This window comes from Palleronia pontilimi (genome assembly GCF_016412875.1).
In the GTDB taxonomy this organism is placed as follows: Bacteria; Pseudomonadota; Alphaproteobacteria; order Rhodobacterales; family Rhodobacteraceae; genus Palleronia; species Palleronia pontilimi.
Map to the genome: position 1 here is coordinate 115,344 of NZ_JAEKPD010000006.1, position 55,116 is coordinate 170,459.

51 protein-coding genes, 2 tRNA genes, 1 pseudogene and 1 riboswitch (2 of these 55 running past the window's edge) are annotated in these 55,116 nt (G+C 67.2%); of the genes and pseudogenes, 29 read left to right on the top strand and 25 right to left on the bottom strand.

Going from position 1 to position 55,116, the window contains the following annotated elements:
- Positions 1-451, bottom strand: partial view of a S8/S53 family peptidase gene (locus ILP92_RS06740; protein ID WP_198915613.1) — the beginning only. The gene continues 620 nt to the left of window position 1, outside the view; the window shows 451 of its 1,071 coding nt (coding positions 1-451); the start codon lies at positions 449-451; its stop codon lies beyond the left edge, outside the window.
- Positions 452-650: 199 nt separating this feature from the next.
- The gene (locus ILP92_RS06745) at positions 651-1,274 is read right to left on the bottom strand and encodes a tail fiber domain-containing protein (RefSeq protein ID WP_198915614.1); all 624 of its coding nucleotides are present in this window, start codon (positions 1,272-1,274) and stop codon (positions 651-653) included.
- A gap of 1,325 nt (positions 1,275-2,599) precedes the next feature.
- Between ILP92_RS06745 and ILP92_RS06750 the strand changes: the two genes are divergently transcribed.
- Positions 2,600-2,857 (top strand): hypothetical protein, encoded by a 258-nt coding sequence (locus ILP92_RS06750; RefSeq protein WP_198915615.1) that lies wholly within the window; start codon positions 2,600-2,602, stop codon positions 2,855-2,857.
- Positions 2,858-2,876: 19 nt separating this feature from the next.
- Here ILP92_RS06750 and ILP92_RS06755 read toward each other — a convergent pair whose 3' ends face one another.
- Positions 2,877-4,247 carry an aspartate aminotransferase family protein gene (locus ILP92_RS06755; protein WP_198915681.1) on the bottom strand — a complete coding sequence of 457 codons (1,371 nt, stop codon included), beginning with the start codon at positions 4,245-4,247 and terminating at the stop codon, positions 2,877-2,879.
- Between the two features lie 137 nt (positions 4,248-4,384).
- Here ILP92_RS06755 and ILP92_RS06760 point away from each other — a divergent pair, with 137 nt between their 5' ends.
- Entirely contained in the window at positions 4,385-5,566 is a 1,182-nt protein-coding gene (locus tag ILP92_RS06760; RefSeq protein WP_198915616.1) for a M24 family metallopeptidase, read from the top strand.
- Positions 5,563-6,723, top strand: a complete 1,161-nt coding sequence (argE, locus tag ILP92_RS06765; protein WP_198915617.1) for an acetylornithine deacetylase — start codon at positions 5,563-5,565, stop codon at positions 6,721-6,723. The genes ILP92_RS06760 and argE overlap by 4 nt, the downstream gene beginning before the upstream one ends.
- 51 nt (positions 6,724-6,774) lie before the next feature.
- On the opposite strand, the gene ILP92_RS06770 is transcribed toward argE, so the two are convergent.
- Together ILP92_RS06770 and ILP92_RS06775 are read right to left on the bottom strand one after the other, a co-directional pair.
- A complete protein-coding gene (locus tag ILP92_RS06770; protein WP_198915618.1) occupies positions 6,775-7,818 on the bottom strand; it encodes a dipeptidase in 1,044 nt (347 codons plus the stop codon).
- 61 nt (positions 7,819-7,879) lie between these two features.
- Positions 7,880-7,955, bottom strand: a tRNA-Ala gene (locus tag ILP92_RS06775).
- Positions 7,956-8,086: 131 nt separating this feature from the next.
- On the opposite strand from ILP92_RS06775, the gene ILP92_RS06780 reads away from it, so the two are divergent.
- Positions 8,087-9,388, top strand: coding sequence for a DUF2254 domain-containing protein (locus ILP92_RS06780; RefSeq protein ID WP_198915619.1), 1,302 nt, complete (start codon positions 8,087-8,089; stop codon positions 9,386-9,388).
- An 85-nt stretch (positions 9,389-9,473) separates the two neighbouring features.
- Here the strand turns inward: ILP92_RS06780 and gcvP are convergent, their stop codons facing one another.
- The 3 genes from gcvP to gcvT form a co-directional block, all read right to left on the bottom strand.
- Positions 9,474-12,344: an aminomethyl-transferring glycine dehydrogenase gene (gene gcvP / locus ILP92_RS06785; RefSeq protein ID WP_198915620.1), complete on the bottom strand. Its 2,871-nt coding sequence runs from the start codon at positions 12,342-12,344 to the stop codon at positions 9,474-9,476.
- Between the two features lie 81 nt (positions 12,345-12,425).
- Entirely contained in the window at positions 12,426-12,791 is a 366-nt protein-coding gene (gene gcvH / locus ILP92_RS06790) for a glycine cleavage system protein GcvH (RefSeq protein WP_198915621.1), read from the bottom strand.
- A 20-nt stretch (positions 12,792-12,811) separates the two neighbouring features.
- Positions 12,812-13,945 (bottom strand): glycine cleavage system aminomethyltransferase GcvT, encoded by a 1,134-nt coding sequence (gene gcvT / locus ILP92_RS06795; RefSeq protein ID WP_198915622.1) that lies wholly within the window; start codon positions 13,943-13,945, stop codon positions 12,812-12,814.
- Between the two features lie 120 nt (positions 13,946-14,065).
- Positions 14,066-14,155: riboswitch (glycine riboswitch) on the bottom strand.
- Between the two features lie 60 nt (positions 14,156-14,215).
- Here gcvT and ILP92_RS06800 point away from each other — a divergent pair.
- The gene (locus ILP92_RS06800) at positions 14,216-14,806 is read left to right on the top strand and encodes a gamma-glutamylcyclotransferase family protein (RefSeq protein ID WP_198915623.1); all 591 of its coding nucleotides are present in this window, start codon (positions 14,216-14,218) and stop codon (positions 14,804-14,806) included.
- On the opposite strand, the gene ILP92_RS06805 is transcribed toward ILP92_RS06800, so the two are convergent.
- Together ILP92_RS06805 and ILP92_RS06810 are read right to left on the bottom strand one after the other, a co-directional pair.
- Positions 14,803-15,690, bottom strand: a complete 888-nt coding sequence (locus ILP92_RS06805; protein WP_438361548.1) for a DMT family transporter — start codon at positions 15,688-15,690, stop codon at positions 14,803-14,805. The genes ILP92_RS06800 and ILP92_RS06805 overlap by 4 nt on opposite strands.
- Positions 15,687-16,283, bottom strand: a complete 597-nt coding sequence (locus ILP92_RS06810; protein ID WP_198915624.1) for a LysE/ArgO family amino acid transporter — start codon at positions 16,281-16,283, stop codon at positions 15,687-15,689. Before ILP92_RS06810 ends, ILP92_RS06805 begins: the two co-directional genes overlap by 4 nt.
- A 98-nt stretch (positions 16,284-16,381) precedes the next feature.
- Here ILP92_RS06810 and ILP92_RS06815 point away from each other — a divergent pair, with 98 nt between their 5' ends.
- The 4 genes from ILP92_RS06815 (at position 16,382) to ILP92_RS06830 (ending at position 19,658) form a co-directional block, all read left to right on the top strand.
- On the top strand, positions 16,382-16,654 hold the full coding sequence (locus ILP92_RS06815) for a DksA/TraR family C4-type zinc finger protein (protein WP_198915625.1): 273 nt from the start codon (positions 16,382-16,384) through the stop codon (positions 16,652-16,654).
- Between the two features lie 74 nt (positions 16,655-16,728).
- Positions 16,729-18,507 carry an SLC13 family permease gene (locus ILP92_RS06820; RefSeq protein WP_198915626.1) on the top strand — a complete coding sequence of 593 codons (1,779 nt, stop codon included), beginning with the start codon at positions 16,729-16,731 and terminating at the stop codon, positions 18,505-18,507.
- Positions 18,508-18,852 carry a hypothetical protein gene (locus ILP92_RS06825; RefSeq protein ID WP_198915627.1) on the top strand — a complete coding sequence of 115 codons (345 nt, stop codon included), beginning with the start codon at positions 18,508-18,510 and terminating at the stop codon, positions 18,850-18,852.
- 59 nt (positions 18,853-18,911) lie between these two features.
- Positions 18,912-19,658, top strand: coding sequence for a YebC/PmpR family DNA-binding transcriptional regulator (locus tag ILP92_RS06830; RefSeq protein WP_198915628.1), 747 nt, complete (start codon positions 18,912-18,914; stop codon positions 19,656-19,658).
- A gap of 132 nt (positions 19,659-19,790) precedes the next feature.
- Here the strand turns inward: ILP92_RS06830 and ILP92_RS06835 are convergent, their stop codons facing one another.
- The 3 genes from ILP92_RS06835 to mgtE all read right to left on the bottom strand — a co-directional run bounded on the left by ILP92_RS06835 (position 19,791) and on the right by mgtE (position 22,661).
- Entirely contained in the window at positions 19,791-20,606 is an 816-nt protein-coding gene (locus ILP92_RS06835; RefSeq protein ID WP_198915629.1) for a TIGR00282 family metallophosphoesterase, read from the bottom strand.
- Between the two features lie 100 nt (positions 20,607-20,706).
- Positions 20,707-21,270, bottom strand: coding sequence for a 5-formyltetrahydrofolate cyclo-ligase (locus ILP92_RS06840; RefSeq protein ID WP_198915630.1), 564 nt, complete (start codon positions 21,268-21,270; stop codon positions 20,707-20,709).
- Positions 21,267-22,661 carry a magnesium transporter gene (gene mgtE / locus ILP92_RS06845; RefSeq protein ID WP_198915631.1) on the bottom strand — a complete coding sequence of 465 codons (1,395 nt, stop codon included), beginning with the start codon at positions 22,659-22,661 and terminating at the stop codon, positions 21,267-21,269. Before mgtE ends, ILP92_RS06840 begins: the two co-directional genes overlap by 4 nt.
- Before the next feature lie 110 nt (positions 22,662-22,771).
- Between mgtE and guaD the strand changes: the two genes are divergently transcribed.
- Positions 22,772-24,052, top strand: a complete 1,281-nt coding sequence (guaD, locus tag ILP92_RS06850; RefSeq protein ID WP_198915632.1) for a guanine deaminase — start codon at positions 22,772-22,774, stop codon at positions 24,050-24,052.
- Between the two features lie 30 nt (positions 24,053-24,082).
- Here the strand turns inward: guaD and ILP92_RS06855 are convergent, their stop codons facing one another.
- The 4 genes from ILP92_RS06855 to ILP92_RS06870 form a co-directional block, all read right to left on the bottom strand.
- Entirely contained in the window at positions 24,083-24,553 is a 471-nt protein-coding gene (locus tag ILP92_RS06855; RefSeq protein ID WP_198915633.1) for a CAP domain-containing protein, read from the bottom strand.
- Positions 24,554-24,625: 72 nt separating this feature from the next.
- Positions 24,626-25,963 (bottom strand): 8-oxoguanine deaminase, encoded by a 1,338-nt coding sequence (locus tag ILP92_RS06860; protein ID WP_198915634.1) that lies wholly within the window; start codon positions 25,961-25,963, stop codon positions 24,626-24,628.
- Positions 25,960-26,766: a histidinol-phosphatase gene (gene hisN / locus ILP92_RS06865; RefSeq protein ID WP_198915635.1), complete on the bottom strand. Its 807-nt coding sequence runs from the start codon at positions 26,764-26,766 to the stop codon at positions 25,960-25,962. Before hisN ends, ILP92_RS06860 begins: the two co-directional genes overlap by 4 nt.
- A gap of 77 nt (positions 26,767-26,843) precedes the next feature.
- Positions 26,844-27,221: a helix-turn-helix domain-containing protein gene (locus tag ILP92_RS06870; RefSeq protein ID WP_198915636.1), complete on the bottom strand. Its 378-nt coding sequence runs from the start codon at positions 27,219-27,221 to the stop codon at positions 26,844-26,846.
- Positions 27,222-27,403: 182 nt separating this feature from the next.
- Between ILP92_RS06870 and ILP92_RS06875 the strand changes: the two genes are divergently transcribed.
- Both ILP92_RS06875 and ILP92_RS06880 read left to right on the top strand, forming a co-directional pair.
- Complete coding sequence (locus ILP92_RS06875) at positions 27,404-28,369, top strand: NADPH:quinone oxidoreductase family protein (protein WP_198915637.1); 966 nt, start codon at positions 27,404-27,406, stop codon at positions 28,367-28,369.
- Positions 28,366-29,241 carry a homocysteine S-methyltransferase family protein gene (locus ILP92_RS06880; protein ID WP_198915638.1) on the top strand — a complete coding sequence of 292 codons (876 nt, stop codon included), beginning with the start codon at positions 28,366-28,368 and terminating at the stop codon, positions 29,239-29,241. The genes ILP92_RS06875 and ILP92_RS06880 overlap by 4 nt, the downstream gene beginning before the upstream one ends.
- Before the next feature lies 1 nt (position 29,242).
- Here ILP92_RS06880 and ILP92_RS06885 read toward each other — a convergent pair whose 3' ends face one another.
- Positions 29,243-30,124 carry a LysR family transcriptional regulator gene (locus ILP92_RS06885; protein ID WP_198915639.1) on the bottom strand — a complete coding sequence of 294 codons (882 nt, stop codon included), beginning with the start codon at positions 30,122-30,124 and terminating at the stop codon, positions 29,243-29,245.
- 113 nt (positions 30,125-30,237) lie between these two features.
- On the opposite strand from ILP92_RS06885, the gene ILP92_RS06890 reads away from it, so the two are divergent.
- The 3 genes from ILP92_RS06890 to ILP92_RS06900 all read left to right on the top strand — a co-directional run bounded on the left by ILP92_RS06890 (position 30,238) and on the right by ILP92_RS06900 (position 32,630).
- Positions 30,238-30,456 (top strand): DUF1127 domain-containing protein, encoded by a 219-nt coding sequence (locus ILP92_RS06890; protein WP_198915640.1) that lies wholly within the window; start codon positions 30,238-30,240, stop codon positions 30,454-30,456.
- A gap of 127 nt (positions 30,457-30,583) precedes the next feature.
- Positions 30,584-31,327: a Bax inhibitor-1/YccA family protein gene (locus tag ILP92_RS06895; protein WP_198915641.1), complete on the top strand. Its 744-nt coding sequence runs from the start codon at positions 30,584-30,586 to the stop codon at positions 31,325-31,327.
- Positions 31,328-31,520: 193 nt separating this feature from the next.
- Entirely contained in the window at positions 31,521-32,630 is a 1,110-nt protein-coding gene (locus ILP92_RS06900; RefSeq protein ID WP_198915642.1) for a PAS domain-containing sensor histidine kinase, read from the top strand.
- A gap of 9 nt (positions 32,631-32,639) precedes the next feature.
- Here ILP92_RS06900 and ILP92_RS06905 read toward each other — a convergent pair whose 3' ends face one another.
- Entirely contained in the window at positions 32,640-34,298 is a 1,659-nt protein-coding gene (locus ILP92_RS06905; RefSeq protein ID WP_198915643.1) for an NAD+ synthase, read from the bottom strand.
- A gap of 140 nt (positions 34,299-34,438) precedes the next feature.
- Here ILP92_RS06905 and ILP92_RS06910 point away from each other — a divergent pair, with 140 nt between their 5' ends.
- Positions 34,439-35,881 carry an MORN repeat-containing protein gene (locus ILP92_RS06910; RefSeq protein WP_198915644.1) on the top strand — a complete coding sequence of 481 codons (1,443 nt, stop codon included), beginning with the start codon at positions 34,439-34,441 and terminating at the stop codon, positions 35,879-35,881.
- Between the two features lie 75 nt (positions 35,882-35,956).
- Here the strand turns inward: ILP92_RS06910 and ILP92_RS06915 are convergent, their stop codons facing one another.
- A complete protein-coding gene (locus ILP92_RS06915) occupies positions 35,957-37,483 on the bottom strand; it encodes a cryptochrome/photolyase family protein (protein WP_198915645.1) in 1,527 nt (508 codons plus the stop codon).
- The gene (locus tag ILP92_RS06920) at positions 37,477-38,139 is read right to left on the bottom strand and encodes an SDR family NAD(P)-dependent oxidoreductase (RefSeq protein ID WP_198915646.1); all 663 of its coding nucleotides are present in this window, start codon (positions 38,137-38,139) and stop codon (positions 37,477-37,479) included. The genes ILP92_RS06915 and ILP92_RS06920 overlap by 7 nt, the downstream gene beginning before the upstream one ends.
- Before the next feature lie 234 nt (positions 38,140-38,373).
- On the opposite strand from ILP92_RS06920, the gene ILP92_RS06925 reads away from it, so the two are divergent.
- The 8 genes from ILP92_RS06925 (at position 38,374) to ILP92_RS06960 (ending at position 47,462) form a co-directional block, all read left to right on the top strand.
- Entirely contained in the window at positions 38,374-39,957 is a 1,584-nt protein-coding gene (locus tag ILP92_RS06925; RefSeq protein ID WP_235971194.1) for a 2-isopropylmalate synthase, read from the top strand.
- Positions 39,958-40,273: 316 nt separating this feature from the next.
- Positions 40,274-41,311, top strand: coding sequence for a rod shape-determining protein (locus ILP92_RS06930; RefSeq protein WP_198915647.1), 1,038 nt, complete (start codon positions 40,274-40,276; stop codon positions 41,309-41,311).
- A gap of 36 nt (positions 41,312-41,347) precedes the next feature.
- Complete coding sequence (gene mreC / locus ILP92_RS06935; RefSeq protein ID WP_198915648.1) at positions 41,348-42,253, top strand: rod shape-determining protein MreC; 906 nt, start codon at positions 41,348-41,350, stop codon at positions 42,251-42,253.
- The gene (locus tag ILP92_RS06940) at positions 42,246-42,779 is read left to right on the top strand and encodes a rod shape-determining protein MreD (RefSeq protein ID WP_198915649.1); all 534 of its coding nucleotides are present in this window, start codon (positions 42,246-42,248) and stop codon (positions 42,777-42,779) included. Before mreC ends, ILP92_RS06940 begins: the two co-directional genes overlap by 8 nt.
- Positions 42,776-44,698 carry a penicillin-binding protein 2 gene (gene mrdA, locus ILP92_RS06945; RefSeq protein WP_198915650.1) on the top strand — a complete coding sequence of 641 codons (1,923 nt, stop codon included), beginning with the start codon at positions 42,776-42,778 and terminating at the stop codon, positions 44,696-44,698. The genes ILP92_RS06940 and mrdA overlap by 4 nt, the downstream gene beginning before the upstream one ends.
- Entirely contained in the window at positions 44,695-45,840 is a 1,146-nt protein-coding gene (gene rodA, locus ILP92_RS06950; RefSeq protein WP_198915651.1) for a rod shape-determining protein RodA, read from the top strand. The genes mrdA and rodA overlap by 4 nt, the downstream gene beginning before the upstream one ends.
- Before the next feature lie 69 nt (positions 45,841-45,909).
- A complete protein-coding gene (locus ILP92_RS06955) occupies positions 45,910-46,530 on the top strand; it encodes a glutathione S-transferase family protein (RefSeq protein WP_198915652.1) in 621 nt (206 codons plus the stop codon).
- Positions 46,527-47,462 (top strand): 2-hydroxyacid dehydrogenase, encoded by a 936-nt coding sequence (locus ILP92_RS06960; protein ID WP_198915653.1) that lies wholly within the window; start codon positions 46,527-46,529, stop codon positions 47,460-47,462. Before ILP92_RS06955 ends, ILP92_RS06960 begins: the two co-directional genes overlap by 4 nt.
- A gap of 64 nt (positions 47,463-47,526) precedes the next feature.
- On the opposite strand, the gene ILP92_RS06965 is transcribed toward ILP92_RS06960, so the two are convergent.
- Both ILP92_RS06965 and ILP92_RS06970 read right to left on the bottom strand, forming a co-directional pair.
- Positions 47,527-48,300 carry an SseB family protein gene (locus ILP92_RS06965; RefSeq protein ID WP_198915654.1) on the bottom strand — a complete coding sequence of 258 codons (774 nt, stop codon included), beginning with the start codon at positions 48,298-48,300 and terminating at the stop codon, positions 47,527-47,529.
- Positions 48,297-48,881 carry a uracil-DNA glycosylase family protein gene (locus ILP92_RS06970; RefSeq protein WP_198915655.1) on the bottom strand — a complete coding sequence of 195 codons (585 nt, stop codon included), beginning with the start codon at positions 48,879-48,881 and terminating at the stop codon, positions 48,297-48,299. Before ILP92_RS06970 ends, ILP92_RS06965 begins: the two co-directional genes overlap by 4 nt.
- Before the next feature lie 185 nt (positions 48,882-49,066).
- Between ILP92_RS06970 and ILP92_RS06975 the strand changes: the two genes are divergently transcribed.
- From ILP92_RS06975 to ILP92_RS18445, 5 genes and pseudogenes are all read left to right on the top strand, one after another.
- Positions 49,067-49,726, top strand: coding sequence for an ABC transporter ATP-binding protein (locus ILP92_RS06975; RefSeq protein WP_198915656.1), 660 nt, complete (start codon positions 49,067-49,069; stop codon positions 49,724-49,726).
- A complete protein-coding gene (locus tag ILP92_RS06980) occupies positions 49,704-51,392 on the top strand; it encodes a KpsE/RkpR family capsule polysaccharide export protein (protein ID WP_198915657.1) in 1,689 nt (562 codons plus the stop codon). Before ILP92_RS06975 ends, ILP92_RS06980 begins: the two co-directional genes overlap by 23 nt.
- 42 nt (positions 51,393-51,434) lie before the next feature.
- On the top strand, positions 51,435-52,760 hold the full coding sequence (locus tag ILP92_RS06985) for a mechanosensitive ion channel family protein (protein WP_198915658.1): 1,326 nt from the start codon (positions 51,435-51,437) through the stop codon (positions 52,758-52,760).
- Positions 52,761-52,829: 69 nt separating this feature from the next.
- Positions 52,830-52,904: transfer RNA gene (locus ILP92_RS06990), tRNA-Gln, on the top strand.
- A gap of 290 nt (positions 52,905-53,194) precedes the next feature.
- Positions 53,195-53,552: pseudogene (locus ILP92_RS18445) on the top strand (integrase core domain-containing protein); the annotation flags it as partial.
- A 186-nt stretch (positions 53,553-53,738) separates the two neighbouring features.
- Here the strand turns inward: ILP92_RS18445 and ILP92_RS07000 are convergent.
- Together ILP92_RS07000 and ILP92_RS07005 are read right to left on the bottom strand one after the other, a co-directional pair.
- Positions 53,739-54,398: a Fe2+-dependent dioxygenase gene (locus tag ILP92_RS07000; RefSeq protein ID WP_198915659.1), complete on the bottom strand. Its 660-nt coding sequence runs from the start codon at positions 54,396-54,398 to the stop codon at positions 53,739-53,741.
- 3 nt (positions 54,399-54,401) lie between these two features.
- Positions 54,402-55,116: the 3' portion of a hypothetical protein gene (locus ILP92_RS07005; RefSeq protein ID WP_198915660.1), read on the bottom strand. The gene runs 194 nt beyond the window's last position; 715 of the gene's 909 nt are visible here — the last part of the coding sequence; its start codon lies off the right edge, out of view; the stop codon is at positions 54,402-54,404.

Below are 55,116 nucleotides of genomic sequence, written 5' to 3' on the forward strand. Positions count from 1 at the left end.
CTGTGAAATGCCCCAAGGCTTCGCAGAGATAGGTGAGTTCGTCGCTCTTGAGGCCGACGAAAGTGGTGATGCGGTACGGGACATATTTGATGCCCGAGATACCATCCAGCGCGGCGTGTATGGGCGACGATCCGGCGACTACGCTATAGGTGGCGGTCCCGTGGTTGTTGAAGTTCACAAAGCCGCCGAGCTCGTCTTCTGGAAGCTCATCCAAGGGTGTCCATGGTTCGCGGCTTTTACCCTCGATTAGATTGGCGGAAAAGCGCGTTTCCAAAAATGACGGACCGACATTCGCGGATTCCACAAGGCCTGTATCCATATGAGCCACGAAGACCGTATCGTTCGGATCTTCGGCCGGGCGGCTGCGGACGACGTCGAAATTGCAGTACCAAGTTGCCCAATCCTGGCCTGTCAACTCATTCGGAGCTTGGCCGTTAGGTGTGCAGGACATGAATGGACCTCGCAAGGCTCAGCGCGGGACATCCATGGGTGAGCCCCACGGAGCTCATCATCTTCTGATCCCAATGCACGCCGACGGATCGGCGACAACGGGGGCGCAGTGGGTGGGAACAGATCGTGGGGCTTGGAAACGTGGCGACAGGACTGCCTCTCCGAAGTGGCCGCACGCGGAAGCTGATTCGGTCGGGAATCTAGCCACTTCTGCCGTCCTGTCGCATCCGCAGTTCCGCCACTTCTGCCGCGAGTTCCTTTACTGCTTCGACCAACAGCGGGACGAGCGTCGCATGCTCCACCGCAAGGTGATCCCCTGAGTCGCGCACGGCCTCGGGCACAGCCCTCCGCAGGTCCTGGGCCAGAAAGCCAAGCCGTTGCTCCTGTGTGCGGGCGGCGAAGCGATACCTGTAGCCAGTGACCGAGCGCAGCGTGGACAGGGCGCCATCAATCGGCTGACAATCGGTCTTGAGCGTGGCATCCGATATCTGAACGACCCGGTCGGCCACCAGTGTTCCGGACATGGTAACGTCGCCCTTCGCCCCATCCATGTGCACGGTCTGGCGGGTATTGCGGTCGTAGAGCGTGACATCGCCATCCTCGGTGGTGCCGCCGAGATGCAGCGAGCCGCTCTCTCCGTTCAGTCCGATGGTCAGATTGCCCGCTCGGTCGGTTAACATCAGATCCCCGTCGCGCCCCGCGCCACCAAGGGTCAGATTGCCGTCATTGACGGACAGGACGACGGTATCGCCCGTCGGCGTGCGTATTCGGATTTCTCTCCCAATCAGTTCCAAGCTATCGCCTGCCAAAATGACATCACTCATCTGCGGCCTTTCCTCGTGTAAACCGTCGGTCTGCGATCTTTCCCTTACGTAAGAAATCCTGCTTTCGAAACGGGGCGTTGGTCAAGGTCGCATTTTTTCAGATCGCGTGGGGGGCAGCATATTTGCGCGAAGTCCTCTGGACAGACCGCCATGCCCGGAATTTCGCCGCCCGTCACGCTGAGCCCAGCGCGAGCGCGAGACGACCGACGGTCTGGTTCGGCCCCAGGACCCACGTCGGCGTCCGCTGGCAAGCGGGAATGCCGAGCGACGGTCCGACAAGCCGCAATACGAGCGTGCGCGACGATCGAGCGTGAAGGGGTTTCGGGATAGGCACCGTTGCGCGAAGTCATTCTGATGGCACTTAAGAAGTGATTCGTCGACCAGAGGGTCAAGTTCCTTGGTGAGACTTGCCCGGCCGATTTAGACCTAGGCGCTGAGATGGCTGCGCGACGCTTCCGAAGCTGACATCGTCCACGCGCACTGCGACCGGGACGAGATGACGTGTCACATCCAAGCGGTCGTCGTGCCCGAGACATCCGCTTAGCTGACGCGCACCCACAAGACCACCGGCGAAAAACGGGCATAGAAAGGGCGCAACGACTAGAGTCCCCACGCTCATTACTCAGGATGCCCTCCGGCCCGCGTCGCCCGACACGCAGTCCGCAATAAGGCTTCTTGCGGTAAGACCCACCTGGCCGTCCGATGACGAGGCGTCGCCCGAGGAGGATCAATGGAGTAGCGCGCAGCCGATCAGAGCGTCTGGTATTAAGAAGACGATGAAGACGGCCTGGGCCAGACCGCGTGCGTCGGCCTCGGCGCGATTTGGGTGGGAGCACGGTCGAGATCCTTGTAGATCGCGCGAAATGGCGCCATGTCCTCCAGAAGGCTCCCGCTGGAGGCCTGCGTAGCCACGACGTCGATACCCGCGACTTCAAGCGCGGCAGGCGCCGCCTTCGCTTTGGGCCGGGCAAGCCGCATGGACCGTTTAGCGTCGCGTCGCCACCGAGCACCGCCGCGCTTATGGTTTTCTACGTCCGGATAGCTGCCTCCGCGTCCGATTGAGCCGCGTCGAGTTCAGCTCGCATGATAGAATTGATCGCGGCGCTAAATGCCGCCCGGTTCTCGGTCGGCCACGGCGAATAAGTCGGCCGCTGGACGCGACGGAGCGGTCGGCCGCGAACCACGCGAACCAGATCTCATTCTGCCACGAGCGGTCCGGAGGGGGGGCGACGCCTTGAGGTCCAAGAACATGCGCACCGCGCTGAAATCACTGCCAGAAGAGTCAAGCAACCAACTGGACCGATTCCCGCCCGGGTACGGTTCCGATGGTCAACATGCGCCTTCGTTTTATCGACGACGTGGACGACGCTTTGCGAGCTTGGCAGATTGGATCGCCGAAGCCCAGCACCAAGATCAGTGGCGCAATCACGCGATTGCGAACGTCACGTATGATCCCGGATATGGATGGCAAAAAAGGTTGGCGATCCTTCGATCACGGCACGGCCTCGGCGATCTTAGCCAAGAGCCAATTGGCTAATCGAAAGCCCGCAAAGCCCCGCCCCGACATGGCAACCTCCGACTGAGCAGCTTCCCCTGCCCGGCCTAGAGCCCCGCTTGCGCGATGGCCGTGACGGTCTTCTCGACGATCTCGTCCACGTTGTCGCGGCTCAGGCAGAAGGGCGGCGCGAAGCCCAGGATGTCGCCGCCCGGCATGGCGCGGGCGATCACGTCCTGCTCGGCCAGGTGGCCCACGACGGTGGCCCCCATCTTCCGGTCCGGCTCGAAGAACGTACGCGGATCGCGATCCGCCACCAGCTCCACCGCGCAGAGCATCCCGTCGCCGCGCACTTCGCCCACGTGGGGATGGTCGGCCAGCGCCTCGGCCATGCGCGCGTTCAGATACGCCCCCACCGCCCCCGCCTGGTCCACCAGGCCCAGGCTGTCGAGCAATTCCAGGTTCGCGACACCCGCCGCGGTGCCGATGGGATGCGCCGAATAGGTCCAGCCGTGGCCCAGCGGCCCGTTCTCGTCCGTGCCCCGCTCCAGCACCTTCCAGACGTCGTCGCTGACGATCGAGCCCGAGAGCGGCGCGTAGGCGCTGGTCAGGCCCTTGGCGATGGTGATCAGGTCCGGCCGCATCCCGTAATGCTCGGAGCCGAACATGGTGCCCAGCCGCCCGAATCCGGTCACCACCTCGTCGGCCACCAGCAGGATGTCGTGGCGCCGCAGGATCGGCTGGATCGCGTCCCAGTAGCCCTTGGGCGGCGGCACGATGCCGCCGGTGCCCAGCAGAGGCTCGGCCCAGAAGGCGGCGATGGTGTCGGCACCTTCACGGTCGATCATCTCTTCCAGGTCCGCGGCGCATTGGGCCACGAACTGCGCCTCGGACTGGCTGACATCGTCGCGCCGGAAATAATAGGGCGCCGTGGTGTGCATCACCCCGTCCATGGGCAGGTCGAACTTGGCGTGAAAGACTTCGAGCCCGGTCAGCGACCCGGTCATCAGCCCCGAGCCGTGATAGCCGCGCCAGCGCGAGATGATCTTCTTCTTCCGGGGCCGCCCCAGGATATTGTTGTAATACCAGATCAGCTTGATGTTGGTCTCGTTCGCGTCCGAGCCCGACAGCCCGAAATAGACCTTCGACATGTGATCGGGCGCGCGTTCCAGCACCATGCGCGCCAGCGTGATCGACGCCTCGGTGCCGTGGCCCACATAGGCGTGGTAATAGGCAAGCTCGCGCGCCTGCGCGGCGATGGCGTCGGCGATCTCGGTCCGCCCGTAGCCCACGTTCACGCAGTAAAGCCCGGCGAAGGCGTCCAGCATCCGCCGCCCGTTCCGGTCCTCGATATGCACGCCCGACGCGGTGCGGATGATCCGGCCCATCGCCTCGCCCCGCGCGTGCTGCGCCAGGTGGGTCGAGGGATGCATGAAGTGGTCGCGGTCCCACTGGGCCAGTTCGTCGTTGCGGCGCAGATCGTCCATCGGGGCTCTCCTTCGGGGGGTATGCCCTTGCATCTACGCCTCCGGCCGCCCGGTGAAAACCCCCGCCCCCCTTGACCCGCCCCCGGTTTCCGCGTTCGCCTGAGGTCGCAACAATTGCCGGGGGCCCCATGCCGAACGCCGATCCCGCCTTCGACGACGCCGAGTACCAGCGCCGCCTGTCGCTGCTGCGCCGGTCCATGGACGCCGAGGGCATCGAGCTGCTGCTGCTCACCAACCCGTCCAACATGGCCTGGATCACCGGCTATGACGGTTGGTCCTTCTACGTCCACCAGGGCGTCATCGTCACCCACGATGCCGACCCGCTGTGGTGGGGGCGGCACATGGACGGGTTCGGCGCGCACCGCACCGTCTGGATGGATAACGACCGGGTGCTGACCTATTCCGACGACTGGGTCCAGTCCACCGACCGCCACCCCATGCAGCACCTGGCCGCCCTGCTGGCTGACCGGGGCTTCGCCGCGGCGCGGATCGGGGTCGAGATGGACAATTTCTATTTTACCGCCCGCGCCATGGACAGCCTGCGCGCTTCGATGGCGCAAGCGGTCTTCGTCGACGCGACGAGCCTGTGCAACTGGCAGCGCACGGTCAAATCCGACACGGAATTGGACTTCATGCGCAAGGCCGCGGCGATCTCGACCAAGATGATCGAGGGGCTGATGGACCGGGTCGAGGTGGGCCTGCCCAAGAACGAGCTGGTGGCCGACATCTACCGCGACGCGATCCGCGGCGTGGACGGCGCCTGGGGCGACTACCCGGCGATCGTGCCGCTGCTGCCCTCGGGTCCGGACGCGGCCGCCGCGCACCTGACCTGGGACGGACGCCCCTTCCGGGCGGACGAGGCGACGTTCTTCGAGATCTCGGGCTGCTACCGCCGCTACCACGCGCCGCTCTGCCGGACGGTGTACCTGGGCGACCCGCCGTCCGAGATGCGCCACGCCGAGACGGCGGTTCTGAAGGGCATCGACGCGGGCCTTGCCGCCGCGATTCCGGGCAACCGCGCCTGCGATATCGCGATCGCGCTGAAGGGCGCGCTGGCCGAGGCCGGGATCGACCGGCAGGGGCGCGTGGGCTACGCCGTGGGCCTGAGCTACCCGCCCGACTGGGGCGAGCACACGGTGTCGCTGCGCGAAAGCGACACGACCGAGCTGCGCCCCGGCATGACGTTCCACTTCATGCCCGCCCTCTGGATGCAGGATTGGGGGCTGGAGCTGACCGAGACCATCGTCATCGCCGAGAGCGGCCCGGCGGAACCCCTGGCCAACTATCCCCGCCGATTGGTGGCCAAATGAGCAGGCTGGACGCCTGCATCGACCACCTGCGCGATCTCGTCGCGTTCCCGACGGTGTCGTCCGACAGCAACCTGGCCATGATCGCGCATCTGGCGAACCGACTGGAAGATGTCGGGGCGCGCTGCCGCATCCTGCGCGACGACAGCGGCCGCAAGGCGAACCTCTTCGCCAGCCTCGGGCCCGACATCTCGGGCGGGATCGTGCTGTCGGGCCATACGGACGTGGTGCCGGTGGCGGACCAGGACTGGGCCACGGATCCGTTTGCCTTAAGCGCGCGGGACGGGCTGCTTTACGGGCGCGGCACCTGCGACATGAAGGGCTTCATCGCCGCGTGCCTTGCGGTCGCGCCGGTCTATGCCGACGGCGCGCTGCGCCGCCCGCTGCATTTCTGCTTCACCCATGACGAGGAAACCGGCTGCCTGGGCGCGCAGGCGCTGGTGGCCGAGATGGCGGACTGGGACACGCGGCCGGGCCTGGCCATCATCGGCGAGCCCACGTCCATGCGCCTGGTCGAAGGGCACAAGGGCTGCTGCGAATACACCACGACCTTCCACGGGCTGGCGGGCCACGGATCGAACCCCGACCTGGGCGTGTCGGCCACGGAATACGCCGCCCGCTTCGTCGCCCGCCTGCTGGAGCTGCGCGGCGAGCTGGCGGCGCGCGCGCCTGCGGACAGCCGCTTCACGCCGCCCGGAACGACAGTGCAGGTGGGCGGATTGCGCGGCGGCATCGCCCATAACGTGATCGCCGAGCTGGCCGAGGTCGACTGGGAGCTGCGCCCGGTCAACGCCGCCGACAAGGACCTGGCCACGCGGACAATGCGCGATTTCTGCAACGAAACGCTGCTTCCGGCCATGCGGGCGGTCCACGAAGGTTCGAAAATCGAAACCGAAACCATCGGCGACGTGGCGGGTCTCGAGCCGGTGGACGACAACGAAGCCGCGCGGATCGTGTCCGGGCTGACCGGGGCCAACGGCGCGGACGTGGTGGCCTTCGGCACCGAGGCGGGGCTTTTCCAGAAGCTCGGCCTGGACGCCGTGGTCTGCGGCCCCGGCGATATCGCGCAGGCCCACAAGCCCGACGAGTTCGTCAGCACCGACCAGCTTGCCGCGTGCTTGGCCATGCTCGAAGGGCTCGACGCCCACCTGCGCGCCTGACCGCCCGCTTCATCTTTCCACAAATACCAGAAACCGACGCCCGCAAGGGGCTCAGGTCCAGCTTTTTTCAAGCACCCGCAACCAGTTGCCCTGGCACAGTTTTTCCATCAGGGCATCGTCAACGCCATGCGCCCGCAGCGCCGTTCGCAGCTTGGGCAGATCGGCCACGCTGATCAGCGCCTGCGGCACCATCGCCCCGTCGTAATCCGACCCGAAGCCCACGCGATCCTCGCCCAGCCGCCCGATCAGGTGGTCGAGATGCCGCATCATCACGTCCAGCCCCACATCCGCCCGCATCTTTCCATCGGGCCGCAGGAACGCGACGGCGAAGTTCAGCCCCACCATGCCGTCGCTGTCGGCGATGGCGTCGAGCTGCCGGTCGGTCAGGTTGCGCGCGTGGGGCGACACGGCATGGGCGTTGGAATGGGTGGCCACCAGCGGCCGGTGCGACAGCCGGGCCACGTCCCAGAACCCGGCTTCGTTCAGGTGCGACAGGTCCAGCATGATCCCCAGGTCGTCGCAGCGCCGCACCAGCCGCTGCCCCGCATCCGTCAGCCCCGGCCCGGTATCGCCGGTGGACGGGTAGCGGAAGGGCACGCCGTGCCCGAAGATGGTCTCGCGGCTCCAGACCGGCCCGAGCGAGCGCAGCCCGCGGTCGTGATAGGCGTCCAGCTCGTCCAAGTCCGGCCCGATCGCCTCGGCCCCTTCCATGTGCAGGATGGCGGCCAGGCTGTCGCCGGACAGGGCCCGGCGCAGATCCTCGACGGTCCGGCAATGGGTGAGATGGCCCAGCGCGACCAGGTCTTCAAACAGCGCGATCTGCGCGTCGACGACGCGCCTGGCCTCGGTTTGCGGGACCATGCCCGGCAGGGGCATGTCGTAGCCGTCGCCCTGCATCGCCGCGATCTTCGCGACCACGTCGACCGGCGACGGCACCCAGAGCGCGAAGAAGCCGCCGCCAAAGCCCCCCGCCCGGGCGCTTGGCATGTCGATGGCGCCCTGCCCGTCCCGCGCGACGCTGTCGGCCCCCGCACCGGCCGTGTGAAGCCGCGTCAGAAGGTCGTTGTGACCGTCGAAGATCTTGGGCAGGCGCATGGCGGAAGGCTCCTTCACGGCCCTTATCGGCGCATCGCGATCGCGTTGAAAAGAATGGATCTGGTGGAGCCGATCGGGATCGAACCGACGACCTCGTCATTGCGAACGACGCGCTCTACCAACTGAGCTACGGCCCCACTGACGCTGCCTTTCGCAACTTGGCCGCGGCTTGTCAATACTGGGGAATTGCCCGCGGGCGACTGCGCGGAACCCCCATCACACCCCGGCGTTAGGGCACATGTTCTCGTCGCTCATCTGGAAGTTCAGGATGTTCGCGCGGCGCCTTTGGGTGCGCGCGGTCCTGATCTCGTGCCTGGCCCTCGTGGCCGCCGCGCTGACCCCCCTGTCCCACCTGATCCCGATCGACCTGTCGGGCCGCATCGACGAGGACGCGCTGACGGGGCTGCTGTCGATCCTGACCAATTCGATGCTGACCGTGACGACGTTTTCGCTGTCGATCATGGTCTCGGCGCACCTGGCCGCGGATTCGAACGCGACCCCGCGCGCCCACCGGTTGCTGCAGCAGGACGGCCGCACCCAGACCGTGATCGCCACCTTCATCGGCGCGTTCATCTACGCGCTGGTGATGACGACGATGCTGAATGTGGGCCTGTTCGAGTCGGCCGATTACCCGCTGATCTACGTCTTCACCGTGGGCATCCTGGGGCTGGTGATCGTCGCGGTGCTGCGCTGGGTGGCGCATCTGTCGGGGCTGGGATCGGTCGAGGCGACGATCCGCCGGGTCGAGGAGCGCGCCCATTCCTGCCTGAAGGCCCGCATCGACCGGCCCTTCCTGGGCGGACGCTCGCTGATCGACACGCCGGTGCCCGGCGACGCGCCCGCCTTCCAATCCGACAGCTTCGGCTTCGTACAGAACATCGACACCGAGAAGCTGAACGACCTGGCCCAGGACTGGGCGGCACGGGTCTTCGTCACGGTGCGGCCCGGCGACTGGATCGGCAAGGGCGGCGCATTGGGATATGTCGACGTCGAAGCGCTCGACGAGACGTCCGAAAACGCCCTGCGCGGCGCCATCGCCATCGGCGACCGGCGCGAATACGACCAGGACGCGACCTTTTCGCTGGTCGTGCTGGCCGAGATCGCCGAACGCGCCCTGTCGCCGGGCATCAACGATCCGCGCACCGCGCTGGACGTGATTGGCCGCATCACCCGGATGGTCGCCAACCTGCCCGTCGAGCGTGAACTGGACGAGCCCTACGCGCCCGGCGTCTATTGCCAGCCCATGGAACGGCGCGACCTGTTGCTGGCGACGCTCGATCCCATCGCGCGGGACGGACGCACCTTCGTCGAGGTTCAACTGGCGCTTCAGCGCGCCTACGCCACGCTCAGCGAGCACCGCGATCCCGGCGTGGCCGACGCCGCCATGGCGCTGTCGTCCCGGGCGCTCAGCTATGCGCGCGACGGGATCATGCTCGTGGAAGACCTGCACCGCGTGGCCCGCTTCGCGCCCGCCGACCACATGGCGGCCACCAGCGCGGCCGAGCCCAAGACATCCGTCATCGACGCGCTCGGGGAAGAGCGCAATTCGAGCTTCTTTACCGACAGCTGACCGAAGCGCCCCTCAGCTGCATCACTGGTCCTTAAATACCTGAACGCAGCGCCCGCCACGGGCGCTGCGATTGCATCTGGGCCCGCTACTCGGCCGCTTCCAGGTAATCCTCGAGCGGCGGGCAGGTGCAGACCAGGTTGCGGTCGCCATAGACATTGTCCACGCGGTTCACCGGCGGCCAGTACTTGTCCACCCGAAACGCGCCCGCGGGATAGCAGCCGTCCTCGCGGCTATAGGGCCGGTCCCAGTCGCCCACCAGATCCTCGACCGTGTGGGGCGCGTGTTTCAGCGGGTTGTTGTCCGGATCGCCCCCGTTCTCGATGGTGCGGATCTCGTCGCGGATCGCCAACATGGCGTTGCAGAAACGGTCGAGCTCGGCCTTCGTCTCGGATTCGGTGGGCTCGACCATCAGCGTGCCCGCCACAGGCCAGCTCATGGTGGGTGCGTGAAAGCCGTTGTCGATCAGCCGCTTGGCCACGTCGTCGACGGTCACGTGGGCCGATTTCTCGAAGGGCCGGGTGTCGAGGATGCACTCATGGGCGATGCGCCCGTTCTGCCCGCGATAAAGCACGTCATAGGCCCCTTCCAGCCGCTTGGCGATGTAGTTGGCGTTCAGGATCGCGACCTTGGTGGCCTGGGTCAGGCCCGCGCCGCCCATGAGCAGGCAATAGGCCCAGCTGATCGGCAGGATCGACGCCGAGCCGTAGGGTGCCGCACTCACCGCGCCCGATCCCGTGCCACTGGCGTCCGACTGCACCGCTTGTGGGCCGGTGGCGTAGCCGGGCAGATGCTCGGCCAGGTGGGCGCGCACGCCGATGGGGCCCATGCCGGGACCGCCGCCGCCATGGGGGATGCAGAAGGTCTTGTGCAGGTTCAGGTGGGACACGTCCGCGCCGATCTTGCCGGGCTGCGACAGGCCCACCATGGCGTTCAGGTTGGCCCCGTCCAGGTAGACCTGCCCGCCGTGTTTGTGGGTGATCTCGCAGACCTCGCGCACGGTGTCCTCGAACACGCCATGGGTGGACGGATAGGTGATCATGCAGGCGGCCAGGTCGTCGCCCGCGGCTTCGGCCTTGGCGCGGAAATCCGCGACGTCGATATCGCCCCGCGCGGTGCATTTCACCACCACCACCTTCATGCCGCACATCTGCGCGCTGGCCGGGTTGGTGCCGTGGGCGTTCACGGGGATCAGGCAGACCTTGCGGTGCCCCTGCCCGCGCGCCGCGTGGTAGCGCATGATGGTCAGAAGCCCCGCGTATTCGCCCTGTGCGCCCGAATTGGGCTGCAGCGACATGGCGTCGTAGCCGGTGATCTCGCACAGCTTGTCGCTGAGATCGGCCAGCATTTCGGCGTAGCCCTCAGCCTGGTCGGCGGGGGCGAAGGGGTGCAGCATGGCGAATTCGGGCCACGTGATCGGCGCCATTTCCACCGCCGCGTTCAGCTTCATGGTGCAGCTGCCCAGCGGGATCATGGCGCGGTCGAGCGCCAGGTCGCGGTCGGCCAGGCGGCGCATGTAGCGCATCATTTCCGTCTCGGCCCGGTTCATTTGGAAGACCGGGTGGGTCAGGTAATCGCTGTCGCGCTGCAGGTGTTCGGGCAGGCGCAGGACCTTGGGCATCTGCGCCACGCCGCGGATGCCGAAGGCGGCGAACAGCCGCTCGATCGTGGCCATGCGCGTCGTCTCGTCCAGGGTGACTCCCAGCCGCGTCGTCCCGACCCGGCGCAGGTTGATCCGCTGGCGCGCGGCCTCGTCGAAGATGGCACCCTGCAGCGCGCCCACCTCGACCGTGATCGTGTCGAAGAAATGCTCGGGCGCGACGGTGAAGCCCGCCTCGCGCAGCGTATCGGCCACGTGGACCGTCTTGGCGTGGATCTGCTGGGCGATGGCCTTCAGCCCCTCGGGGCCGTGGAACACGGCATAGAAGCTGGCCATGACGGCCAGTAGCGCCTGCGCGGTGCAGACATTGCTGGTCGCCTTCTCGCGGCGGATATGCTGCTCGCGCGTCTGCAGCGACAGCCGGAACGCCTGGTTGCCGCGCGCGTCGATGCTGACGCCCACGATCCGGCCCGGCATCGCGCGCTTCAGCCCATCCTTGCAGGCCATGTAGGCCGCGTGCGGGCCGCCATAGCCCATGGGCACGCCGAACCGCTGGGTGCTGCCCACGGCGATGTCGGCGCCCATGGCGCCCGGCTCTTTCAGCACGGTCAGCGCCAGCGGGTCGGCGATGACGATGCCAAGGGCCTGCGCGTCGTGCAGGGCCGCGATGAGATCGGTGAAATCGATGAGCCCGCCGTAGGTGCCGGGATACTGGAACACGCCCGCGAAGACCTTGGCCGCGTCCATGTCCTGCGGCGCGCCGACGACCACCTCGATGTCCAGTGGCGCGCAGCGGGTGCGGATCACGTCGATATTCTGGGGGTGGCAATTCTCGTCCACGAAGACGGCGCGGGCCTTCGACTTCGCGGACCGCTCGGCCATGGTCACGGCCTCGGCGGCCGCCGTCGCCTCGTCCAGCAGCGACGCGTTGGCGATGTCGAGCCCGGTCAGGTCGGTGATCATGGTCTGGTAGTTCAGCAGCGCCTCGAGACGGCCCTGGCTGATCTCGGGCTGGTAGGGCGTGTAGGCGGTGTACCAGGCGGGATTTTCCAGGATGTTGCGCTGGATCGCGGGCGGCGTGACGGTGCCGTGATAGCCCTGCCCGATCATGGTCGAGAAGACCTGGTTCTTCTTGGCCACCTGCCGCATGTGCCACAGCAGCATCCGCTCGGACATGGGCGGGCCGAAATCCAGCGGCTCGGACTGGCGGATCGCCTTCGGCACCGTCTCGTCGATCAGCGCGTCCAGGCTGTCCACGCCCAAAAGCTCTAGCATCTCGGCCATTTCCGAGGGCGACGGGCCGATATGGCGCCGGTTGGCGAAATCGTAGGGGTCGTAGTCGGTCGGCTGGAACGGCATGGGGCTACTCCTGTCACGGGCGGGGCGCAAAATTCTTCGAAGAATTTTGGACAATTTCCTTGGAAGGAAATTGCGCCCGGCTCAGATGAATTTCTTGTAGGCGGCTTCGTCCATCATGGCATCGAGGTCGGACATGTCGGCCACCTTCATCTTGAAGAACCAGCCCTTGCCCAGCGGGTCCTCGTTGACGAGCGCGGGATTGTCGATGAGGGCGGAATTCACCTCGATGATCTCGCCGTCCACGGGCGCCATGATGTCGGACGCGGCCTTGACGCTTTCGATCACCACGACCTCGTCTTCCTTGGCGACGGTGATGCCTTCCTCGGGCAGTTCCACGAAGACTAGGTCGCCCAGCTGTTCGGCGGCGTGTTCGGTGATGCCCACGGTGACCACGTCGTCCTCGTCGTCGTCGGCACGCAGCCATTCGTGTTCTTCGGTGAATTTCATGCGGGGCGGTCCTTTTCGGTTTAGCGTTTGTAGGTGGCCGGGCGGAACGGCATCTCGGCGACGGTGACGGGCAGACGTTTGCCGCGCACCTCGCCCCAGAGTTTGGTGCCAACGCCGGAATGGTCAATGGAAACGTAGCCCATCGCCAGCGGCCTTTCGATGGACGGGCCGAAGGCGCCGGAAGTCACGGCGCCGATGGCGGCATCGGCGTCTTCCGCGGCGAAGAGCGCGGTGCCCTGTCGCATGGGCGCGCGCCCGTCGGGCAGCAGGCCCACGCGCAGGCGCGGCGGGCCCATTTCGATCTGGCGCAGGATCACGTCCGATCCGGGAAATCCGCCTTCGCGCGCCCCGCCCGCGCGGCGGGCCTTCTGCATCCCCCAGACGAGGTTGGCCTCGACCGGGGTGGTGGATGCGTCGATGTCGTTGCCGTAGAGGCACAGCCCCGCTTCCAGCCGCAGCGAATCGCGGGCGCCGAGGCCGATGGGCTGGACGCTGTCGTGGTCGAGCAGCGCGCGGGCGAAATCCTCGGCCCGGTCGGCGGCGACCGAGATCTCGTAGCCGTCTTCGCCGGTATAACCCGAGCGCGACACCCAGAGCGGGCCGAAATCGCTGTCATGGGTGGCCACGTCCATGAACTGCATGTCGGCGGCGCCGGGGGCGATTGCCGCCAGGACGGATTCGGCATCGGGGCCCTGCAGCGCGACCAGGGCGCGGTCGGTGATTTCCTCGACCTTGCAGGTTTTGGACAGCGCGTCGCGCATATGGGCGATGTCGGCTTCCTTGCAGGCGGCGTTGACCACCAGGAACAGGTGATCGCCGCGATTGGCGATCATCAGGTCGTCCAGGATCCCGCCCGCGTCGTTGGTGAAGAAGCCATATCGCTGGCGGCCGGTCTTCAGCGCGATCACGTCCTGCGGCAGCAACTTCTCGAGCGCGCGCGCCGCGTCGGCCACGTTGCCCGAGCGGGGGCGCAGGATCACCTGGCCCATATGCGACACGTCGAAGAGGCCCGCGTGGGCGCGGCAATGCAGGTGTTCCTTCATCACGCCGGGCGGGTATTGCACCGGCATGTCGTAGCCCGCGAAGGGCACCATCTTGCCGCCCAGCTCCAGGTGCAGCGCGTGCAGCGGTGTCGTCAGAAGCGTGTCGGTCATCGTCCCCTCCGGCATAGCTGCGCGGAGTTGGGTCCGCGCGTCCTGCCCCCTCTGTCCCTTGCGCCTGAGATCGCTATCCCTTCGGCGCCCCGGTCGGTGTCCGGGGACTCTCCAGAGTGTATCAAGGCGGCGGTCCTTTGGCCTGAGAGTTTACCGGGGCGGTTGCTCCTTCGGCACCGGCGCGTGGCCGACTTCTCCCGTCGCTGGCAATGCTTGTGGCACGCGGAAAGGGGTCTTGCCAAGCCTTGTCATCGGCCCACATGGGGACGCATGAGCGATCCCCATTTCTTCGGTTACGGCTCGCTGGTCAACGTGGCCAGCCACGGCTACGGACCCACCGCGCCCGCGCATCTTCCCGGCTGGCGGCGGCGCTGGCAGGCCACGGATCTGCGGCCCGCCGCGTTCCTGACGGCCTACCGGGCGCCCGGCGACGGGATAGAAGGGCTGGTCGCGCCGGTGCCCGCGCGGGACTGGGCGACGCTCGACCAGCGCGAGCGGGGCTACGAGCGCGTCGCGGCGGCGGGGCTGCGGCACGGTCTTGCGGCCGAGACCGAGATCGTCGTCTACGCGATTCCCGACAGCGCGGGGGTCACGCCGGTGGAGCATCCGATCCTGCTCAGCTATCTCGACGTGGTCGTGAAAGGCTACGCCGAGCAGTTCGGCGAGGACGGCGTCGCGCGGTTCATGAACAGCACGGATGGCTGGCACCTGGGCGTGGCCGACGACCGCGCCGCGCCGGTCTATCCGCGGGCGCAGGACGTGGGGGACGCGATCCGGGGGCTGACCGATGCGTGGCTTCGCGCCCTCGACGCGCAGCGCGTCGCGTTCGACGCGCACCGGCTGGCGGTCGCCCAGACCTAGGGTCCGTTCGGCGGATGCGCCGGTTTCCGCGCGCGGGCCTCGCGCAGCGTGATGACCAGCACCGACACGATGACCAGCGTGCCGCCCAGCACGACATAGGCGTCCACGGCCTCGTCGAAGACGAGTGCGCCCAGCAGCGTGGCCCAGACCAGTTGCAGGAAGGTGACGGGCTGGGTGACCATGATCGGCGCGGCGCGGAAGGACAGCGTCATGGTCAGGTGGCCGGTGGTGGCAAGGGTGGCCACCAGGAACAGCCACCCCAGTTCGGACCAGGTGGGCCAGACCCAGACGGCGATCGCGAAGGGCGCCAACGCCAGGGTCACGACGATCGACAGCATCGCCACGACCACCGACGGCGCGACCTCGTCCGCCATGATCTTGGCGATCAGGTACGAGCCCGCGAAGAAGATGGCGGTGCCGATCATGGCCAGGTGGCCGGTCGAGACCTCGCGAAAGCCGGGCCGCAGGATGATCAGCACGCCCAGCAGGGCCACGGCGATGGCCAGCATCCGCGGCCAGTGCATCCGCTCGCCCAGGAACAGCGCGGCGCCGATGGCGACATAGACGGGCGAGACGTAGTTCATCGCCGTGACCTCGGCGATGGGGATGCGGGTCATGGCGAAGAACCACAGCATGACGCCCAGCGCGTGGACGATGCCGCGGGCCGAGAAGAGCATCATCGCCCGACGCCCCAGCCGCGCGTCGCGCAGTGCGCCCAGCATCGGCAGAAGGAACACCAGGCCCAGAAGGTAGCGCAGGAACGCGGCCTCGGGCGCGGGCACGCGGTCGCCCAGGTGCTTGACCGTGGCGGTGACGGCCACGAACAGGAACCCCGTCACCAGCATCCAGAACGCCCCCGCGACGGGGCGGCTTTGACCGTTCACGCCAGCACCAGCTTGGCAGCGATGCCCCACATGACAGCGGCGACCGACAGGTCCAGCACCCGCCACGCGACGGCGCGGGCGAAAAGCGGCGCCAGAAGGCGCGCGCCGTAGCCGAGCGAGAAGAAGAATACGAAGGACGCCGTCACCGCGCCGATGCCGAAAAGAAGGCGCGACGACGCCCCGGACGCGACCGATCCCAGAAGCACCACGGTGTCGAGATACACATGCGGGTTGAGCCAGGTCAGCGCAAGGCAGGTCAGCACGGCGCCGCGCAGGCTTTCGCGCTGTCCGTCGCCCAGCTGCAAGGCCGCCCCGCCGCGCCACGCGCTGCGCAGGGCCAGCCCGCCATAGACCAGCAGGAAGGCCGCGCCGCCGAAGGTGAAGACGGGCGCGATCCAGGGCGCGGACCCGACCAGCCAGCCGAAGCCCGCGACCCCCGCCGCGATCAGCACCGCGTCGCTGAGCGCGCAGGTCAGCACGACGGGCAGGACGTGGGATCGACGGATCCCTTGGCGCAGGACGAAAGCGTTCTGCGCGCCGATGGCCAGGATCAGGGAAAGGCCCAGCGCGAAGCCGGAGAGCAGTGCGGACATGCCCCGGTGCTACGCGCTGCCCGGCGCGCTCACAAGGCCCCGACGGGCCTTGGCGAGGGGCGATTCGTGATTATCTTTATCCTTTGGGAGGATCGCACATGGCCGGAGGATGGGCGCGCGACGGCGCGGTGAACGAGCAGATCGAAGCGTCGATTGAGGACGAGCTGAAGCGCCTGAAGGCCGCGCAATCGCGGCAGCGGGCGGAAAGCCGCACCCATTGCGCCGAATGCGACGAACCGATTTCTGAAAAAAGACGCGCGGCGATTTCCGGCGTCCAGCTGTGCATAGATTGCCAGCAGGACCGCGACGGCGCCTTTCGCGCGCGCGGCGGCATCAACCGGCGCGGCAGCAAGGACAGCCAGCTGAAGTGATCGCGGGTTGCGCCGCGCGGGCGGCCATGGGTATCGTCGCCCCACGCCCTTGGGGCTGAACCGGGCCACCCATCATGCTTTCGCTCTCCCTCGATCCCACGATACAAGCGATCCTGGCCTTCACGGTCGTGGTGGTGATGTTCGTGCTGTTCGCGCGCGAGGTCTATCCGACCGAGGTCGTCGCCATCGCCGGTGCGGCGCTGATGTTCGCGCTGGGCCTGCTGCCCTACGAGGCCGCGCTGGAGGTGCTGTCGAACCCCGCCCCGTGGACGATCGCCGCCATGTTCCTGATCATGGGCGGGCTGGTGCGGACGGGGGCGTTGCAGCGGCTGACCGAGCTTGCCGACACCCGCGCCGAGGACAATCCGCGCATGGTGCTGGTGGTGTCGCTTCTGGCCGTGGCCATCGGCTCGGCCTTCATGAACAACACGCCCGTGGTCGTGGTGATGATCCCGGTCTTCGTGCAACTGGCCAAGCGGTTGGGCGTGTCGCCGTCCAAGCTGCTGATCCCGCTATCCTATGCCGCGATCCTGGGCGGAACCATTACACTGATCGGCACCTCGACGAACCTTCTGGTGGACGGGGTGGCGCGCTCGGCCGGGCTGGAGGCGTTCACGATCTTCGAAATCGCGCCGCTGGGGCTGTTGCAGGTCGTTGTCGGCGGCACCTTCATGGCGCTGGTGGGCCGCCGCCTGCTGCCCGAGCGCCAATCGCTGAGCGTTATGCTGAGCGACCGGCGCAAGATGAAATACTTCACCGAGGTCGCGGTGCCCGAAGGCTCGGGCCTGATCGGTCAGAAGGCGGTCGACGTGGACCTGTTCAAGCGCGAAGGCGTGCGGGTCATCGACGTGCTGCGCGGCGATGCGTCGCTGCGGCGCGACCTGGAGCCGGTCGAGCTGAAGGCGGGCGACCGGGTGGTGCTGCGCACCGAAATGGCCGAACTTCTGAGCCTGCAGCAAAGCCGCGACCTGCGCTCGGTCGACAAGCTGTCGTCGGTCGAGACCGAAACGGTCGAGGTGCTGATCACCCCGGGCTGCCGCATGATCGGCCGGTCGCTGGGATCGCTGCGCCTGCGCCGCCGCTACGGTGTCTATCCGCTGGCCGTGCACCGCCGGAACCAGAACATCGGGCGTCAGCTGGACGAAGTGGTCGTGCGCGTGGGCGATACGCTGCTGCTGGAAGGCGCGGCCGGCGACATCCAGCGGCTGGCGCAGGACATGGACCTTGTCGACATCTCCCGGCCCACCGACCAGGGCTATCGCCGCAACCGCGCCCCCGTCGCCGTCGGTGCGCTGGCGGTGATGGTCGTGCTGGCGGCGCTGGGTCTGGCGCCGATCCTGGCGCTGGCGGTGATGGCGGTGGCGGTAATCCTGCTCTGCCGCTGCATCGACGCGGACGAGGCGTTTTCCTTCGTCGAGGGCCGGCTTCTGGCGCTGATCTTCGCCATGCTGGCGGTGGGCGCGGGGCTCGAGGCATCGGGCGCGGTGGCGCTGCTGGTGTCGTGGATGACGCCCTTCTTCGCCGATCTGCCCCCGGTGATGGTGCTCTTCTGCGTCTATGTCCTGTCCAGCACGCTGACCGAAATGGTGTCCAACAACGCCGTCGGCGTGATCCTGACGCCGATCGCGATCCAGCTGGGCCTGTCGCTGGGGATCGACCCCCGGCCGCTGGTCGTCGGCGTGATGTTCGCGGCGTCGGCCGCCTTTTCGACGCCCATCGGCTACCAGACCAACATGCTGGTCTATGGCCCCGGCGGCTACCGTTTCACCGATTACCTGAGGGTGGGCATTCCCATGAACCTGTTGCTTGCGGTCACGGCCACGCTGGCCATCCCGCTGATCTGGCCGCTCTAGATGCTGCGATCCCTTGCCCTTCTGCTCGCTTTGTCGGCCTGCGCTGCCGCGCCGGGGCCCGACCGCCCGTCGGGCGGGTCGGCGGCGCCGCGGGCCGTCACGCTTTATCGCGACACGGTGGTCGTCCAGATGTCCGACGGAAGCCTCTGCACCGGCGTGCGCGCCGCGCGGGCCGGGCCGTGGGAGACGACGCTGAACGGCTGCCCCCACACCTGGCCCGTGGCCGTGAAGCGCCCGACGACCCTGCCCCGCCTGCCGCTTGCGCCGACCGAAGGCGACCCCTGGGTCCGGCTGAGCCCGCCGGGCAACGCGCCGTTGGGCTTCGGTCCACGCGTGGGGTCTTGAAGCGGGGGGGCAGTGTCGCCTATATCGCCCACGATCCACACAGACTGACGAGGTAAGTCATGGCGGGCCATTCCAAATGGGCCAACATCCAGCATCGAAAGGGACGCCAGGACGCCGCCCGGTCGAAGCTGTTTTCGAAACTGGCCAAGGAAATCACCGTGGCCGCCAAGATGGGCGACCCCGATCCCGACAAGAATCCGCGCCTGCGGCTGGCGGTGAAGGAAGCGAAAAGCCAGTCGGTGCCGAAGGACGTGATCGACCGGGCGATCAAGAAGTCGCAGGGCGGCGACGGCGAGAATTACGAGGAAATCCGCTACGAGGGCTACGGACCCAACGGCGTGGCGATCATCGTGGAAGCCATGACCGACAACCGCAACCGCACCGCGTCGACCGTGCGCTCGACCTTCTCGAAGAACGGCGGCAACCTGGGCGAGACGGGCAGCGTGTCCTTCATGTTCGACCGCAAGGGCCAGGTGGTCTATGCGGCGGACGTGGGCGACGCCGACGAGGTGATGATGGCCGCCATCGAGGCGGGCGCCGAGGACGTGGAATCGTCGGACGAGGGCCACGTGGTCTGGTGCGCCGACACGGACCTGAACGAGGTGTCGTCGAAGCTGGAGGACCAGCTGGGCGAGTCCGAGACGACCAAGCTGGTCTGGCGGCCGCAGACGACCACCGAGATGGACCTGGAAGGCATGCAGAAGCTGATGAAGCTGATGGACGCGCTGGACGACGACGACGACGTGCAGACCGTCACCGCCAATTTCGAGACCTCGGACGAGGTGATGGAGCAGCTGTCCGAATGACGCGGTGGCGGGGGCCAGCCCCGGCACACGTCAAGAGCGGGGGCCAGCCCCGTCGTCCATTGTACTTGCACCAATGGCGCATAATGGACGACCCCCGGGATATTTCTGAAAAGATGAAGCAGAAGGTGCGCGTCACTCGGGCGCGGTCGGTTGCAGGCGTCCGCCGTCCCGGAACGGCGCGACGCGGGTGGCGCGACCGGTGGCGTCGTCGGTTTCCACAAAGACGCCCGACAGGGTGGCGGGGCCTTTCGCGGGCTCGAACCGTCCCTTCGGCATGCCGGTGATGAAGCGGTTCAGCGGCTCGGCCTTGTCCATGCCGATGACGCTGTCGTAGTCGCCGCACATGCCCGCATCGGTCAGGTAGGCCGTGCCGCGCGACAGGATCTGCGCGTCGGCGGTGGGGACATGGGTGTGGGTGCCCACCACCAGGCTGGCGCGGCCGTCGCAGAAATGGCCCATCGCCATCTTTTCCGACGTGGCTTCGCAATGCATGTCGACGATGGCCGCCTGCACGGCGCCGCCCAGGCGGGCGTTCTTCAGCGCGGGCTCGATCGCCGAGAAGGGATCGTCGAAGGGGCGTTTCATGAAGACCTGGCCCAGCACCTGCGCCACCAGCACGCGCTTGCCGCCCGGCGCCTCGAAGACGCGCGCACCCTTGCCCGGCGCGGTTTTGGAATAGTTCAGGGGACGCAGGATCCGCGGCTCGTGCTCGACCGCCTGCAGCATGTCGCGCTGGTCGAAGGCGTGATCGCCCAGCGTCAGCACGTCCGCGCCCGCGTCGAGCAAGGCTTTCGCGTGGCTGGCGGACAGGCCCGCGCCGTTGGTTGCGTTTTCGCCATTCACCACCACGAAATCCAGCGCCAGGCGTTCGCGGATCTCGGCCAAACGCTCGATGATCGCGGTGCGGCCCGCGCGGCCCATGACGTCGCCGAGGAAGAGAAGTTTCATGGGCGCTGGTTAGGGTCTTGGGCCAACGGGGGCAAGTGGGCCCCGGGTCGCGGCGGCCGGTCGGGATCTTCGGGGGCCAGGGACGGCGTGTCGGGCCGCGTCATCGTCCGCGCGGGACGAGGATCTCGCGCTCGGTCACGATCAGGTCGAGTGGCTGATCGGTGGCCTCGAGCGGCAGGCAGGCGGTTTCCTGCGCCGCGAAGGCGAAGCCGATGGCCAGGGTGGCGCGCGCGGCGCGCAGGGTTTGCAGCGTGCGATCGTAAAACCCGCCGCCATAGCCCAGCCGCCCGCCGTGCCGATCGAAGGCCACCAGCGGGACGATCAGGATTTCCGGGACCATGGCGGCGCCGTCGACCGGGATGCGAGCACCGAAGGGGCCATCGCGCAGGGCGGCATCGGGGGTCCAGCCGTGGAAGCTGAGCGGCAGACCGGGCGCGTCGATCACCGGCAGGGCGACGGGTCCGTGCGCGGCGGCGAGCGCCATGGCGGGCGTGGGGTCGATTTCGGTCCGGATCGGGTGATAGCCCGCAAGGGGGCGGCCAAGATGCGGACGCAGGGCGTCGATCAGATTGTCCGCCTGTCGCGCGTCGGCGGCGGCGTGGGCGCGGGCGCGCGCGGCGAAGGCGATCCGGCGCGCGGCGGCCTTGGCCTCGGCCGGGGTCATAGAAGCATGACGCCCGCCAGGCCCAGGAAGGCGAAGAAGCCCACCACGTCCGTCACGGTCGTCACGAACGTGCCCGATGCCAGCGCCGGGTCGACGCCGCAGCGCTCCATCACCAGCGGGACCAGCACGCCCGCCAGGCCCGCCACCACCAGGTTGATGATCATGGCGAGGCCCAGCACCACGCCCAGCATCGGTGTGCCGAACCAGATATAGCCGACGATCCCCATGATCACGGCGAAGGCCACCCCGTTCAGCAGCCCCGCCATCACCTCGCGCCGGATGACGCGGATCGCGTTCGCGCCGGTCAGGTCGCGGGTGGCCAGCGCGCGCACCGCGACGGTCATGGACTGGGTGCCCGCATTGCCGCCCATGGAGGCCACGATGGGCATCAGCACCGCCAGCGCCACGATGGCCTGCAACGTCGCTTCGAACTGGGCGATCACCAGCGACGCCAGGATCGCGGTGCCGAGGTTGGCCAGCAGCCACGGGAAGCGTTGCCGCACGATCTGCGACGTGCGGTCGGCGATGGATTCGTCGCCCACCCCCGCCAGCAGCAGCAGGTCTTCCTCGTTCTCGTCGCTGAGCACGATCATCGCGTCGTCGATGGTGATGACGCCCACCAGCCGCCCGTCCTCGTCCACCACCGGTGCCGAGATCAGGTGATACTGGTTGAAGGCGTAGGCCACGTCTTCTTCGTCCTGGCTGGCGGGGATGGTGCGGAAGCTGTCTTCCTGCAGGTCCGCAAGCCGCGTCACCCGGTCCGACGACATCACCTTGCCCAGCGTCACGTGGCCCACGGGCCGATGGCGCGGGTCGACCAGGACGATGTGGTAGAACTGTTCGGGCAGGTCCAGCCGGGCGCGCATGAAGTCGATGGCCTCGCCCACATTCCAGTGTTCGGGCGCGGTCACGACCTCGCGCTGCATGAGACGACCGGCCGAGCCTTCGGGGAAGCTGAGCGCGCGCTCCACCGCCACCCGGTCGGGGCGTTCCAGAACCTCGAGGATGGCGTCCTGCTGGGCCTCGTCCAGGTCTTCGAGCAGGTCGACCACGTCGTCGGATTCCAGGCTGCGGACCGCATCGGTCAGAACCTCGGGAGACAGCGCGGCGATGACGCTTTCGCGGATCGACTCGTCCAGCTCGGACAGGATCTCGCCATCGAACTCGGAGCCGTAAAGCGCGATCAGCCGGTCACGGGGCCCCGGCTCCATCTGTTCCAGAAGGTCGGCGATGTCGGCGGGGTGCAGCGGCTCCATGGCCGCGACCAGCGCGTCGCGATCGTCGGTTTCCACCGCCGCGCGGATTTCGCGAATGGTTTCGTCGCGCAAGGCATAGACGTCGTCTTCGATCGCGCGTTCGGGCAGGATCTCGGTCTGGTCCGGTTCGGCCATATCTTGCCTCCTTGATGCGCGATTGCGGCGGACACTAGGTCATTCCCGGGGGGTCTGCCAGTGGCGTTGAAACTGTGTCAGAACCGATGCGCAGCAAGGGGGACGATGCGATGGCCGAACTGATTTGCGGGCAGGTGCTGGAATTCACGGCCAACCCTTTCGACGGGCCGCCGCAGGACGCGGCGCGGTTGCACGGCGCACTGGTGATCGAGAACGGAGCGATCGCGGCGCTTGGATCGAAGGCCGATCTGCGCGCGGCGCACCCGGATGCGCGCGTCACGGATCTGGGCCACGCGCTGATCCTGCCGGGCTTCGTCGACGCGCATATGCATTATCCGCAGACCGGCATCGTCGCGAGCTGGGGCAAGCGGCTGATCGACTGGCTGAACACCTATACCTTCCCCGAGGAAATGCGCTTCGGCGACCCGGCCTACGCGCGCCAGCAGGCCGAGCTGACGCTGGACCTGGCGCTGGCGCACGGCACCACGACGCTGGCCTCGTTCTGCACCATCCATCCCGAAAGCGTGGATGCCTTTTTCGAGGCCGCGGCGGCGCGGGGCATGGCGGTGGTGGCGGGCAAGACCTGCATGGATCGCAACGCGTCCGCGGGCCTGCGCGACGACGTGGCGTCGGCCGTGGACCATAGCGCGGCGCTGATCGCGCGCTGGCATGGGCGCGGCCGCGCGCGCTACGCGATCACGCCGCGCTTTTCGCCCACGTCGACGCCCGAGCAGCTGGACGCGTTGGGCGCGCTCTGGGCCGCGCATCCCGATTGCCTGATGCAGACGCATCTGAGCGAGCAGCCGGATGAGGTCGCATGGGTGCGCGAGCTGTTCCCGGACGCGCGCGATTACCTGGACACCTACGAGGCGCACGGCCTGCTGGGCGCGCGGGGGCTTTACGGACACGCGATCCACCTTGAGCCGCGCGAGCGGGACCGGCTGCGCGAGGTGGGCGCGGCACTGGTCCACTGCCCCACGTCGAACACCTTCATCGGCTCGGGCCTGTTCGACATGGCGGCGCGGATGGCCGAAGGGCAGCGCGTCGGGCTTGCGACGGATACCGGCGGCGGGTCGTCGTTTTCGATGCTGCGCACGATGGCGGCGGCCTACGAGATCGGGCAACTCAGCGGCACCGCGCTGCACCCGGCGCAGCTTTTGTGGCTGGCGACCGAGGGCTCGGCCCGCGCGCTGCACGCGGCGGACCAGATCGGCACCCTGGCGGTAGGCTCGGTCGCGGACCTGGTGGCGCTGGATGTGTCGTCGACGCCCGCGATCGCGCAGCGCGCGGCCCGGGCGGACGACATCTGGCAGGCGGTGTTCCCCACCTTGATGATGGGGGACGACCGGGCGGTGGTGGGAGTCTGGACCGAAGGCACGCGGCGGATCTGAAGTCCCGCGCGCGGCCTTCGGATCAGTGGATCAGGGGCAGTTGCGCGACAGCAGCAGCACCCATTTGTCGCCGACATTGGCGATGCCGTAATGGGTGTTGATCGGGCGCAGCATGTTGGCGCGGTGGCCGGGCGAGCGCATCCACGCGGCCATCACCGATTGCCGGGTGAAGGGGCCTTCGGCGATGTTCTCGGCGCCGCCCGAACAGCCCTGGCGCTGGATGCGCTGGGTATGGGTCGAGCCGCGGGACCCGCGGTGGCTGAAGAAATCGTTGCGGGCCATGTCGATTGCATGGGCGCGGGCCGCGGCGTCGAGCCGCGCGGACCGCTTGACGGCGGGCGCGCCCGAATTCGAGCGATAGGCGTTGAGACCCTGGCCCGTGGCCGGGATCGGTTGGTTGCGCTGAACGGCCTCGGATCCGTTCGAGGTGGTGACGGGGGTGGACACGCAGGCGGCAAGGCCAAGGCCCGCCGCGGCGGTGAGAAGGGCAGATCTGATCATGGATACTCCTGGACGAGTGGCGATAGCGCGGACAACCTATGCGCGTGTCGCGGACCCGGTCCACCCTATCCATCAATTCGTCAGAGAAATGGCCATTCTTCGCTGATTTCTGGACGCAGCCCCTAAATCCAGTGTCGTGATGTTGCCGTCCCGCACGATCTGGTTGCCCTCGACGAAGAGGTGGCGCACCCGTGTCGGTCCCGCCAGCACCAGCGCGGCGGCGTCCCAGCTGCCCGCGGCCTCGACCCCGCGCATGTCCCACACCGCCAGGTCGGCGCGGAATCCGGGGGCGAGCTGGCCGCAATCGTCGCGTCCCAGCAACGCCGCCCCGCCCCGCGTGGCCAGCCGCAGGGCCGCGCGCGCCGACATCGCGTCGGGGCCCGAGGCCACGCGCTGGAGCAGCATGGCCTGCCGCGCCTCGGCCACCAGGTTGCCCGCGTCGTTGCTGGCCGAGCCGTCGACGCCAAGCCCCACCGGCACGCCCGCGTCGAGCATCGCGCGCACAGGCGCGATCCCCGAGCCCAGCCGACAATTGGAACACGGACAATGTGCCACCCCGGTGCGGGTCCGGGCGAACAGGTCGATCTCGTCCGCGTCCAGCTTCACGCAATGGGCGTGCCAGACGTCGTCGCCGGTCCAGCCCAGGTCCTGGGCGTATTGACCGGGGCGGCAGCCGAATTGCGCCAGCGAATAGGCCACGTCTTCGTCGTTCTCGGCCAGGTGGGTATGCAGCCGCACGCCCTTGTCGCGGGCCAGCAGCGCCGCGTCGCGCATCAGCTCGCGGCTGACCGAGAAGGGCGAACAGGGCGCCACGCCCACGCGCACCATGGCGCCCGGCGCGGGGTCGTGATGGGTGTCGATCACCCGGATGCAGTCGTCGAGGATCGCGGCCTCGTCTTCGACCAGGCTGTCGGGCGGCAGGCCGCCCTGGCTGACGCCGATGCTCATGGCCCCGCGCGTGGGATGGAAGCGCAGCCCGATTTCGCGCGCCGCGTCAATGGTGTCGTCCAGCCGCGCGCCGTTGGGAAACAGGTACAGGTGGTCGGAACTGAGCGTGCAGCCCGACAGCGCGAGCTCTGCCAGCCCGATCGTGGCCGAGACGCGCATGTGCTCGGGCCCCATCCGCGCCCAGATCGGATAGAGCGTCTGCAGCCAGCCGAAGAGTGCCGCGTCCTGCGCGCCGGGCACGGCACGGGTCAGGGTCTGGAACAGGTGGTGGTGGGTGTTCACCAGCCCCGGCGTCACCAGGCAGCCGGTAGCATCGTGGATCTCGGCGCCGTCGGCGGGCAGATCGTGGCCGATCTCGGCCACGGTGCCGTCGCGCAGGCGGATATCGGCGCCCGCAAGCTCGGTGTCCGCGTCGTCCATGGTGACGAGCAATTCGGCCCAGCGGATCAGGTGATGGCTCACCCGTTATCCGCCAGCAGTTGCAGCGCCTGGGCGTGCAAGTCCCTGTTCGCCGCGGCGATCACGCGGCCGCCCGCATGCGCGGGCTCGCCCCGCCAGCCCGTCACGATGCCGCCCGCCGCCTCGACCACGGCCATCGGCCCCTGAATGTCGTAGGCGTTCAGCCCGGCCTCGATGACCAGGTCGATCTGGCCCATGGCCAGCAACGCGTAGGCATAACAGTCCAGCCCGTAGCGTGTCAGCTGCACGCGGTCGCGCACCCGCTCGAAGGCCAGCCGTTCGGACGTGGTGCCGATTTCGGGGAAGGTGGTGAACAGGATCGCCCGGTCCAGCCCGGATGTGGCGCGCGTCGCAAGCGCGCGGCGGCCGGAGTCTGCGTCCAGCCAGCCGCCATCGGGTGAGCCGTGAAAGCGTTCGCGCAGGTAAGGCTGGTCGATCAGGCCAAGGATCGGGCCATCCGCGTCGGCCACGGCGATCAGGGTGCCCCAGCTGGGCGCGCCGGCCAGGAAGGCGCGGGTGCCGTCGATGGGATCGAGCACCCAGGTCAGGCCGCTGGTGCCGGGCTGCGCGCCGTATTCCTCGCCCAGGATGGCGTCCTGCGGGCGGCGCTGGGCCAGCACCGCGCGCATGGCACGCTCGGCCGCGCGATCGCCTTCGGTCACGGGATCGAAGCCCTGCGCAGCCTTGTTGTCCGCGCCCAACCCGTCGGCCCGGAAATACCGCAGCGTTTCCGGCGCGGCGGCGTCGGCCAAGGCGGACGCGGTCGCGGTCAGGTCAGCAAGCAGAGGCTGGGACAAGCGGGGCATGGCACGGATTACTCCGACAACGATACCCAAGGCGCTATCCGGGATCGCGCCCCGCGGTCAAGCGGGGCGTTGGAAGCTCACGCGACGTCGCTGAGCACGCGGGCCAGCTCGAACAGGCGGCGGCGCTGGTTTTCCGGGATCGCGTAATAGGATCGGACCAGCTCGAGCGCTTCCTTGTCGGTCAGAAGATCGTTGGCCGAGCCCTTGATGACCGTATCGGTCTGGGCATCGTTGTCTTCGGACATGCCCTCGAAAAAGAAGGCGACCTGGACATCGAGCGCGTCTGCAATATCCCAAAGGCGCGAAGCACTGACGCGGTTCATCCCGGTCTCGTACTTCTGGATCTGCTGGAACTTGATCCCGACCTTTTCAGCAAGCTGCTGCTGGGTCATCCCAAGCATCCAACGGCGGTGACGAATGCGTTTTCCAACGTGGACATCAACTGGATGTTTCATGATTACACTACCCTTACCTATCTCACTCTGGTTGTAAGGAATGCCGCGCAATCAACCCTTCGCGCAACCTGCCCAATTGGACAGGTTTGGCTCGAGAATGAGGATGCGGGCCTAAAAACAACCTGTTATCAGCCATAAAGACAGCTCACCTGACCTTACGAAATCCCTGCCGGAGCCCTGCCATGCGCGCCTTTCAAGTCGTCAGCCACGATCAGCCCCCCGAGATCTGCGATATCGACACGCCCGAGCCGGGCGATGGGCAGGTGCGTGTGCGGATCGCGGCCTGCGGGCTGAACTTCGCGGACATGCTGGTCGCGGACGGGACCTATCAGGACATCCCGCCCCTGCCCGCCACGCTGGGCATGGAGCTTGCGGGAACCGTCGATGCGATCGGGTCCGGCGTGACCGATTTCGCGCCCGGCGACCGCGTTGCGATTTTCGCGGGTCACGGCGGGCTGGCGGAATACGGCGTGTTCGACGCGGCCCGCGCCAAGCGCCTGCCGGACGCCATGCCCTTCGACGACGCCGCCGCCTTCATGGTGGCCTACGGCACGTCGCACCTGGCGCTGGACCATCGCGCCCGACTGCGCCCCGGCGAACGGCTGGTCGTGTTGGGCGCGTCGGGCGGTGTCGGCCTGACGGCGGTCGAGCTGGGCAAGCTGATGGGGGCCGAGGTCGTGGCCGTGGCGCGCGGCGACGACAAGCTGGCGGTCGCGCGCGAGGCGGGCGCCGATCACTGCATCAATTCCGAGACCGCCGATCTGCGCGCCGAGCTGAAAGCGCTCGGCGGCGCGGACGTGATCTATGACCCGGTGGGCGGCGACCTGCTGGACGCCGCCATGCGTGCGCTCAGGCCCGAAGCGCGGGTGATCGTCATCGGGTTTGCCAGCGGTCAGGTGCCGAAGTTCAAGGCCAATCACCTGCTGGTCAAGAATGTCAGCATCCTGGGCTATTACTGGGGCGGCTACATGGCCTTCGCGCCCGAACGGCTGACCGCGTCGCTGGAAACGCTGCTGGGCTGGTATGCCGAAGGCCGGATCAGCCCCCATATCAGCCACCACCTGCCGCTGGAGCGCGCGGGCGAAGGGCTGGAGCTTCTGCGCAGCCGGAAATCCACCGGCAAGGTCGTCATCACGGTGGCGCCATGACCGCGATGACGATCCTGGATGGCGGCATGGGCCAGGAACTGGTGGCGCGCGCGGGCCGGGCCACGTCCATGTGGTCGATGCAGGCCCTGCTGGACGCGCCCGAGCTGGTGCGCGCGGTGCATGACGATTTTTTCGCGGCGGGCGCCGATGTGGCCACCACCAACAGCTACGCGGTGCTGCCCGACCGGCTGGAAGCGCACGGGATGGCAGACCAGCTTGAGCGGCTGGCCCGCCGCGCCTGCGAAATCGCCGCCGCATCGCGCGATGCCCACGGGCAGGGAATCGTCGCCGGTGCGCTGGGACCGATCGGCTTTTCCTACCAGCCCGACAAGGCCCCACCCGCCGAGCGGGCGGCCGAGATCTATGCCCATCTGGCGCGCCTCCATGCCGAGACGGTCGATGTCCACCTGCTCGAGACGATGTCGTCGGTCGACCAGGCCCGGGGCGGGCTGATGGGCGCGTCGGTGACCGGCAAGCCGATCTGGCTTGCGCTGTCGGTGGACGACACGGACGGCACGAAACTGCGCTCGGGCGAGGCGCTTTCGGACGTGGCGGACCTGCTGGCCGCGCACCCGGTTGACCGGGTCCTGCTGAATTGCTCGATCCCCGAGGCGGTGACCCAAGGGCTGCCCGTGGTGGCGGGCTGGGGCGTGCCCTTCGGCGCCTACGCCAACGGCTTCACGCAGATCGCGTCCGGGTTCGACCATATCGGCGCGACGGTGGACCTGCTGTCGGCGCGTCAGGACCTGGACCCCGACGCCTATGCCGACCATGCCGAGGCGTGGCGCGACCTGGGCGCCACCACCATCGGCGGCTGTTGCGAAATCGGCCCGGCCCATATCGCCGAGCTGGCCCGCCGCCTGCGCGGCTGAGCTATTCGGCGGCCAGTCGCTCGGGCTGCCCCAGGCGTGCGTAATTGTCGCGCAGAAGCGTGGCCATGGCGTCCGAGACCTCGGGCTGCATCGCCGTCGAGCGATAGAGGTTGATCTTCTGCATGGGCAAGTCGGGCAGGCCCGCATTCGCGGGCACCTTCCGGACGCCCTGCGGCAGCGTCTGGTCGAGGATCACGTAGATCGCCAGGTCGGCCATGACCGCCACCTCGCTTGCGCGGTCGGACGCGGCATCCACCACGGACACCCAGTCGATCCCCGCCTTGTCCAAGGCGGCGCGGGCGATCGGGCTGAAGATGCAGTTGCGGCAGAATGCGAAGGGCACGGGACGCGCGCGATGGGCGACGCCGCCCGCGGCCCCGGCCCAGACCAAGGGCAGCGACAGCAGCGTCTCGCCGCGCTCGTCCAGCGTTTCCTCGGTGGTCAGGATCGCGTCGCATTCGCCGCGGGCGAACATCTGCTTCAGCGCCCGCGTGGGCAGCGACAGCAGCCGGACCCGCAAGCGCGGATAGCGCTGCGCGAAGGCCGCAAGGAACGGCGGGATCGCGGGATACAGGATGTCGTGCGGGACGCCCAGCACGATCTCGCCCTCGTAGCCGTCATCGGTCATGCGCGAAATCGCCTCGTCGTTCAGCACCAGCATCCGGCGGGCGTAGGACAGAAGCTGCTCGCCCGTGGCGGTCAGCTGCACGTTGCGCGCCGAGCGGTCGATCAGCGGGACGTTCAGCGATTCTTCCAGCCGCTTCAATTGCATCGACACCGCCGACTGGGTCAGGTGCAGGTGGCCCGCGGCCTTCGTGACGCCGCCAAGATCGGCGACGGCGATGAACGAGCGCAGGGCGGTCAGGTCCAGATTGCGAGGCATATCAACTTTCTTGATGAAGTCCGTCATTATCATTCGATTTCAAAATGGCCCATCCGAGGATATATTGGCAAGCACGATCCGACGATCGCATTTCATCACGAAAGGAATTTTTCATGTCCATTTTCAGCATTCGCATTGCGTCCTTCAAAAGCCAGTTGACGACCCCGCATGTCGTGCGGCCCCTTCTCGAGCTCTTGGCGTTGCACCGCCAGCGCCGCGCGCTTGGCGATCTCGACGACCACATGCTGAACGACATCGGGCTGACCCGCCACGAGGCCGAGGCTGAAAGCCGCAAGCCAATCTGGGATTCACCCCGTCATTGGCGCTCATAAGGCGACAATTGCCGCCAAACTGCGACGGAATGGTGCCGCAAGCCCCTTGAATTGCGGCCCATTCCTGCAAATATATCGCCCGTAGGGTCGCGTCGCGGCCCGGAAGTTTACCGCTTGGAGGCGATTAATGGCTGAACAACAGACGATCCGCTCGGGCGCCGGTGTCCGGTCTGCCGAGATTGATCAGGGTCTTCGGACCCATATGAACAAGGTCTACGGCACGATGTCCGTGGGCATGGTGATCACCGCGTTTGCCGCCTGGGCCATTTCCGGCCTGGCCGTGACCCCGTCGGGTGAGCTCAGCCAGCTTGGCGTCGCGATCTATACCACGCCGCTGAAATGGCTGATCATGTTCGCCCCGCTGATCATGGTCTTCGCGTTCGGCGCGCTGATCAACCGCATCTCGGCCGCGGGCGCGCAGCTGTTCTTCTACACCTTCGCCGCCTTGATGGGCCTGTCGCTGAGCTCGATCTTCCTGGTCTTTACCGGCTTCTCGATCGTGCAGACGTTCCTGATCACCGCGGTGGCCTTCGCGGGCCTGTCGCTGTGGGGCTACACCACGAAGAAGGACATTTCGGGCTGGGGCAGCTTCCTGATCATGGGCGTGATCGGCCTGATCGTGGCGTCCATCGTCAACATCTTCCTGGGCTCGCCCGCGATCATGTTCGCGATCTCGGCACTGGGCGTTCTGATCTTCGCGGGCCTGACCGCCTATGACACGCAGAAGATCAAGACCGACTACATCCAGCACGCGCAGTCGATGGACCAGGAATGGCTGAGCAAGTCGGCCATCATGGGGGCGCTGAACCTGTACCTGGACTTCATCAACCTGTTCATGTTCCTGCTGAGCTTCATGGGCAACCGCGAATAAGCGAACGGGATACCTACAGAAATCGGCCCGCCATGTCGCTGACATGGCGGGCCTTTTTTCCGTTCAAGCTCCGACGCCGCCGCCGCGGTGGCACATCGGCGCGGGATCGAATGCCGCGAAATGTCGCGTCTGGAAAGGCAAACCTAACCTTTTGGCCCCATGCTGCTGCCAGGGATGAATGGGGTTGTCGGACATGCTGGATCTAAGAAAATGGCGGGGGGCCGACCCGTTTCTGTCGGCCGTGCAATCCATGAGTTGCCCGATCTTCGTGGTCGAAAGGACCCCCGAAGGCGTCTTCCAGTTCGTGCATTTCAGCCCGGAGCTTGAAAAGGCCACCGGCTTCGACGCCGATGCCGTCTGCGCGGGCCCGATCGAGACGGTGTTCCCGGCCCGGATGGCCGAGCTGATCGCCGACAATTATCGCGCCGCGCTCGAGTCCGACACGCCCATCTATCTGGATGAGGCCCATCGCCTGAACGACGCCGAAACCTGGTGGCGCACCGTCCTGGCGCGGGCGCCCGACGGCGCCCAGGGCCGCGCCCGGATCGTCGGCGTCACCAGCGAAATCACCGACGTGAAGCTGCGCGAAAGCCGCTTGGTGTCGGACCTCGCCGATCTGAAGATGGCGCACAGGGAAGTGCAGATGCTGGCCGGTCTGACCGTCCACGACATGCGCGCCCCGCTGGCCAACGTGATCTCGCTGACCGGGATCGTGCTGGAAGGGTTCCGCGACCTGGGCGACGGCAAGCGCGACATGATCCTGGCCTGCCGGGACGTGGCCAGATCGTCGATCGCGGCGATCGACGGCATGATGCAGCGCGTGATGTCCGACCACTCCGCCCCGTTCCGCGAGGACGAGATCGACCTTTACCGATCCTGCGCCGATATCGCCGGGCTGGTCGATCCCGGCCAGCGGCTGACGATCACCTATCCGCGGCAGGTGGTGCTGACCGACGCCATCGTGCTGCACGCGACCTTGCGCAACCTGATGGAAAACGCGGTCCGTTACGCACGATCGCAGATCGACATCACCATCGACGAGGACCCGGTCGCGCTGACCATCACGTTGAGCGTGATGGATGACGGCCCCGGCGTGGACGCGGCCATAGATCCCATCGCCAAGGCGGCGCGCGCCAAGGGCGGCGCGAAATGTGGCTACGGGCTGCCCACGATCCTGAAGCTGCTGAAAAGCCAGGGCGGCTCGCTCAGCTATATCAGGCGCAAGGACAAGCCCGGCGCGATCTTCCGGGCCGAGTTGCCGGGCCGGATCCACGAATTGGCATCGCCCGCGAAATCGGCGTGAGCGGGCGGCTCAGGTGGGATCGCGCCAGCGGTTCACGATCGGATAGCGGCGGTCCAGCCAGAAGCTGCGCGGCGTCAGCCGCGCCCCCGGTGCGGACTGGAACCGCTTGTATTCGCTGATATAGATCAGGTTCTCGACCTTCTTGACCAGGTCGCGGTCATGGCCGCGGCCGACCACTTCGGCGACGCTGGATTCGTGGTCGATCAGCTGTTCCAGGATATCGTCCAGCACCTCGTAGGGGGGCAGCGAATCCTCGTCCTTCTGGTCGGCGCGCAGCTCGGCGGTGGGCGGCTTGTCGATCACCCGCGGCGGGATCACGGTGCCCGCGGGCCCCTTCATCCAGTCGCGGTGGTTGTCGTTGCGCCAGCGGCAGGTCTGGAACACGCGGGTCTTGTACATGTCCTTGATCGGGTTGTAGCCGCCCGACATATCGCCGTAGATCGTGGCGTAGCCCACCGCCACCTCGGACTTGTTGCCGGTGGTCAGAAGCATCTCGCCGAACTTGTTGGAAAGCGCCATGAGCGACAGGCCCCGCAGGCGGGACTGGATGTTTTCTTCGGTCAGGTCGGGCTCCAACCCCTCGAAGAGATGGGCCAGCGCCTGCGTCACCGCCGCGCGCGGGCCCTCGATGTCGACGCGGTCGAGCTTGCAGCCCAGCAACCGCGCCACCTCGGCGGCATCGTCGAGCGACGCCTGCGACGTGTATTCCGACGGCAGCATGACGCAGCGCACGTTGTCGGCGCCCAGCGCGTCCACCGCGATGGCCGCCACGATGGCGCTGTCGATGCCGCCCGAGAGGCCCAGGAGCACCTTGCCGAAGCCCGTCTTGCGACAATAGTCGCGCAGCGCGGTGACCATGACGCGGTAATCCTGCTCCCACGCGTCGGGGTGCACCGCGCGGGGCCCCGCGACCGCGCGCCAGCCGTCGTCGCCGCGCTCGAAATCCTGGTGGTGGATGACCTCGTCGAAGGCGGGCAGCGCGGTGGCCAGCGTGCCGTGGGGGTTCAGCACGAAGGTCGCCCCGTCGAAGGTCTGGTCGTCCTGGGCCCCCACCATGTTGAGATAGACCAGCGGTAGCCCCGTCTCGACCGTGCGGGCCACCATGTGGCCCACGCGGCGGTCGAACTTGCCCCGGTAATAGGGCGAGCCGTTGGGGACCAGCAGGATCTCGGCGCCGGATTCCTCGAGCGCCTCGCAGACATCCACGTGCCACGCGTCCTCGCAGATGGGTGTGCCGATCCTGAGCGGCCCGATGCTGTAGGGCCCCGAGATCGGGCCCTCGTCGTAAAGCCGCACCTCGTCGAACACCGTCTCGTTCGGCAGCTTGTGCTTCAGGATGCGCGTGGCGACCTTGCCGTTCTGCAGGATCCAGTAGGCGTTGTAGAGCTTGTCGCCATAGGCATAGGGCCCGCCGATCCCCAGCGCGGGACCATCGGCGCAGTCGCGGGCCAGCTGTCTCAGGGTCTCCATCGCCCGGCGCACGAAAACGGGCTTCAGCACCAGGTCCTGAACCTGGTAGCCGGTGACGAACATCTCGGGCAGCGCGACCATGTCGGCCCCGGCATCGCGGCCCTGTTCCCACGCCCCGCGCGCCTTTTCGGCATTGCCCGCCAGGTCGCCTACGGTCGGGTTCAACTGGCCCAGGGTAAGGCGAAATCGGTCGGACATGGTGGTACCTCCATCGCGGATGGGACTTAGCAGAACCTCGCCGAATGGGAAGCGCCGCGCGCGGGAAAAGCGTTGCGGCGCAAGGGGCCCGCCGTTAGGTTTGCACCCTGACTTCGAACCGACTTCAAAGGGGCATCTTCATGCGGCTCACGTCATTCCTTTCCGCAAGCGTCGCCGCGCTCATGCTGGCCGCCCCGCAGGCATACGCCCAGTCCGAAGGCGACGTGCAGACCAAGCAATACGAGGATGGCGGCGTCTACGAGGGCACGTTCAAGGACGGCAAGCAGGACGGCCAGGGCACCTATCGGCTGCCCAACGGCTACGAATATTCGGGCGAATGGCGCGACGGCGAAATCGTCGGAGAGGGCGTGGCGCGCTTTCCCAACGGGTCCGTCTACGAAGGCCAGTTCGCCCGCGGCAAGCCCGAGGGACAGGGCAAGATCACCTTCGCCGATGGCGGCACCTATGTGGGCGAATGGTCCGACGGCACGATCAACGGCGAAGGGGTCGCGGTCTATGCCAACGGCACCCGCTACGAAGGCGGCTTCCGCAACGCGCGCCACCACGGCATCGGGCGGATGGAAAGCAGCTCGGGCTACGTTTACGAAGGCGACTGGGTCGACGGCGAAAAGGATGGCGACGGCAAGATCACCTATCCCGACGGCGCCACCTACGAAGGCCAGATGGCGGGTGGCAACCGCGAGGGCACCGGCACCCTGACGACGCCGGACGGGCTGATCTACGAAGGCGAGTGGCTGGCGGGCGAGATCACCGGCACCGGCAAGCTGACCCAACCCAACGGGGATATCTACGAAGGCGAGCTGCTGGCGGGCGAGCGTCAGGGCAAGGGCCGCGTGACCTACGCGAATGGCGAGATCTACGACGGCAGCTTCGTCGCCGACAAGCGCGAGGGCCAGGGCAGCTTCACCCGTCCCGACGGCTACAGCTATACCGGCACGTGGGTCGCGGGCCGGATCGAGGGCGCGGGCGCCGTGGTCTATCCCGACGGCGCGGTCTACGAAGGGGAGTTCCGCGACGATTTGCCCGACGGCAAGGGCAAGATCACCTTCCCGGATGGCAACAGCTACGAAGGCGACTGGTCCGACGGCGTGATCAACGGACAGGGCATCGCCACCTACGCCAACGGCGCGGTCTACGAAGGCGGCTTCGTCGACGCGCAGAACGAAGGCCAGGGCACCATGACCTTCCCCGACGGCCAGGTCTACGAGGGCGACTGGAAGGCGGGGCAACGCGCCGGACAGGGCCGCGTGACCTATCCCGACGGGTCGATCTATGAAGGCGGGTTCGAGAACGGCTTGCGCAGCGGGATGGGCAAGATCACCTATGCGGATGGCTCGACCTACGAAGGCGAATGGTCCGAAGGCGTGATCAACGGGCGGGGCACCGCGACCTATCCCAACGGCGACGTCTACGAGGGCAATTTCGTCGACGGCCAGCGGTCCGGCGAAGGCACGATCCGCTACGCCAGCGGCGAAGAGGCCAGCGGCGACTGGCAAAACGGCGCGCTGACAAGCCAGACGGTCGAGGTCGAAAGCAACGACGCCGAAGCCGCTTCCGAGTAGCCGCGTAAAGCCGCCTGCCCGCGTTGCGCGCAGGAGTGGCACTCATGGGTCTTCAAAGGCTCGGGGATCCGCCGGTCACACCAGCGCGCCCTGCGCCATCCGGTTCAGGAAGGTGTCGGCCTCGGACAGGATCCGCGCGCGCTTGTCGGCGTCCATCCGGTCCCATGTCGCGTACATCTGCGCCATGCGCGGGTTCGACGAGAACCGCTCGCGGTGCCGGTCCATGAAGGCCCAGTAAAGCAGATTGAACGGGCAGGCACCCTCACCCACCTTGGTCTTCACGTTGTAGTGGCAGTCGCCGCAATAGTCCGACATCTTGGCGATGTAGTTGCCGCTGGACACGTAGGGTTTCGAGCCGACGATGCCGCCATCGGCGAACTGGCTCATGCCGATGACATTGGGCGCCTCGACCCATTCGTAGGCGTCGGCATAGACGGCCAGGTACCATTCGTGGACCTCGTGCGGGTCGATTCCCGCCAGCAGTGCGAAGTTGCCGGTGACCATCAGGCGCTGGATGTGGTGGGCGTAGGCCTCGGCGCGGGTCTGCTCGACCGCCTTCGAGATGCAGCGCATGTTGGTGGCGTCGCCCCAGTAGAAGCCCGGCAGCGACCGCCCGTGGCCCAGCACGTTGCGCGACGTGTAATCGGGACCCTCGCGGAAGTAGATGCCGCGCATGTATTCGCGCCAGCCGATGATCTGGCGGATGAAGCCCTCGACTGCGTTTATGGGCGCGTCGCCGGACTTCCACGCGTGCTCGGCCGCCTCGCAGATCTCGCGCCAGTGCAGCAGCCCCGCGTTCAGGTACATCGAGATCACGGCGTGGTAGAGAAACCGATCCTCGGCCAGCATCGCGTCCTGGTAGTCGCCGAATTTCGGCAGCGCGTTCTGGATGAAATGCGTGAGCGCCCGGCGCGCCTGTCCCTGGTCGGTGGCGAACCAGAACGGGGTCAGGTCGCCGAAATTGTTGCCGAAGCGGCGGCCCACAAGCTCCAGCACCTCGGTCACCGTGTCGTCGGGGGTGAACTGCATCGGCCCGCCGAAATCCACCTCGTCCGGGGCGGGCTTGCGGTTGTCGTGGTCGTAGTTCCACTTGCCCCCCGCGGGCTGGTCGCCGTCCATCAGCAGGCCGGTGCGGCGGCGCATGTCGCGGTAGAACCACTCCATCCGCAATTCCTTGCGGCCCTCGGCCCAAGCGTCGAAATCGGCGTGGGAGGCGAGGAAGCGGTCGTCCTGCCGGATCTCGACATCGAGCGGGCAATCCTGCAGCGCCTGGATGAGCCGCCATTCACCGGGCTCGGTCGCCACCACGCGCGATGTTCCAAATTCGTCGGCCCGGCGCAGCAATTCGCCCGGGATCGAGCCGGAATTGTCGGGATCGTCCAGTTTCGTGTAGGCCACCGTCCAGCCTTCACCGCGCAGCCGGTCGGCGAACTTGCGCATGGCGGCGAAGAGAAACGCGATCTTCTTGGGGTGGTGGGGCACGTAGGTGGCTTCGTCCGCGACCTCGGCCATGACGATCACGTCGTCGCGCGTCGCCTCGCGCAGGGCCGAAAGATCCTGCGACAGCTGGTCGCCCAGGACCAGGACCAGGCGCGCTACCACTGGATCGGCTCGGCCGCGTAATCGAAGAATTGCCCGGTCTGGTCGGGTGTCAGCCCTTCGATCACGTCGACCAGGTTCTTCGCGGCTTCTTCGGCCGTGACCTTGTCGTGGTCGGGGTAGTTTTCGGTGAAAGACGTGGCCACGGTGCCGGGGTGCAGGCAGGTCACGATCGCTTCCTTGCGGGTGCGCGCGATTTCCACCGCGGCACCGTGCAGCAGCGAGTTCAGCGCGGCCTTGGAGGTGCGGTAGGAATACCAGCCGCCCATGCGGTTGTCGCCGATGCTGCCCACCCGCGCCGACAGGGCCGCGAAGACGAAGCGCGACTTGCGCGGGATGCGCGATTTCCAGTGCTTCAGCACCAGCGCGGGGCCAAGCGCGTTCAGCCGCATCTGGGCGATCAGCTCGTCCGCGCTCAAGTCGTCCAGCTGCTTTTCGGGTGCGTCGCGGGTGCAGGTCAAAGCACCCGTGGCCACGAAGACCAGGTCGAAATCGCCCTTGATGCCGTCCAGCGCCGCCTTCACGCTGTCCTCGTCCGTCACGTCCAGGCCGTCGGCGCTGCGCGACAGGGTCGCGACCTCGACGCCGCGCCCTTCCAGCTCGGCCACGATGGCCTGCCCCACGCCGCCCGACGCGCCGATCACCAATGCTTTGTCCATCCCGTTCTCCTTGCCTTGGGCTGCCAGCTAGGGGGCCGCGACAGCGGGTCAACGAAAGGGGTTTTCATTCGCGCGCAGCCGGATACTATGCCGCATATGGATATGCGTGCGTTTCCTTCGGCCCAGCGCGGCCTGCTGCTGCTTCTTAGTCGCCTCTGAGCGTGCCTGTCGGCGCGACCGCTCAGGGGTGGACCAGCGCCGAAACCGGATGAAGCACAGCAGAAAGACGATCCCATGACCAATCCCGATATGCAAAAGGCCCAAGACGGCCGCGTTCTGATCTTCGACACCACCTTGCGCGACGGCGAGCAATCGCCCGGCGCCACCATGAGCCACCGCGAGAAGCTGGAAATCGCCGAGATGCTCGACGAAATGGGCGTGGACATCATCGAGGCGGGCTTTCCCATCGCGTCCGAAGGCGATTTCGCCGCGGTGAAGGCCATCGCGGAGCAGACCAGATCCGCCACGATCTGCGGCCTGTCGCGCGCAAATTTCAAGGATATCGACCGCGCGTGGGAGGCGGTGAAGCCCGCCAGATCCCCGCGCATCCACACCTTCATCGGCACCTCGCCGCTGCACCGGGCCATACCGAACCTGACCATGGACGAGATGGCCCAGCGCATCCACGACACCGTGACCCACGCGCGCAACCTGACCGACAACGTGCAATGGTCGCCCATGGACGCCACCCGCACCGAGTGGGACTTCCTGAGGCGCACGGTGGAAATCGCCATCAAGGCGGGCGCCACGACGATCAACATCCCCGACACGGTGGGCTATACCGCGCCGGTGGAATCCGCCGACCTGATCCGGCGCCTGATCGCCGAGGTCGAAGGCGCCGAGGACGTGATCTTCGCCACCCATTGCCACAACGACCTGGGCATGGCGACGGCCAACAGCCTGGCCGCCGTGGAAGGCGGCGCGCGTCAGGTGGAATGCACGATCAACGGTCTGGGCGAGCGGGCGGGCAACACCGCGCTGGAAGAAATCGTGATGGCGCTGAAGGTGCGCCACGACATCCTGCCCTATGACACCGGCGTGGACAGCCGCAAGATCATGGCGATCTCGCGCCGGGTGGCGACGGTCAGCGGCTTCCCGGTGCAGTTCAACAAGGCCATCGTCGGCAAGAACGCCTTCGCGCACGAATCCGGCATCCACCAGGACGGGATGCTGAAGAACGCCGAGACCTTCGAGATCATGCGCCCCGAAGACGTGGGCCTGTCGGGCACGTCGCTGCCCATGGGCAAGCATTCGGGCCGGGCGGCACTGCGCGCAAAGCTGAAAGAGCTGGGCTTCGACGTGGCCGATAACCAGCTGAACGACATCTTCGTGCGGTTCAAGGACCTGGCCGACCGCAAGAAGGAAGTCTTCGACGAGGATATCGAGGCGCTGGTGCGCGCCCAAGGCGCGGCCGAGCAGAATATCCGGCTGAAGTTCATGCGCGTCATCTGCGGCACCGAGGCGCCGCAATCGGCCGATGTCATCCTGACCATCGACGGCGCCGATCACCAGGTCACGGCCCAGGGCGACGGGCCGGTGGACGCGGCGTTCAACGCGATCAAGAAGCTGGTCCCGCACAACGCCCGGCTGCAGCTCTACCAGGTGCATGCTGTGACCGAAGGCACCGACGCGCAGGCCACCGTGACCGTCCGGATGGAGGAAGACGGGCGCATCGTCACCGGCCAGTCCGCCGACACCGACACCGTGGTGGCCAGCGCGCGGGCCTATATCACCGCGCTGAACCGCCTGCTGGTCAAGCGCGCGTTGACCGGTGCGGGCACCGACACCAAGTCGGTCAGCTACAAGGACGCGGGCTGAAACGGGCTGCGGGGCCGGGCGAAACCCATCGTCCATGGCCCCGCGGGCGACTTATTTGCGACTGTCATCCACATTCCACACATTGACACTTTGCAATATCGGGCGCGATAGTCGCGGTACCGGAACGCTGAAATTAGCACTAATCGAACATTACGGCGCAACCCAGCAGCAAGGGAACGGCCGTGCGGCAAGTTTACGCCGCACCGATCCGAGCGGCAGCCTTTCCCCGGGCACTGGCCTTGCCTATAAGGCCGCAACGCCGGTCCGGGGCGACTCGGGGCCGACCATCTGCTGCATGCGATAAGGACTTGGGGATATGAGTAGTTTGACGGGGATCTTTTCCTCGGACATGGCGATCGACCTCGGCACGGCCAACACGCTGGTCTATGTCAAGGGACGCGGCATCGTGCTGAACGAACCATCGGTCGTCGCCTTCCACGTGCGCGACGGGCGCAAGCAGGTGCTGGCCGTGGGCGAGGACGCGAAACTGATGCTGGGCCGCACGCCCGGCTCGATCCAGGCGATCCGGCCCATGCGCGAAGGCGTCATCGCCGATTTCGACGTGGCCGAAGAGATGATCAAGCACTTCATCCGCAAGGTCCACAAGCGCACCACGTTCTCCAAGCCGAAGATCATCGTCTGCGTGCCCCATGGCGCCACGCCCGTGGAAAAGCGCGCGATCCGGCAATCGGTCATCAGCGCGGGCGCGCGCAAGGCGGGCCTGATCGCGGAACCCATCGCCGCGGCCATCGGATCGGGCATGCCGATCACGGACCCGACCGGGAACATGGTTGTCGACATCGGGGGCGGCACCACCGAAGTCGCCGTTCTCAGCCTGGGCGACATCGTCTACGCCCGCTCGGTGCGCGTCGGGGGCGACCGCATGGACGAAGCGATCATCAGCTACCTGCGCCGCCAGCACAATCTGCTCATCGGCGAAAGCACCGCCGAGCGGATCAAGACCACCATCGGCACCAGCCGGATGCCCGACGACGGGCGCGGCGCCGCGCTGCAGATCCGCGGCCGCGACCTGCTGAACGGGGTTCCGAAGGAAACCGAGATCAATCAGGCCCAGGTGGCCGAGGCGCTGGCCGAGCCGGTGCAGGCGATCTGCGAAGCGGTGATGATCGCGCTGGAAGCCACGCCGCCCGACCTGGCCGCCGACATCGTCGACCGGGGCGTCATGCTGACCGGCGGCGGCGCGTTGCTGGGCGAGCTGGACCTGGCGCTGCGCGAGCAGACGGGCCTGGCCGTTTCGATTGCCGACGAGTCACTGAATTGTGTGGCCCTGGGCACCGGCAAGGCGCTGGAATATGAAAAACAGCTGCGGCATGTGATAGACTACGACAGTTGATCCTGAGGGGGCGCGGCACGCCCCGAGGGGACCGGAATGGCAAGAGACAGGAACACGTCAGACGATTTCGTCAGACCGGTCAGGCGCATCCTGACCGGTGTGGTCGTGATCGTTCTTCTGGCCGTCTTCCTGTTCTGGCGCATCGACAGCCCCCGCGCCGAGCGCCTGCGCGCCCAGGTCATCGACCAGGTCGTGCCCAGCTTCGAATGGGCGCTTGTTCCGGTCACGAAACTCGCGGGCATGGTCGAGAATTTCCAAAGCTACACCCGCATCTACGAGCAGAACCAGGACCTGCGCCGCGAGCTGCAGCAGATGAAGGCGTGGAAGGAAGCCGCGCTTCAGCTGGAACAGGAAAACGCCAAGCTGTTGGATCTGAACAAGGTGCGGCTGGACCCGAAGCTGAATTTCATCACCGGCGTCGTGCTGGCCGACAGCGGCTCGCCCTTTCGGCAATCGGTGCTGCTGAACCTGGGCGCCCGCGACGGCATCCGGGACGGCTGGGCGACGACCGACGGTCTGGGCCTCGTGGGGCGCGTGTCGGGCGTGGGCAACAGCTCGTCGCGGGTGATCCTGCTGTCGGACAGCAACAGCCGCGTGCCGGTGGCGATCCAGCCGTCCGGCCAGCGCGCGATCCTGGCGGGCGACAATTCGAAACTGCCGCCGCTGGATTTCGTGGAAGAGCCGGAAGAGGTCCGTCCCGGCGACCGGGTGGTCAGTTCCGGCGACGGCGGCGTGCTGCCCGCGGGGCTTCTGGTGGGCCAGGTCGTGCAGGGCTCGGACCGGGTTCTGCGCGTGCGCCTGGCCGCCGATTACGAGCGGCTGGAATTCATGCGCGTGCTGCGTTCGCAACCGGCGACCCCGATCAGCGATCCGGGCGGTCTGGTCGCGCCATCGCGCAGCCCCGACACCGTGGCCCAGGCCGCGGAGAGCGCCGATGGTTGATCCGCTCACCCTTCGCCGCCTGGGTTTTCGCGCGATCTTCGCGGGCCTGTCGGTGTTGATCCTGTTCATCCTGATCCTGCCCTTTCACACCGCCAGCAACCCCATGAGCACGCCCGATCTGCTGGTGCTGCTGGCCTTCGCCTGGGTTCTGCGGCGGCCGGATTACGTGCCGGTGCTGCTGGTGGCGGCCGTGATCCTGATGTCGGATATCCTGTTCATGCGGCCGCTGGGCCTGTGGACGGCGCTTGTGGTCGCTGCGCTGGAGTTCCTGCGCGGGCGCGGCCATCTGAGCTCCGAGCTGCCCTTTCCCGTCGAGTGGGCGCTGGTGGCCGCGACGCTGACCGCGATCTCGGCCGCCAACGTGCTGGTCCTGGCGGTGTTCATGGTCCCGCAACCACCCTTCACCGCGATCCTGATGCAGGTCTTCGTGTCGGTCGCGGTCTATCCGCTGGTGGTCGCCTTCAGCGCCTTCGTCGTCGGCGTGCGCCCGCCCGCGCCGTCCGAACGGGAGGGCCTGCGCGCATGAAACGCAGCCCGCGCGATACCGAAGCGTCGCTGCGCAAGATCTCGCGCCGCAGCCTGGTGCTGGGCGGCGTGCAGCTGGGCGCGGCGGGCATCCTGGGCTGGCGGATGCGCCAGATGCAGGTCGAGCAAGCCGACGAGTTCCGCCTGCTGGCCGAGGAAAACCGCATCAACATGCGTCTGATCGCGCCCGCGCGCGGGCTGATCTTCGATCGCAACGGCATCCCGCTGGCAGAGAACGCGCAGAATTACCGCATCGTCATCGTGCGCGAAGACGCGGGCGACGTGGACCTGACCATCGAGAAGCTGCGCCAGCTGATCTATCTGGATCCGGTCGAGCTGGACCGCGCGCGCAAGGAGATCAAGCGCCGCTCGCCCTTCGTGCCGGTGACGCTGACCGACCAGCGCAGCTGGGAAGACATCGCGACGGTGGCCGTCAACGCGCCCGCCCTGCCCGGCATCACGCCGGACGTGGGTCTCACGCGCAACTACCCGCTGGACGAGGATTTCGCCCATATCGTCGGCTACGTGGGCCCGGTCAGCGACTACGACCTGAGCCGCATCGACGACGACGACCCGCTGCTGCAGATCCCCAAGTTCCAGATCGGCAAGACGGGCGTCGAGCAGAAATACGAGCGCACGCTGCGCGGCAGTGCCGGCGCGCGCCGGATCGAGGTGAACGCCGCGGGCCGCGTCATGCGCGAGCTCGGCCGCGATCCGGGCGACGCGGGCGGCGACATGCAGCTGACCATCGACAGCAAGCTGCAGAATTTCGTCGAGGCCCGGCTGGCCCCGGCCCTGTCGGCCAGCGCCGTGGTGATGGACACGCGCAATGGCGACCTGCTGGCCGTGGGCAACGCGCCCAGCTTCGATCCCAACAAGTTCGTGCGCGGGATCTCGGTCTCGGATTACGGCGAGCTGACCAACAACAAGTATCGCCCCCTGTCCAACAAGGCGGTTCAGGGTGCCTATCCGCCCGGCTCGACCTTCAAGATGATGGTTACCATGGCGGCGCTGGACGCGGGCCTGCTTAACCCCGGCGAGACGTTCTATTGCGGCGGCTACCACACGCTCGGCAACCGCCGCTTCCACTGCTGGAAGCGGGGCGGGCATGGCTGGGTCAACCTGGAAAAGTCGCTGCAGCAATCCTGCGACGTCTATTACTACGAGCTGGCCCAGCGCATCGGGATCGAGCGCATCGCCGAGACGTCGCGCCGCTTCGGCCTGGGGGAGCGGTTCGATCTGCCCATGTCCGCCGTCAGCCCCGGCATCATGCCCGACAAGCAGTGGCTGTTCGAGCGCTACAAGCAGAACTGGCGCGTCGGCGACAGCCTGAACGCGGCGATCGGCCAAGGCTACGTGCTGAGCACGCCGCTGCAGCTGGCGGTGATGACCGCGCGCCTGGCCTCGGGCACCCGGATCGAGCCGCGCCTGGTCAAGTCGGTGGACGGGGTCGAGCCCGAGCCGGTGGGCATCGAGCCGCTGGGCTTTCGCGAAGACCACCTGAACTACGTGCGCCGCGGCATGTTCGCGGTGGGCAATTCGCGCCGTGGCACGGCCTACGGCTCGCGCATCGAGGCGGCCGACAAGCGCATGGCGGGCAAGACCGGCACCAGCCAGGTCCGCAGCGTGGTGGTCCGCAACCAGGACGTCCCCTGGGAAGAGCGCGACCACGCCCTGTTCGTGGGCTTCGCGCCCTACGAGAACCCGCACCTGGCGGTGTCGGTCGTGGTCGAGCATGGCGGCGGCGGCTCGGCCGCGGCCGCACCGGTCGCGCGCGACATCATGCTGTTCGCGCTGAACGACGGGCTGCCACCGCTCGAGAACTACCCGTCCTCGCAACGCGCCCGGATTGGCGAATCGCTGTCCGAGCTGAACCTGCGGCAGAATTTCCGCCCCACGGACAGGGCGGACCGCGCATGAGTTACCTTGAATACAACGTCAAGACCGTCCCCACCGGCCCCACGAAGATCCTGTATCTGAACTGGCCGCTCGTGGTGCTGCTGACCACGGTGGCGTCGGTGGGCTTCCTGATGCTCTATTCGGTGGCGGGCGGCACCCTGCAGCCCTGGGCCGAGCCGCAGATGAAACGCTTCGCGCTGGGCCTGTTCGTGATGTTCGCCATCGCCATGGTGCCGATCTGGTTCTGGCGTAACATGGCCGGGCTTGCCTATGCGGTGTCGCTGGCGCTGCTTGTGGGCGTGGAATTCTTCGGCGAGACGGGCATGGGCGCCCAGCGCTGGATCAACCTCGGGTTCATGCGCCTGCAGCCGTCGGAGCTGACCAAGATTACCTTGGTGATGATCCTGGCCGCCTATTACGACTGGCTCGACATCCGCAAGACGTCGCGCCCGATCTGGGTGCTGATCCCGCTGCTGCTGATCGCCCTGCCCACCTACCTGGTGCTGCGCCAGCCCGATCTGGGCACCTCGATCCTGCTGGTCACGGGCGGCGGGCTGATCATGTTCCTGGCGGGCGTGTCGTGGTGGTATTTCATCGCCGTGATCGCCGCGGGCGTCGGCACGGTCAGTGCCGTCTTCGCGTCGCGCGGCCAGGACTGGCAGCTTTTGAAGGACTACCAGTACCGCCGGATCGACACGTTCCTCGATCCGTCCTCGGACCCGTTGGGGGCGGGCTATCACATCACCCAGTCGAAGATCGCACTGGGATCGGGGGGATGGACCGGGCGCGGCTTCATGCAGGGCACGCAAAGTCGGCTGAACTTCCTGCCCGAAAAGCACACCGACTTCATCTTCACCACCCTGGCCGAGGAATTCGGCTTCGTCGGCGCCGTGTCGCTGCTGACGCTTTACGTGTTGGTCGTCTTCTTCTGCGTCGTCTCGGCGGTGCGCAACCGCGACCGCTTCGGATCGCTGGTGACGCTGGGCATAGGGGCCACGTTCTTTTTGTTCTTCGCGGTCAACATGGCCATGGTCATGGGCCTGGCGCCCGTCGTGGGCGTGCCCTTGCCGCTGGTCAGCTATGGTGGCTCGGCGATGTTGGTGCTGATGGTCGGCTTCGGCCTGGCGCAGTCGGCCCATATCCACCGCCCCCGCGGACGCTGAGACCGCTTTGCAGACGCGCCCCGGCATGAGATAGTCGGGGGGCCCGAGCCGCCACGCGAGGACGCCGCCATGTCGTATCTGCGTTTCTACACGTCCCCCATGTCGCGCGGCCGGATCGTGCGCTGGATGCTCGAAGAGGTCGGCTGCGATTACGACACGCACCTGGTGGTCTTCGACGATCCGCGTCCCGAGGTGCTGCTGGCCGCCAATCCGCTGGGCAAGGTGCCGACGCTGATCCACGGCGACCGCGTCGTGACCGAGGCCGCGGCGATCTGCGCCTACCTGGCCGACGCCTTCCCCGAAGCGGGCCTTGCCCCACCCCTTGCCGAGCGGGCCGATTACTACCGCTGGCTGTTCTTCGCCGCCTCGACCCTGGAATACGCGGTGATGCACAAGGGCCTGGGACTGCAGATGCCCGAGGGACGCGAGCGCCAGATCGGCTACGGCAATTACGCGCGGGTGATGGACGCGCTCGAACAGGCAGTCGCCGGAAAGGGCTTCGTCGCGGGCGACAGCTTCAGCGCGGCGGATGTGTATCTGGGCTCGCAGATCGGGTGGGGCCTGCAATTCGGCACGATCGAGCCGCGCCCGGCCTTCGCGGCCTATTGGGCGGGGCTCAAGGACCGGCCCGCGAAGCGCCGCGCCGACCAGATCGACGACGCGCTGATGCCCGAAGGCCCCGCCGCATGAGCCGCCCGCGGGTCCTGTTTTCCGCCAAGCCCGAGCGCTGGGACGAAACCCGCGCCCCGCTTCTGCAAGCGGCACGCGACGCCGGACTGCCGATCGACCTGGCCAAAGATCACCCGCCCCAGGCCGTCGACTACATCGTCTATGCGCCCAATGGCGGATTGCAGGATTTCACGCCCTTCACCCGCCTCAAGGCGGTCCTGAACCTCTGGGCGGGGGTCGAGGACGTGGTCGACAACCCGACCCTCACCGTGCCCCTTGCCCGGATGGTCGATCCCAGCCTGACCGAAGGCATGATCGATTACGTCACCGCCCATGTCCTGCGGCACCACATGGGTCTCGACGCTCATATCGGCCGCGCGCCGGGCGACTGGGACCCGGTTCCGCCGCCCCTGGCGCGCGACCGGCGGGTGACGATCCTGGGACTGGGCGCGCTGGGCGCGGCCTGCGCCGAAGCCCTGGCGGGCCTGAATTTCGACGTCGCCGGGTGGAGTCGCACCGACAAGACGCTGCCCGGCATCCGGGCCTTCCACGGGTCGGCCGGGTTGAACCAGGCCCTGCACGACAGCGAAATCAGCGTCCTTCTGCTGCCGCACACGCCCGCAACCGACACCCTGATCGACGCCACGAGGCTGGCCCAGATGCCCGCAGGCGCGGTCCTGATCAATCCCGGGCGCGGTGCCCTGATCGACGATGCGGCGCTGCTGTCGGCGCTTGACGCGGGCCACCTGTCGCACGCCACGCTCGACACCTTCCGGACCGAGCCGCTGCCCGCGCATCACCCGTTCTGGCACCATCCCCGGGTCACCGTGACGCCGCATATCGCGTCCGTTTCGCGCCCCGAAAGCTGCGCCCGCGTCATCGTCGAGAACATCCGCCGCGCCGAGCACGGCGAGCCGCTTTTGCATCTGGTCGATCGCGACGCCGGTTACTGAGCGCCCCTGCCCCATCTTTGTTCTTGCAAATATCCCGGCCCGCGGCCCGCCACCCGGCGCGCGATCAGCGTAGCTTGGGCGGTGCGTCGGGGTCCGATCCCGGCGCGACCGGCTGGGCGGCCTCGAATTTGGGGATATCGAAGCGCAACCCGACCTTCGCCAGCCGCGCGGCCATGGCGTCGGACGCGTCGAAAAATGCCACGTCCAGGGCGCCTGCTTCCAGCCCCGAGAACACCAGCGCCTCGCGCACCGCGCGGGCCAGGGCCCGCTCGGCCCCGAAGGCCGGGTCGATGACGGCGAGCATATGCGACCGCACGCCGGTCTCGTAGCTCGCCCACACGAGATAGGCCATGCGCGCCAGGCCGGTGGCGGTGGCGAGCTTCGCGTCCAGCGCCGTCAGCAACCGCTCGGGCAGATCGCCCGGCGGATGCAGTTCGGTCGGGCGCGCCTCGATCTCGTCGGGGCCCTGGCCCAGCGTCTCGGCCAGCCAGGCCACCGCGTCCGAAGGCACCAGGAAGGACGACGGCGCGACGCCGGGGTTCAGCGCCAGCCCGATCCCCTTCCCGTCCAGCATCGCCGCCAGGATCCGCCCCGACAGGGCCGCGAAGGGCGCCTGCCCGTCAGCGAAATCGGCCAGCCGTTCGGCCCGGTCGAACACCAGCACGAACGCGCCCTGCGAGGTTTCGAACAGGCGCGGGTCCAGCGCGTCGCCCTCGGGTTCGCGCGTCAGCAGAAGGAAAAGCTCGCCATCGGCCAGCCGTTCGTAGAAGCGCAGCCGCGCCGCGTCATCGTCGGGCGCGGCTTCCATCGCGGCATGGGCATCGTCCAGCGGGGTCATTCCAGCACCTCGGTCACACGGGCGCGCAGGGCGGGCAGAAGGTCGGCTTCGAACCACGGGTTGCGCTTGATCCATGCGGTATTGCGCCAGCTCGGATGGGGCAAGGGAAAGACCCGCGGCGCATGATCGCGCCACGCGGCAACGGTTTCGGTCACCCCGCGCTTGCCGCCCAGGTGCCATTTCTGCGCGTGGCCGCCGATCAGCACCGTCAGGTCCACCTGGCCCACATGGGCAAGGGCCGCATCGCGCCAGGTCCGCGCGCAGACCGGCGGGGGCGGCAGGTCCGATCCCTTCGCGTCGTAGCCGGGAAAGCAGAACGCCATGGGCACGATCGCCACGCGGTCGCGGTCGTAGAACGTGGGCTCGTCCATCCCCAGCCAGTCGCGCAGCCGCTTGCCCGACTGGTCCCAGAACGGCGTGTTGGCCTTGTGGACCCGCATCCCCGGCGCCTGGCTTGCGATGAGCACGCGCGCGCCCTTCCGGAACCACACGACCGGGTTGGGCTCGTGCGCGGTCGCGGTTTCGGCGAAGCGCTGGGCGCAGATGGTGCAGGCGGACAGCCTGTCGGGCAGATCGGTCATCGCGTTGGATCTAACCCGCCCTGCGCTCGGGGCGAGGTCGGCCGCGACGCCGCGCGTCAGCGCACAGGGATTTCTTGGCATTGCCCACAATTCCTATCATACTAACGCCGCAATCCCGCATTAGGGGTCTGCCAACCGGGTCGTGATAAGGCTGGGGCCAGAGCAGCAGTCGTCGAGACAGGACAATGATCGAATTCGATAACGTATCGAAGTCATTCTGGACGGGCACCCAGCGCAAGGTCATCCTTGAGGGGGCGTCGTTCCGTGTCGATCTGGGCAACTCGCTGGGGATCCTGGCACCGAACGGGACCGGCAAGACGACGCTGATCAACATGATGGCCGGGCTCGAAAAGCCCGATGACGGGGAAATCCGCCGCACCAGCCGGATCTCGTTCCCGCTGGGCTTCATGGGCGGTGTCATCAACAAGCTGTCGGCCACCGAGAACGCGCGCTTCATCGCCAAGCTCTACGGCATCGACCCCGACTACCTGGAAGCCTTCTGCCGGTGGCTGTGCGACCTGGGCGAGTATTTCGACCAGCCGGTGGGCACCTATTCGTCGGGCATGCGCGCCCGGCTCAGCTTCGCGCTGCTGCTGGCACTGGACTTCGACATCTACCTGATCGACGAAGGCATGCCGTCGACCACGGACGTGGCCTTCAACCAGAAGGCGGGCCAGATCCTGCGCGAGCGGCTGGAGCAGGCCACGATCGTCATCGTCAGCCACCAGGCCGAAACGCTTGAAAAATTCTGCCGCTCGGCGGCGGTCCTGATGAACGGTCAGCTGCACCTGTTCGACACCCTGGAAGAGGCGAAGCGTCTTTATGACTACGAAACCCAAAGCTAAGAAGTTTCGGATTCGCAAATCCAGCCCCCTTGCCGGTGCCGCCCAGGTCGCGGCCACGGCTGCGAACGCCGCAGCCAAGCCCGCGCCCGAAACCGGCGCGCCCGCGCGGCCCGCCTTTCCCAGTGCCGACGCGGTCCGCAAGACGGCCACCGCGCCCGCCGCGCTGAACCCCGATATCGCCGGGCACTCTCAGCTCAGCGCCGAATCCGACATGGCGGCGATCCGCAAGGAAGGCCTGACCGGACGCCAGCTGCGCATGGCCCGCAGGCTGGCCCAGAAGCACGAGATCGCGGTCACGTCGGATTTCGACGCGGTGCGCCAGCTGCGAAAGCGCGGCATCGACCCGTTCGAGCGGGCCACCATGCTCGAACTGGTCGTCCCCGACGCCGCACGGCCAGCCGCCACGTCCGACAAGTCCGCCGCCCCGGTGCAGGGGGGCCGCGTGCAATTGCCCCAGACGGTCGCCAAGGCCCAGGTGCCCAGCACCGAGGTGTCGAAGCCGCCGCGCCACGCAGGCGAGCGGATCGCCCAGATCAACGAGATCCAGCGCGACATCGCCCGGCGGCGCCGCAGGCGGCTGGCGCTTCTGGGCGCGCGGCTGTCTGTCTTCGTGCTGCTGCCCACGCTGATCGCGGGCTGGTATTTCTACGCCGTGGCGACCCCCATGTACGCCACCAAGACCGAATTCGTGATCCAGCAAGCCGAAGCCCAGGCGGGCGGCGGTCTGGGCGGGCTATTCTCGGGCACGGGCTTCGCCACGTCGCAGGATTCGATCGCGGTGCAAAGCTATCTGACGTCGCGCGATGCCATGCTGCGGCTGGACGAGGATGCGGGCTTCAAGACCCATTTCAGCCAGGATCACATCGATCCGATCCAGCGTCTGCCCAAAGGCGCGTCGATGGAGCGGACCTACGATCTTTACCAGGACGTGGTCGAGATCGGCTACGATCCGACCGAGGGCATCGTCAAGATGGAGGTCATCGCCGCCGACCCCGAAGTCAGCGCCGAGTATTCGCGCCGCCTGATCGACTACGCTGAAGAGCGGGTGGACAACCTGACCCAGCGCCTGCGCGGCGACCAGATGAACGACGCCCGCGCCAGCTTCGACGAGGCCGAGGCCAAGATGCTCGCCGCCCAGGACCGCGTCCTGACGCTGCAGGAACAGCTGGGCGTTCTGGATCCGGCAGCCGAAAGCGGGTCGGTCATGGGCCAGATCACCACCTTCGAAACCCAGCTGCGCGAAAAGCAGCTCGAGCGCGAAACGATCCTGTCCAACCGCCGTCCGAACCAGGCGCGGCTGAACGGGGTCGAAGGCGAAATCCGCAGGCTGCAGGCCGTGGTGGACGATCTGCGCTCGCAAATGACCAACGGGACGGGCGATGCCGCGTCGCTGGCGCGTATCTCGGCCCAGCTGCGAATCGCCGAGACGGACCTGGAAACCCGCACCGCGCTGATGCAGCAGGCGCTGCAGCAATTGGAAACCGCGCGCCTCGAAGCCAATCGCCAGACACGCTACCTGTCGCTGGGCGTGACGCCGGTGGTGCCGGACGCGCCCGCCTATCCGCGATCGTTCGAGAACACGTTGCTGGCCTTCCTGGTCTTCGCGGGGCTCTACCTGCTGCTGTCGCTGACCGCGTCGATCCTGCGCGAACAGGTCTCGGGCTAGGGGGCCCTTGCGGCACCGCCCGGGACGGCTAAGGATTGCGCCATGTTGCGTGTGCTCGCCTGCGGCCTTCTGGCCCTGATCCTGTTGCTGGCCCCGTCCGGGCCCATCGCCGCACAGGACGTCGAAGACGGCCCGGTTGCCGGTCAGGATGACCGAGGCGTCGTTCAGGACGCCGCGTTGTGGCAGCAGATCCAAACACTTCTGAACGAGCTCGAGGGTTATGGCGACGTGCAGGTCACGGTCCGCTCGGGGGTCGTGATCCTGCAGGGCGAAGTCGTCGATCCGGCCGCGGCACAACGGATCGAAGACTTGGTCACCCCCATCGAAGGTGTCACCGCCGTCGAGAACCGCATCACGACCTCGACCGACCTGGACAAACGGCTGAACCCGGCCGCGGAACGGCTGGGCGCGCGCTTGTCGCAGGCGTTGAACTACCTGCCGCTGGTGTTGGTGGCGGTGCTGGCCGCGCTGGCGGTGTCGGCGCTGGGATTTTTCCTCGCGCGCCGGATCCGGTTCTGGCAGCGGATCGCTCCCAATGCCTTCATCGCGGACATCTATCGCCAGCTTCTGCGGCTGGCCTTCATCCTGGCGGGCATCGTGCTGGCGCTGGATATCCTGGGGGCCACGGCGCTTCTGGGGACGATCCTGGGGGCGGCGGGCCTGGTGGGACTGGCGATCGGTTTCGCCGTGCGCGACACGGTCGAGAATTTCATCGCCTCGATCATGCTTTCCATGCGCCAGCCGTTCCGCCCCAACGATGCGGTGATGATCGAAGGACACGAGGGCCGCGTCATCCGCCTGACCAGCCGCGCCACGATCCTGCTGGATTTCGACGGCAACCACGTGCGCATCCCGAACGCCACCGTCTTCAAGGGGCGCATCGTGAACTACAGCTCGAACCCCGAGCGGCGGTTCCTGTTCCGGCTGGGGGTCGAGCCCGATTGCGACCTGGCCGCGGTGCGCAAGCTGATGGACGACACGCTGCGCGCCCTGCCCTTCATCCTCGACACGCCAGCGGTGGACGTCTGGATCGACGACATCACGGAAGGCGGCGTGATCTTCACGCTGACGGGCTGGATCGACCAGCGCGACACGGCGCTTCTGCGCGCCCGGGGCGAGGCACTTCGCGCCGTCAAGGACGCGGTCGAGGCCGCAGGCGCCGCGATCCCCGACACCACCTACCGCATCCGCCTTGAAGACTCGGGCGCCCCCAAAGCTGCGCCCCCCGTCTCGGCACCTGCGCCCGCCGCGACGCCCCCGGCCACCGTGGATGTGCGCGAAGAACACGATCTGTCCAACCTGATCGACGCCGAACGGGCCGGACCCAAGGGCGAAGACCTGCTGAGCGACACCGCAGAAACCGAATGATTTTTCACCGCCATGGGGCGGATATGGCCTTGCGTCCCCCGCCCCCCCTGCCTAAAACCACCCTCGCGTTGGGGTGTAGCCAAGCGGTAAGGCATCGGTTTTTGGTACCGTGTATCGTAGGTTCGAATCCTACCACCCCAGCCATAAACAGCAAAAAATCCCTCCCTGCCAATGGGATAGCCGCTCTTCAAGCGGTCATCCTCCCGTCTGCACGTCGCGGTGCTTCACCAACTGGTTCATATCGTTCGGGGTGAAGACCTGGTGAACCGTCGAGGACGTGGGGACTTCACCTCGTCCGCAAAAGCGGAATTCTCCACTTTCGACGTCAGTGGCCGCGCATTTTGTACGAAGTAGGTGCGCCCGAGTTTTCGTCGGTTTCTCTTCGCACCCACGTCCCCCGCGACGCGGTTGGGCGGTCTGCCGGGCAGCGCATGATCCGCGTCGACAGGAAGCTCAACTCCACCGACATGGTCGAGGCTCTGACGGATCTCTTCATCCTGCGCGGGCCGCCCGAGGTCATTCGGTCCGACAACGGCCCCGAATTCGACATGCTTAAGATGCGGGGGGGATCGAGGCCGTGGGGGCGAAGACCACTTCCACCGAGCCGGGTCACCTTGGGAAAACGGCTCCTGCGAAAGCTTCAACGATCGGTTCCGCAACGGGCTGCTCGACGGAGGAGCCTTCTGCTCGCCCCGCGAGGTCCGGATCCTCATCGAGCGGTGGCGACGCCCTTACAATACCGTCCGACCTCACAGCGCCCTGGACTACAGGCCCCCGGCGCCGGAGAGCATCGTGACCGTCGACCAGCGGCCAAAGATGCACCGACCATCAAGTTGGACCACTCGGTGGGGACAGATCGGGAGAAGCTATACCGATCCCACACCGGTTGGATGTGTTTCGTCCGAGCAGAAGAGTGCGCCGTTACTGAAAGTGCGGATCGACACCGGTGCCAAGATCCACCTGGCCATGCGCTTGAGCTCAATCGTCATACCACATTCGCGACAGGTTGGCCTTTGCCTTGAAAACGCGGTCGAAAGCCGGGGTCTTGCCGGTGGCGTCATGCAGCAGGCGCGCCGCCACATCGAGATCGTGCAGCGTCTCGCGCCGTGCGGGATCGCGCACCCAGCTGGTGATCCAGCCAACAATGGCGACGCGCTCTCCGTGCGTGACGGGTTCAACCCGGTGCAGCGCGGATGTCGAATAAAGGATCATGTCGCCGGCCTGAAGCTTGATGGCGCGGTCTTCAAGGGCGTCTTCGAGCACCAGCTCTCCACCGGAATAGCTGTCCGGGTCCGTGAGGGAGAGAGTGAAGGACAAATCGGTGCGAAGACCGTTCATTACCGGATCGTCCACGTGCGTGCCGTAGGTCATGCCGCCGCGATAGCGCGACAGCAGCATCCGCGCATAATGCCGCGGACGCGCAACCGAGCGGACGAGCTCGTGGCCATCGAGCGTCTTGCGGACCTTTTCGAAGATTGCTTCCAGCTCGGGCGACTTCCGGGCCTGGAGATTTGCCTTGACGTCCCGGGCATAGCGACCGGCCGTCTTTCGCCCGTCTTCGTAGTCGAGCGCGTCGGCGGCATCCCGAAGGGTCGCCAACGCGTCGTTACCAAGCACATTGGAGATGACGATCGCCATGGCTTATTCGCCTTCGCCCTCGCCTTCGCCTTCAGCGGGGGTTTCGGCGTGCCCCAGTGTCAGCGCGGCCAGCTCCATGCGCGCCGCCGCACCGTAGATCACTTCGGCATCTGCATCGAAACTGCCTTCGCCTTGCAGATCGCCGTAGACGGCACCGGTCACGGCCACCTGGTCGAGCAGGGTTTGGGCAACCTTGGCCAGCGCCGCGTCGTCACCTTCGGCCATTTGCTGGGCTTCGGCTTCGACCGCCCGCAGGAAGCCCCAGCTGTCCTGGTATTCATGCAGATCGGTGATGGATTGATCGTCGCCGAAAGCGGCGCTGTATTCCTCGCCGGCGATGCGGGTCAGCGCCACAAGGCTTTCCACCTGCGTGGCGGCGGGATAGCTGGCGCGGACGACCTGCATCGTCTCGCGCATCTCGCCGAATCGCGCCCGAACCTCGGACAGATCGGCCTCGGCCTCGGTTGCGGCGGCAAGTGCGGCGATCTGATCCTCGAGCTGTGCGTGGCCGGATTGTTCCAGCGCCTCCTCGACGGCTTCGTATTTCTCTTCGATCGGATGGCCCATATGGGTCTTGGCCGCGGCCAGATCGCCCAATTCGTAAAGTGCGAGTCCCGCGCGCACATGCCCCTCCATGAAGGCAAGTCCGGTCAGAAGCGCGACGTCGGGATCGGCGGGTGCGCCGCCTTCTCCTTCGCCCTCGCCAGAAGCGGTTTCC

What these genes read in the sequence shown, in the direction of transcription:
- ILP92_RS06745 (WP_198915614.1), bottom strand. Translation starts at nt 1,274, where the DNA reads ATGAGTGATGTCATTTTGGCAGGCGATAGCTTGGAACTGATTGGGAGA.
- ILP92_RS06750 (WP_198915615.1), top strand. Translation starts at nt 2,600, where the DNA reads ATGGTCAACATGCGCCTTCGTTTTATCGACGACGTGGACGACGCTTTG.
- ILP92_RS06760 (WP_198915616.1), top strand. Translation starts at nt 4,385, where the DNA reads ATGCCGAACGCCGATCCCGCCTTCGACGACGCCGAGTACCAGCGCCGC.
- argE (WP_198915617.1), top strand. Translation starts at nt 5,563, where the DNA reads ATGAGCAGGCTGGACGCCTGCATCGACCACCTGCGCGATCTCGTCGCG.
- ILP92_RS06770 (WP_198915618.1), bottom strand. Translation starts at nt 7,818, where the DNA reads ATGCGCCTGCCCAAGATCTTCGACGGTCACAACGACCTTCTGACGCGG.
- ILP92_RS06780 (WP_198915619.1), top strand. Translation starts at nt 8,087, where the DNA reads ATGTTCGCGCGGCGCCTTTGGGTGCGCGCGGTCCTGATCTCGTGCCTG.
- gcvP (WP_198915620.1), bottom strand. Translation starts at nt 12,344, where the DNA reads ATGCCGTTCCAGCCGACCGACTACGACCCCTACGATTTCGCCAACCGG.
- gcvH (WP_198915621.1), bottom strand. Translation starts at nt 12,791, where the DNA reads ATGAAATTCACCGAAGAACACGAATGGCTGCGTGCCGACGACGACGAG.
- gcvT (WP_198915622.1), bottom strand. Translation starts at nt 13,945, where the DNA reads ATGACCGACACGCTTCTGACGACACCGCTGCACGCGCTGCACCTGGAG.
- ILP92_RS06800 (WP_198915623.1), top strand. Translation starts at nt 14,216, where the DNA reads ATGAGCGATCCCCATTTCTTCGGTTACGGCTCGCTGGTCAACGTGGCC.
- ILP92_RS06810 (WP_198915624.1), bottom strand. Translation starts at nt 16,283, where the DNA reads ATGTCCGCACTGCTCTCCGGCTTCGCGCTGGGCCTTTCCCTGATCCTG.
- ILP92_RS06815 (WP_198915625.1), top strand. Translation starts at nt 16,382, where the DNA reads ATGGCCGGAGGATGGGCGCGCGACGGCGCGGTGAACGAGCAGATCGAA.
- ILP92_RS06820 (WP_198915626.1), top strand. Translation starts at nt 16,729, where the DNA reads ATGCTTTCGCTCTCCCTCGATCCCACGATACAAGCGATCCTGGCCTTC.
- ILP92_RS06825 (WP_198915627.1), top strand. Translation starts at nt 18,508, where the DNA reads ATGCTGCGATCCCTTGCCCTTCTGCTCGCTTTGTCGGCCTGCGCTGCC.
- ILP92_RS06830 (WP_198915628.1), top strand. Translation starts at nt 18,912, where the DNA reads ATGGCGGGCCATTCCAAATGGGCCAACATCCAGCATCGAAAGGGACGC.
- ILP92_RS06835 (WP_198915629.1), bottom strand. Translation starts at nt 20,606, where the DNA reads ATGAAACTTCTCTTCCTCGGCGACGTCATGGGCCGCGCGGGCCGCACC.
- ILP92_RS06840 (WP_198915630.1), bottom strand. Translation starts at nt 21,270, where the DNA reads ATGACCCCGGCCGAGGCCAAGGCCGCCGCGCGCCGGATCGCCTTCGCC.
- mgtE (WP_198915631.1), bottom strand. Translation starts at nt 22,661, where the DNA reads ATGGCCGAACCGGACCAGACCGAGATCCTGCCCGAACGCGCGATCGAA.
- guaD (WP_198915632.1), top strand. Translation starts at nt 22,772, where the DNA reads ATGGCCGAACTGATTTGCGGGCAGGTGCTGGAATTCACGGCCAACCCT.
- ILP92_RS06855 (WP_198915633.1), bottom strand. Translation starts at nt 24,553, where the DNA reads ATGATCAGATCTGCCCTTCTCACCGCCGCGGCGGGCCTTGGCCTTGCC.
- hisN (WP_198915635.1), bottom strand. Translation starts at nt 26,766, where the DNA reads ATGCCCCGCTTGTCCCAGCCTCTGCTTGCTGACCTGACCGCGACCGCG.
- ILP92_RS06870 (WP_198915636.1), bottom strand. Translation starts at nt 27,221, where the DNA reads ATGAAACATCCAGTTGATGTCCACGTTGGAAAACGCATTCGTCACCGC.
- ILP92_RS06875 (WP_198915637.1), top strand. Translation starts at nt 27,404, where the DNA reads ATGCGCGCCTTTCAAGTCGTCAGCCACGATCAGCCCCCCGAGATCTGC.
- ILP92_RS06880 (WP_198915638.1), top strand. Translation starts at nt 28,366, where the DNA reads ATGACCGCGATGACGATCCTGGATGGCGGCATGGGCCAGGAACTGGTG.
- ILP92_RS06885 (WP_198915639.1), bottom strand. Translation starts at nt 30,124, where the DNA reads ATGCCTCGCAATCTGGACCTGACCGCCCTGCGCTCGTTCATCGCCGTC.
- ILP92_RS06890 (WP_198915640.1), top strand. Translation starts at nt 30,238, where the DNA reads ATGTCCATTTTCAGCATTCGCATTGCGTCCTTCAAAAGCCAGTTGACG.
- ILP92_RS06895 (WP_198915641.1), top strand. Translation starts at nt 30,584, where the DNA reads ATGGCTGAACAACAGACGATCCGCTCGGGCGCCGGTGTCCGGTCTGCC.
- ILP92_RS06900 (WP_198915642.1), top strand. Translation starts at nt 31,521, where the DNA reads ATGCTGGATCTAAGAAAATGGCGGGGGGCCGACCCGTTTCTGTCGGCC.
- ILP92_RS06905 (WP_198915643.1), bottom strand. Translation starts at nt 34,298, where the DNA reads ATGTCCGACCGATTTCGCCTTACCCTGGGCCAGTTGAACCCGACCGTA.
- ILP92_RS06910 (WP_198915644.1), top strand. Translation starts at nt 34,439, where the DNA reads ATGCGGCTCACGTCATTCCTTTCCGCAAGCGTCGCCGCGCTCATGCTG.
- ILP92_RS06920 (WP_198915646.1), bottom strand. Translation starts at nt 38,139, where the DNA reads ATGGACAAAGCATTGGTGATCGGCGCGTCGGGCGGCGTGGGGCAGGCC.
- ILP92_RS06925 (WP_235971194.1), top strand. Translation starts at nt 38,374, where the DNA reads ATGACCAATCCCGATATGCAAAAGGCCCAAGACGGCCGCGTTCTGATC.
- ILP92_RS06930 (WP_198915647.1), top strand. Translation starts at nt 40,274, where the DNA reads ATGAGTAGTTTGACGGGGATCTTTTCCTCGGACATGGCGATCGACCTC.
- mreC (WP_198915648.1), top strand. Translation starts at nt 41,348, where the DNA reads ATGGCAAGAGACAGGAACACGTCAGACGATTTCGTCAGACCGGTCAGG.
- ILP92_RS06940 (WP_198915649.1), top strand. Translation starts at nt 42,246, where the DNA reads ATGGTTGATCCGCTCACCCTTCGCCGCCTGGGTTTTCGCGCGATCTTC.
- mrdA (WP_198915650.1), top strand. Translation starts at nt 42,776, where the DNA reads ATGAAACGCAGCCCGCGCGATACCGAAGCGTCGCTGCGCAAGATCTCG.
- rodA (WP_198915651.1), top strand. Translation starts at nt 44,695, where the DNA reads ATGAGTTACCTTGAATACAACGTCAAGACCGTCCCCACCGGCCCCACG.
- ILP92_RS06955 (WP_198915652.1), top strand. Translation starts at nt 45,910, where the DNA reads ATGTCGTATCTGCGTTTCTACACGTCCCCCATGTCGCGCGGCCGGATC.
- ILP92_RS06960 (WP_198915653.1), top strand. Translation starts at nt 46,527, where the DNA reads ATGAGCCGCCCGCGGGTCCTGTTTTCCGCCAAGCCCGAGCGCTGGGAC.
- ILP92_RS06965 (WP_198915654.1), bottom strand. Translation starts at nt 48,300, where the DNA reads ATGACCCCGCTGGACGATGCCCATGCCGCGATGGAAGCCGCGCCCGAC.
- ILP92_RS06970 (WP_198915655.1), bottom strand. Translation starts at nt 48,881, where the DNA reads ATGACCGATCTGCCCGACAGGCTGTCCGCCTGCACCATCTGCGCCCAG.
- ILP92_RS06975 (WP_198915656.1), top strand. Translation starts at nt 49,067, where the DNA reads ATGATCGAATTCGATAACGTATCGAAGTCATTCTGGACGGGCACCCAG.
- ILP92_RS06980 (WP_198915657.1), top strand. Translation starts at nt 49,704, where the DNA reads ATGACTACGAAACCCAAAGCTAAGAAGTTTCGGATTCGCAAATCCAGC.
- ILP92_RS06985 (WP_198915658.1), top strand. Translation starts at nt 51,435, where the DNA reads ATGTTGCGTGTGCTCGCCTGCGGCCTTCTGGCCCTGATCCTGTTGCTG.
- ILP92_RS07000 (WP_198915659.1), bottom strand. Translation starts at nt 54,398, where the DNA reads ATGGCGATCGTCATCTCCAATGTGCTTGGTAACGACGCGTTGGCGACC.